The sequence below is a fragment of the Streptomyces sp. NPDC050743 genome, assembly GCF_044456925.1.
Classification (GTDB): domain Bacteria; phylum Actinomycetota; class Actinomycetes; order Streptomycetales; family Streptomycetaceae; genus Streptomyces.
In genome coordinates, this window is the sequence record NZ_JBITGJ010000067.1 from 1 (window position 1) to 45,168 (window position 45,168).

Genomic DNA, 45,168 nt, shown 5'->3' on the forward strand with positions numbered 1-45,168 from the left:
CCCGCGTGATGCTGGTCCGGGCAGGTTGGAACCCGGACGGTGTCGAGGGCGTAAGACCACCCGAGCCGCCGGCTCCGGTGGCGGCCTGAGCCGTAGATCCCCGCTCAGCCCTGGAGGGCGACGCATCCCCTCCCTTCAGGGAGGGGAGCCTTCAAGTGGTAGGTCTGGGCCCCCTCGGCGCGGTCGCGGGCCAGCTCCAGCATCTTGGGGCCGTAGGCGGCCAACAGGCGCCGGACGGGCTGTGCCGGGCGGGGGTTGGGCGTCTGCATGGCGTCCATCTCGTCGAGGTACCCGGCCATCGCGGCGAGGGGCTTGACCCCCGGGCGAGGCTGACCGCCGAAGCCCAGGCCGAGCACATGCCGCCCCGGATAGGCGTCCGCGAGCAGCACGGCGGCACCGTGTGCCCAGGTCGCCTGCCGGGACCAGATCCGGGCGATGCCGTTCACGACCCCGAGCCGCCGCGTCGAAGCGAGCAGGAACCCGGCGTGCGTGAACGCGTCCCGCCCGAGCAATTCCGGGATCCACACGGCCCGCCAGCCCAGATCCTCCAGCTCCTGGACCGAGTCCCGGATCCGCGCGGCCGGCTGTTGCTCGAAGTCGAAGGTGTAGATCCCGAACGTGCCGAGGTCGAGGCCGTTCTTCATCGCCATCGTGTCTCTCCCTGCGCGTCGACTCGGTGCGATGTTTCGGAATATCGCAGATTCTCGATATGAAATGCAAGGCGCGGTCGGCGCGGGTGACGCCGGGTGGGCTAGAGGGACCGCCCCAGCTCCGTGACCAGGTCGGCTATGCGCTGTTCATCCCGCTTGTAGTGGGTCCACTTGCCCACGCGGGTGGCCCGGACCAGGCCCGCGCGCTGGAGTTCCGCCATATAGGTCGACACCGTCGACTGGGCCAGGCCCGCCTTGGCCTGGATGTGGCTCACGCACACACCCACCTCGGCCGGATCGGCGATGGCCGTCTCCATCGGGAAGTGCCGCTCGGGCTCGCGCAGCCAGCGCAGCATCTGCAGCCGCATCGGATTGGACAGCGCCCGCAGCGCGTTGACCAGGTCGGGGTCCGGGGTGGGGGCGGTGTCCGTCATGGGTTCGCAGTATACGGCCGCACCGATGTTTCGGGGTACGTCGATACGACCCACGCCGGGAGGTGGCCAGGAAGAGCGCCCCGCAATCCGCTCGGGCGCAAGCCCTCGGCGTGCCGGACCGGCCGCCCACGCAGGGCGAGGGTCGGCACCGGCACGGCGTGTGCCACGGCCTGGCTGGCCCGTGCCCGCGGCGGTGCATCGGGGGTACGGCCGGCGCGTGCGGCACTGATCGTTCGGTGGATCGCCTCGCGCGGCTCCTGTGCCGTACGCGCCAGGCCGGCCGTCGCGTCGCGGATCTGTGCGGGGCAGGTGTCGCACTGTCGTACCCAGGTGGCCTGGGCCTCGGCGTCAGGCAGCTCCTCCACCGCGTTGGCCGTGCCTGGGCGGCGCAGGGTCGGGAGGAGGTACGCCACGGCCTGCCCTCGCCGCCGCACCCGTATCCGGTGACCCTCGCTCTCAGGCCCGAGGCCGCAGGTCCACGATCCGGCGGATCTTGCCGACCGAGCGCTCCAGGGACTCCGGCTCCACGATCTCCACGTCGACCGACACCCCGATCCCGTCCTTGACGGCCGCGCAGATGGACCGGGCCGCCGCGTCCCGCGCATCCGGGTCAGCGTCCGGGCGGGCCTCGGCCCGGACGGTGAGCCGGTCCAGCCGGCCGTCCCGGGTCAGCCGGAGCTGGAAGTGGGGCGCCACGCCGGGCGTGCGGAGCACGATCTCCTCTATCTGGGTCGGGAAGAGGTTGACTCCGCGCAGGATGACCATGTCGTCACTGCGCCCGGTGATCTTCTCCATCCGCCGGAACGCCCGGGCCGTGCCGGGCAGCAGCCGGGTGAGGTCCCGGGTGCGGTACCGGATGATCGGCATGGCCTCCTTGGTGAGGGAGGTGAACACCAGCTCGCCCTGCTCGCCCTCCGGCAGCACCTCACCCGTGATCGGGTCGACCACCTCCGGATAGAAGTGGTCCTCCCAGATCGTCAGCCCGTCCTTGGTCTCCACGCACTCCTGCGCCACACCCGGGCCGATCACCTCGGACAGCCCGTAGATGTCCACGGCGTCGATCGCGAACCGCTCCTCGATCTCGCGCCGCATCTGCTCGGTCCAGGGCTCGGCCCCGAAGACGCCCACGCGCAGCGACGTGCCGCGCGGATCCACGCCCTGCCGCTCGAACTCGTCCAGCAGCGTGAGCATGTAGGACGGGGTCACCATGATGACGGCCGGCTGAAGATCCTGGATCAGCTGCACCTGCCGGGCCGTCATACCGCCGGAGGCCGGGACGACCGTACAGCCCAGGCGCTCGGCACCGTAGTGGGCGCCCAGACCGCCGGTGAACAGCCCGTAGCCGTAGGCCACGTGCACGATGTCACCGGGCCGCCCGCCGGCCGCCCGGATCGACCGTGCCACCATGTCGGCCCACATGGAAAGGTCGTTGTCGGTGTAGCCGACCACCGTGGGGCGCCCGGTGGTGCCGCTGGAGGCGTGCAGCCGGCGAATGCGCTCGCGCGGCACGGCGAACATCCCGTACGGGTAGTTCTCCCTGAGGTCGGCCTTGGTCGTGAAGGGGAAGCGAGCCAGATCGGCGAGGGAGCGGCAGTCCTCGGGGTGGACGCCGGCCTTGTCGAAGGACTCCCGGTAGAACGGCACGTTGTCGTAGGCGTGCCGCAGCGAAGTGCGCAGTCGCTCCAGCTGGAGCTCCCGCAGTTCCCCGGGTCCGAGCCGTTCGCCCGCGTCGAACAGGTCCGTCGCATCCGCCATCGAGTCGCCTCCCTCGCCGCACTCACATACCGGACGACCGATCATTCGGTCGATCCGTTCGGGGTCAGTAATTCAGGCCATGCGGCTCCAGGCAAGAGGGCTGCGAAGATTTTCTGCGCCGCTCGTGGACGCCTTCGACGCGGCGACCGGGCACGCGTACGACCCGTTCGCCTTTCTGGAATGATGGGCGTCGCACGATCTGGAGGCGGCCCGGCCGGCGTGGCCACGGGTGCCGGACATCACCCGGGACGCGCGCGCCCCGGCGCCCCGGAGGGTAAAGCGTTGCGCCGCTCCAGGGGCGACCGACATGATCAAGACCATGCCGACCCTCACCACAACCGACGGCACCCGGCTCGCCTACCACCTGCGGGGCGCCGGCGAACCCCTCGCCGTCCTGCCCGGCGGCCCCATGCGCGCCTCCGCCTACCTCGGAGACCTCGGGGGGCTCGCCGCGCACCGCCGCCTGGCCCTGCTGGACCTGCGGGGCACCGGGGACTCCGCGCCGCCGGCGGACCCGGCGTCGTACCGGTGCGACCGCATGGTCGAGGACGTCGAGGTGTGGCGTGCGCACATGGGCCTGGAACACATGGATCTGCTCGCGCACTCGGCGGGCGCGGCCCTCGCCATGCTCTACGCGGCCCGCCACCCGCAGCGGATACGGCGGCTGCTGCTCATCACGCCCAACCCGTCCGCCCTGGGCCTGCGGGCGTCCCCCGAGGACCGGCTGTCCGCGGCCCGGCTGCGCGCGCGGGAGCCGTGGTTCGCGGAGGCGTTCCCGGCCTTCCGGGCCTGGCTGGCGGGGGAGGCGGACTTCGACGACGTGTTCCTGCCGTTCTTCTACGGCCGCTGGGACGACGCGGCCAGGGCGCACACGGACGCCGAAGTACAGCAGACGAACGAGGAGGCGGCGGACCGCTACTTCGGCGAGGGTGCCTTCTCCCCGGACGCGACCCGCACCGCCCTCGCCGAACTGACCGCGCCGGTCCTCCTCCACGCCGGGGAACTCGACGGCGGCCCGCGCCCGGACCTGGTCCGCCGTGCCGTCGAGGCTTTCCCGAACGCCGAGGTCGCCGTCCAGCCGGGCGCTGGTCACTACCCCTGGCTGGACGACCCGGAGTGGTTCCTGAAACGCACCCTCGCCTTCCTCGACGGGCCGGCGGGCGCCGCTCTGCCCTCGGCAGAGCAGGGGGCCGGGGCCGGACAGCCCGGCTAGCGTGCCCGGCATGGAGACCGCTGCGCCGTACACCGTCGAGGCGAACGGCATCACCCTGGCCTGCCGGTCCTGGGGGCCGGCGGACGCCCCGCCCGTCGTGCTGCTGCACTGCCGGGGCGCGGACGGCGCGGACTGGACGCACATCGCCCAACGGCTCGCGGCGCCCCCGCGGCCACGCCGGGTGTACGCCCCCGACCTGCGCGGCCACGGACACAGCGACTGGCCGGGGGACTACCGGGCCGAGGCGATGAGCGACGACGTCCTCGCCCTGCTGACCGCCCTCGGTCTCGACGGAGCCGATGTCGTGGGCCATTCGCTGGGCGGTCTCGTCGCCTATCTGCTGGCCCAGCGTCACCCCGGTGTCGTACGAAGGCTGGTGCTGGAGGACGTCTGCGCACCCGTGCCGCTCGACCCGCCCCGGCCGCCCGCCGAACGGCCCGCGGGAGAGCCGCCGTTCGACTGGGCGATGGTGCGGGCCACCGACGAGCAGCGCAACGCACCCGATCCTGTGTGGTGGGACCACATGGACCGGATCACCGTGCCGACGCTGGTCATCGGGGGCGGCCCCACCAGTCTCATCCCGCAGGACCAGGTCGCGCAGCTCGCCCGCCTGATCCCGGACGCCTCGCTGGTGACGGTGGACGCGGGGCACCTGGTGCACGAGACCCGTCCCGAGGAGTTCCTCACCGTGGTAGCGGAGTTCCTCGACGGATGACCACCCACAGGGAAGCGGTCGACGACCACCCGCGCGGACGCGCTCGATGGCCGTCCTCACCTGCGGCTTCAGCCCGGTTGTGGTCCGAACGCCTTCAGGAACCGGTCGCGGAAGCCGTCCATCGGCCAGATGGGCGCGTCGGCGGCGGGCTTCAGGCCCTCGGTCCAGCCCCAGCCGGAGATCCGGTCCAGCACCTTGGGGTCACGGGCGACGACGGTGACCGGGACGTCCTTGCGGGGGCTGTTCCCGGTCACGGTCGGCACGGGCTGGTGGTCGCCCAGGAAGACCAGGACCGTGTTGTCGTTGCCGTAGCGCCGCAGGAAACCGACGAGGCTGTTCAGCGAGTACTCGATGGAGGTGCGGTATTCGGTGCGCACGCTCTCCGCGTTCTTCCAGACCTCCTCCTGCGACTTGCCCTCGCGTCTGATCTGCCGGAAGACCGACCCGTCGCCCAGTTTCGCCCAGTCGACCATCCGGGGCACGGGCGCCCAGGGGTAGTGGCTCGAGGTGAGGATGATCTCCGCCATCAGCGGGCCCCGGCCCCGATTGCCGAACTCCCGCCGCTGGAACGTCTGCAGGGTGAACTGGTCCGGCACCTGCGACCAGCCGAAGGCCGGGCCGTGGTAGTCGAGGTGATGGCCGTCGTAGACGTGGTCCAGGCCGAAGAAGCGGCCCTCCGGCCAGGCCACCAGCACCCCCGGCACGACACCGACCGTGCGCCAGGCACCGGTCCTGCGGAACGCGCCGGTGAGGGTCGTCCGGTCGCTGGAGGTGAGACTGCGGAACCGCTGCTGGTTGCTGATCCACAGGCCGGACAGGAAGGTCGAGTGGGCCAGCCAGCTGCCGCCACCGGTCACCGGTGAGCGCAGCCAGCCGCTGCGGGCCCGGAATCCGGCGGCCTTCAGGGCGTCGTCGCTCTCCTTGAGGACCGTGCCGATCCGCGGGCCCATCGCCGGGTCCTCGATCGCCGACCGGCCGTAGCTCTCGACGAACGTGAACAGCACGTCCTTGCCGCGCAGGCCGGTCAGCAGCTGGTCCGAGGGGGTGTGGGCGAAGGCGTCGTGGGAGGCCTGGCGCTGGAAGAGCCGGGCGTCGGCGAGGGAGACGCGGACCTGCTTGGCGCGCTCGCCGAGGAGGCCGGCGTCGAGCGTGGAGGCGACGGGCCCGGCGCCCGTCTGCAGCCCGAGCACGACACAGGTGATCCAGGCGGTGCTCAGCACCAGGACGACGTGGACGGACCGGGCGCGGTGCCGGGCCATCAGGGTGGCCAGGCGGACCGTCGCCCCCGCGGTCAGGGCGAGGACGGTGACCGCGAGGAGGACGGCGCCGGCGATGGCGAGCAGCTCACCGGCCCGCCCGGAGGTCTCCCGCAGATAGTCCGCGGCGTTGCCCAGCAGACCCCAGTCCAGCACCGGGTCGAAGGGGCGGTACAGCACCGAGTAGAAGCCGATGTCCAGGCACTTGAGGAGCGTGATCAGCCCGATCAGCAGGCCGAAGGCCGCCGCCCCGGCCCGCCTCGCCCGGGGCGGCAGCACGAGCAGCACGGCGGCGAGCAGGATGCCCTCGGCCGGCAGACGCACGAACGCGGCCGGAGTGAGCCGGTCGGGCAGGTTCGGCAGCAGCAGTGCCACGAGCAGGACGGCGACGGCGAGGACGCCCGAGCCCATGGCCACGGACCGGGCGATGCGAGTCCGCCTGCCGGGCGGACCGGCGAGCGCGGCCAGGCCCCGCACGATGTGTCCCCGCCCCACGAGCCGGCCGGCCGTCGTGGCCGTGTCCTGCGGGCGAGGGCGGGGCCCGTCGGTCCAGTAGGCTCCGGTGCCCGAGCCCCGCCCGCTGCGGGCGCGCCCGCCGAGCCGGCCGGCCTTGGCCGCCAGCGCCAGGCCCCGCGCGACACGCGCGCGCAGTCCGGTCCGGCCGGGTGCTCCGGCCGGCTCCGCCTCCCCGGCCGTCGGGAAATCCCCGGCCATCACCGGATCCCCGGCCGTCGCCGGATCCCTGGCCGCCGCCGGATCCCCGGCCGTCGGAGGGTCCCCGGCTCGCTCCGGGCCACTGTCCGTATCGTCTGCGCTCCCCGGCAGGTGACCAGGCGTGTGATGAGACACCCCGAGATCCTTCCGTGCGTGGCCCGATGTCGGTGCGGAAGGCCGGAACCGGCACAACTCGACCAACCGACAGTCACCCAAAGTAGTCGAGTCGGGTCGATCGTGCGCACAGAGTAGTGCTATCGGGTGGTGGGGGCGGTGGGACACCCCGGTGCGTCACCGCCGGTCGGCCGCCACCGCGACCTCGCGGGCCCACCGGTAGTCGGCCTTGCCGCTCGGGGACCGCTGGATGGAGTCGGTGATCACCAGCTGGCGGGGGATCTTGTAGCCGGCCAGCCGGGTACGGCAGTGGCTCTGGATGTCGGCCAGCGAGGGGTGCGAGGCTCCCTCGCGCAGCTGTACCACGGCCGCCACATGGTTGCCCCAGGTGGCGTCCGGGACCCCGGCGACCAACGCGTCGTACACGTCCGGATGCGCCTTGAGCGCCTGCTCGACCTCCTCCGGATAGACCTTCTCGCCTCCGGTGTTGATGCACTGCGAGCCCCGGCCGAGCACGGTGACCACGCCGTCCTCGTCGACCGTCGCCATGTCGCCGAGCAGGACCCAGCGCTGCCCGTCCTTCTCGAAGAACGTCTCGGCTGTTTTCCGCGGGTCGTTGTAGTAGCCGAGCGGGACGTGTCCGCACTGCGCGACCCGGCCGGTCCCGCCCGCCGTGACCGGCTCGCGAGTCACCGGATCCACCACGCGGGTACGGGAGTTGACCCGCAGGCGGAAGCCCCGCTCGGGGCCCGAGTCCTCCGTCGCCGTACCGTTGAAACCGGACTCGGAGGAGCCGAAGTTGTTGAGCAGCACGGCGTTCGGGACCAGCTCCCCGAACTGCCTGCGCACCGTCTCCGACATGACCGCACCCGACGAGGACACGCTGAACAGGGCCGAACAGTCCGTCCCTTTGAGCGGTCCGCTCAGCGCGTCGATCAGCGGCCGGAGCATCGCGTCGCCGACCAGCGACATGGCGGTGACCTTCTCCTTCTCGACGGTCCGCAGCACCTCCTCCGCCACGAACTTGCGGTGCAGGACGACGCGTTGGCCGAAGTTGAAGCCGATGAACGCCGTCAGCGTGGAGGTGCCGTGCATCAGCGGGGGAGTGGGGAAGAAGGTGATCCCGGAGCCCCCGGCGGCGACCCGCTCGGCCAGCTCCTGCGGTGTCTTCACCGGCTCCCCGGTCGGCGCCCCGCCGCCGAGCCCGGCGAAGAACAGGTCCTCCTGGCGCCACATCACGCCCTTGGGCATGCCCGTCGTGCCGCCGGTGTAGATGATGAACTGGTCGTCGGCGGAGCGGGCCATGAAGCCCCGGGCCGGCGAGCCGGATGCCTCCGCCTCGGCGTACGGCACCGCCCCGGGCACCGCGCCCGCCTCCGGGCCCACCCGCAGCAGGTGCCGCAGCTTCGGCGCCCGCGGCAGCGCCGCCGCGACCCGGTCCGCGAACTCCGCGTCGAAGACCAGCGCGACCAGATCGGCGTCCCGGTAGAGATAGACCAACTCCTCCTCGACGTAGCGGTAGTTGACGTTCACCGGGACGATGCGCGCCTTCAGGCAGGCCAGCACCGTCTGCAGGTACTCGACGCCGTTGTACAGGTGGAGGCCGAGGTGTTCGCCGGGCCGTATTCCGCTGTCGATCAGGTGGTGGGCGACGCGGTTGGCGGCCGCGTCCAGCTCCGCGTAGGTCAGGCGCCGCTCCGCGCCGGTGCCGGGATGGTCGACGTACACGAGCGCCTCGCGGTCCGGGACCACGTCGACGACCGACTCGAACAGGTCGGCAAGGTTGTACTCCACCGCTCCTCCTGACCCCGGCAGTCCTGGCGAACAAAGGCGCATCGGTCGGTACGCCGGTCATCAGAGCAAAGCGCGCGGCAACTGGGAAGGGCCCGCACCGAATAAATCTGACTGCTCGTCAGAAAACCTCTGAAGCTCCCTTGAAGTGGCTCGTCGCCTACTGCAACCTGTTCTCGTTCTCACCGAGGGGAGACAAGCCCATGGGCGGGACGGAACACCTCACCGTGCGGCGCGAGGGCGCCACACTCGTGCTCACGCTCAACAGGCCCGACGCCAGGAACGCGCTCTCGCTTCCCATGCTCGTCGGCCTGTACGACGGCTGGCTCGAGGCCGACGCGGACGACGAGATCCGCTCGATCGTGCTCACCGGGGCCGGCGGCTCCTTCTGCGCCGGAATGGACCTCAAGGCCCTGGCCGGGAAGGGGATGGCAGGCGAGCAGTACCGCCACCGGCTCAAGGCCGATCCCGACCTGCACTGGAAGGCGATGCTGCGCCACCATCGCCCGCGCAAACCGGTCATCGCCGCCGTCGAGGGGTACTGCGTCGCGGGCGGCACCGAGATCCTCCAGGGCACCGACATCCGGGTCGCCGGCGAGTCCGCGACCTTCGGACTGTTCGAGGTCAGGCGCGGGCTGTTCCCGATCGGCGGCTCCACCGTCCGGCTGCAACGCCAGATCCCGCGCACCCACGCCCTGGAGATGCTGCTCACCGGACGGCCGTACTGCGCCCGGGAGGCAGCGGACATCGGCCTGATCGGCCATGTCGTCCCCGACGGCACCGCCCTCGGCCAAGCCCTGGAGATCGCCGACCGGATCAACGCCTGCGCCCCACTCGCCGTCGAGGCCGTCAAAGCGTCGGTCTACGAGACCGCCGAGATGACGGAGACCGACGGGCTCGCGGCCGAACTCACGTGCGGCTGGCCGGTCTTCGACACCGCCGACGCCAAGGAAGGCGCCCGCGCCTTCGCGGAGAAGCGGCCCCCCGTCTACAAGCGTGCGTAGCGCTGGGCGCGACCTCGCCGCCCTTCCCAAGGAGGCAAGCCCCGATGCCCGAAGTCCTCAAAGCACCCCTCGTCGTCGAATTCCCCTTCACCCGCTCCCTCGGCCCCGTCCAGAGCGCCTTCCTCACCGGCCTGCGCGAACGCGTCGTCCTCGGCGTGAAGACGACCGACGGACGCACCCTCGTCCCGCCCGTCGAGTACGACCCCGTCACCGCCGAGGAACTCCGCGACCTGGTGCAGGTTGCCCCCACCGGCACCGTCACCACCTGGGCGTGGAACCACGAACCGCGCCGCGGCCAGCCCCTCGCCGCGCCCTTCGCCTGGGTCCTCGTCCGGCTCGACGGCGCCGACACCGCCCTGCTGCACGCCCTCGACGCACCCGGCCCCGACTCCGTGCACACCGGCATGCGGGTCCGCATCCGCTGGGCCGCCGAGCGCACCGGCGCCATCACCGACATCGCCTGCTTCGAACCGTACGACGGAGAACCCGAAGAACCCGGCGGCCACACCGGCGAGTTCGACAACCCGCTCACCGGCATCGTCGCCCCCGCCCGCCTCGACTACACCTACTCACCCGGCCGCGCCCAGTCCGCCTACATAGGCGCCCTCTCCGAACAGCGGACCGTCGGCGAACGCTGCCCCTCCTGCCGCAAGGTGTACGTCCCCCCGAGGGGTGCGTGCCCCACATGTGGCGTGGCCACAGCGGAACAGGTCGAAGTCGGTCCCCGTGGCACCGTCACCACCTACTGCATCGTCAACATCAAGGCGAAGAACCTCGACATCGAGGTGCCCTACGTCTACGCGCACATCGCCCTCGACGGCGCCGACCTCGCCCTGCACGCCCGGATCGGCGGCATCCCCTACGACCAGGTGCGCATGGGCCTGCGCGTGGAGCCGGTGTGGACCGAGGGCGCCCGCTACCCCGACCACTACCGGCCCACCGGCGAACCCGACGCCGACTACGACACCTACAAGGAGCTGCTGTGACGCGGGAGATCGCGATCGTCGCCTTCGCCCAGACCGACCACCGGCGCTCCACCGAGGAGTCCTCCGAGGTCGAGATGCTCATGCCCGTCCTGCACGAGGTGCTGGCACAGACCGGCCTGCGGACCGCCGACATCGGCTTCACCTGCTCCGGCTCCAGCGACTACCTCGCCGGCCGCGCCTTCTCCTTCACCCTCGCCCTCGACGGCGTCGGCGCCTGGCCGCCGATCTCCGAGTCGCACGTCGAGATGGACGGCGCCTGGGCGCTGTACGAGGCCTGGACCAAACTGCTCACCGGCGACGCCGACACCGCGCTCGTCTACTCCTACGGCAAGTGCTCACCCGGCTCGGTGCGGGACGTCCTCACCCGCCAGCTCGACCCCTACTACGTCGCCCCCCTGTGGCCCGACTCCATAGCCCTCGCCGCCCTCCAGGCCCAGGCCCTCATGGACGCCGGCCACACCGACGAACCCACGCTCGCCGCCGTCGGCGCCCGCAGCCGCGCGGACGCGGAAGCCAACCCGCACGCCCAGCTCAAGGGCCCCATGCCGCACGGCGACTACGTCGTACGGCCGCTGCGCACCGGCGACTGCCCGCCCGTCGGCGACGGCGCCGCCGCCGTGATCCTCGCGGCGGGGGAGCGGGCCCGCCGGCTGTGCGCGCGGCCCGCCTGGATCCGCGGCGTCGACCACCGCATCGAGGCCCACGGCCTCGGCGTCCGCGACCTCACCGACTCGCCGTCCACCCGGCTCGCCGCCGAAAGGGCCGGCGCCTTCGAACGGCCCGTCGACACCGCCGAGTTGCACGCCCCGTTCAGCTCGCAGGAGCTGATCCTGCGCCGGGCACTGCGCCTCGGCGACGACGTGCGCGTCAACCCCTCCGGGGGCGCCCTCGCCGCCAACCCGGTGATGGCCGCCGGACTCGTCCGCATCGGCGAGGCCGCCGCCCGCATCCACCGCGGCGCGTCCGACCGCGCCCTCGCCCACGCCACCTCAGGCCCCTGCCTGCAGCAGAACCTGGTCGCCGTACTCGAAGGGGATGCGCGATGAGCAAGGAGCCCGTGGCCGTCGTCGGCGTCGGTCAGACCAAGCACGTCGCCGCCCGCCGGGACGTCTCGATCGCCGGACTCGTCCGCGAGGCGGCACTGAGGGCGCTGGACGACGCCGAGTTGACCTGGGCCGACATCGACGCCGTGGTCATCGGCAAGGCGCCCGACTTCTTCGAGGGCGTGATGATGCCCGAGCTGTACCTGGCCGACGCCCTCGGTGCCGTCGGCAAGCCCATGCTGCGGGTGCACACCGCCGGCTCGGTCGGCGGATCCACCGCGCTGGTGGCCGCGAACCTGGTCGCCGCCCGGGTCCACGGCACCGTGCTCACCCTCGCCTTCGAGAAGCAGTCCGAGTCGAACGCCATGTGGGGCCTGTCCCTGCCGATCCCCTTCCAGCAGCCCCTGCTCGCCGGCGCCGGCGGCTTCTTCGCCCCGCATGTGCGCGCCTACATGCGGCGCAGCGGCGCCCCCGACACCATCGGTTCCCTCGTCGCCTACAAGGACCGGCGCAACGCCCTGAGGAACCCCTACGCCCACCTGCACGAGCACGACATCACCCTGGAGAAGGTCCAGGCCTCGCCCATGCTGTGGGATCCCATCCGCTACTCCGAGACCTGCCCGTCCTCCGACGGCGCCTGCGCCATGGTCCTCACCGACCGCGCCGGAGCCGCCCGCGCACCCCGCCCGCCCGCCTGGATGCTCGGCGGCGCCATGCGCAGCGAGCCGACCCTGTTCGCGGGCAAGGACTTCGTCTCCCCGCAGGCCGGCAAGGACTGCGCCGCCGACGTCTACCGGCAGGCCGGCATCGCCGACCCGCGCCGGGACATCGACGCCGTCGAGATGTACGTGCCGTTCTCCTGGTACGAGCCCATGTGGCTGGAGAACCTGGGCTTCGCGGAGGAGGGCGAGGGCTGGAAGCTCACCGAGTCCGGGGTGACCGAACTCGACGGCGACCTGCCCGTCAACATGTCGGGCGGAGTGCTCTCCACCAATCCCATCGGCGCCTCCGGCATGATCCGCTTCGCCGAGGCCGCCCTCCAGGTGCGCGGCCAGGCCGGAGAACACCAGGTGGACGGCGCCCGCAGGGTGCTCGGGCACGCCTACGGAGGCGGCTCGCAGTTCTTCTCCATGTGGCTCGTGGGAGCGCGGCCACCGCAGACCTGAAAGTCCTCCCCACGTGGCCTGTTGGGCATCGTGAGCGGTCGCTAGGCTGAGCCGCGGACGACGAACCGGGAGGAGCACGGACGTGGCCGAGACCACCACCCAGCACAAGCCGCTCGCGGGCTGGGACAAGCCGGAGCTGGACCTCAGCAAGGCCGAGTGGCAGTCCAGCAGCCGAGGTCTGGGCGATGTCCAGATCGCCTTTGTCGAGGGCTTCATCGCGATGCGCAACAGCGGCCGTCCGGAGAGCCCTTCCCTGATCTTCACGCCGGCGGAATGGGGCGCCTTCGTCTCCGGGGCCCGTGAAGGGGAGTTCGACCTCACCTGAGCCGGCCCCGCACCGAAACGGCAGCGCGCGGACACCACAGCCGAACCGGGGGTGTTCCGCGCGGATTTCCGGACACGCGACCGGCAGGACCCCGCTGGGACAGATGCCTGCGTCAGGCTGGCCCCAGCAAGGGGAAGGTCGTGCTCCGGAAGGTGAGGGACGATGAGCACTGCGCCGGTCATCGCCGCGGTCGACGGCTCCGAGGACAGCCTGCGCGCGCTGGAGTGGGCCTTCGACGCCGCCCGCCGCCGCGCCGCGACGCTGCGGGTGGTGCACGTGCGGCAGTACGCCGCCTGGGGCCAGGCCGATGTGCTGGTCGCCGCACAGCCCGAGGCGGAGGGCGATCCGGTGCTGGACGACGTGCGCTCGCGGCTCGCGGAGCGCGGCGCGGGGCCCGCCGTCGAGTACGTCGCCCTGGAGGGCGTACCGGGTGCCGTGCTGCCGGAACTCGGCGCCGACGCCCAGCTGTTGGTCCTCGGCTCCCGGGGCCGCGGCGGCTTCGCCAGCCTGCTGCTCGGCTCCAACGGGCTCGCCGCCGCCCGGGACGCCGAGTGCCCGGTGGTCGTCGTGCCCCGGCCCGGCCGGCAGGTGCACGGCGAGGGTCCGGCCGAGCCCGGCCCCCGGGTGGTGGTCGGCCTGCACGCCGACAGCCCCGACGAGGCCGCCCTCGCCCTCGCCTTCACCGAGGCCGCCCTGCGCGGCGCCCGCGTGCAGGTGATCGCCGCCTACCCGTGGCCGGTGCAGACCTGGTCCGCCCCCGGCCAGCTGGTGCCGCCCCACATCGACCAGAGCGCCGTCGAGAACGAGACCCGCGCCCTCGCCGAGGGCTTCCTCGCCCCGCACCGCGAGCGGCACCCCGAGGTGCGCGCCGACGCCGAGGCGCTGCCCGGCGACGCCGCCGGCCATCTCGTCGCCGCCTCCAAGGACGCCGAGCTGGTCGTCGTCGGCCGGCACCGGCGGCGCCTGCTCGCACCGGCCCGCATGATGGGCTCGGTCACCCAGGCGGTCCTGTTGCACGCGGCGAGCCCGGTCGCGGTGGTGCCCCCGGTGACGCCGGAGGAGTGAGCGCCGGGCGGACCGAGGCCTGGACGGCGTAGCAGACCGCACCGTGCCCCGCAATGCGCGCGCTGACGACGGGCGTGGTCACGGCTGTGGTGTCCCGCGCCATGGTGGCGGCCCGCACGCGTACATACGGTTCCGCCACGCCCGGCGCCGTGCACGCGGCCTTGCGCACGAGCGGCCGGGACACGCGTTTCGCGAAGGAGCCGCCCATGTCACCGCCCCCGTTCGCAGGAGCAGCCGGAGCGCCACCCCGCGCCCGCGTCCTGCCCCGTTTCCTGACCCGTCTGCTCGCCGTCGCCGTCGCCGTCGTCCTCGGCACCGCGCTCGCCGGCCCCCTGCCCGCCGCCCGGGCCTCCGTGACGCTCACCCAGGTGAGCGACTTCGGATCCAACCCGGGCGCCCTCACCATGTACGTGTACCGGCCCGCGTCCCTGCCCGCGCACCCGCCGGTCGTCGTGGCCCTGCACGGCTGCACCCAGAACGCGCAGGTCTACGCCGACAACTCCGGCCTGCCCCAACTCGCCGACCGCGACGGCTTTCTGCTGGTGCTCGCGCAGACCGGCTCGGCCAACAACGCGAGCCAGTGCTTCAACTGGTTCCAGACCACGGACAACCGGCGCGGACAGGGCGAGGCGCTCTCCATCCGGCAGATGGTGAGCCAGGCCGTGACCACCTACGGCGCCGACCCCCAGCGCGTCTACGTCACCGGCCTGTCCGCCGGCGGCGCCATGACCGCCGTCATGCTCGCCACCTACCCCGACGTCTTCTCCGCCGGCGCGGTCGTCGCGGGCCTGCCCTACGACTGCACCAAGGACAACAGCCCCTACACCTGCATGAACCCGGGCGTCGACCTGAGCCCGGACGCGTGGGCCCAGCGCGTGCGGGACGCCTATCCCTCGTACACCGGGCCCTGGCCGCGCACGGCCGTCTGGTACGGCGACCAGGACACCACGGTCGTCCCGCGCAACGCCACGGAGCTGCGCGACCAGTGGACGGCCCTGCACGGCCTCTCCCAGACCCCGAGCCGCACCACGACCATCGGCCCCGACGTCACCCGGCAGGACCAGTACCTGGCCGCCGACGGCACGGTGGCCGTCGAGGTCGACCGGGTGCCCGGCATCGGGCACGGCACCCCGGTGGACCCGGGCACCGGCGCCCAGCAGTGCGGCAGCACCGGCGCGCCCTACTTCGCCGCCTCCATCTGCTCCAGCTACTGGATCGCCCGGTTCTTCGGCCTGGACACCTCCGATCCGGGCGGCGGTGGGACCGGCGGTGGCAGCAGCGGCGCCGCCTGCTGGACGGCGAGCAACTACGCCCACGTGCAGGCCGGACGGGCAACCACCAGCGGCGGCTACACCTACGCCAAGGGGTCCCAGCAGAACATGGGCCTCTACAACACGTTCGTCACCCACACCCTGAAGGAGTCACCCACGGGTTACTACACCATCGCCGACACCGGCTGCCCCTGACACCGAGTCAGCCACGGTCGGTCATGGTGGCCGACGATGCTGTCGGGGCCGTCTTCATGGCGGCCCCACACATGTCCGGCACGCCCACTCCGCCCCTAGCCTCCAGCGCGTCCACCCACAGCCGGAGGAACCCGTATGCCGACCACACCGCACAGACGGCCCACCCGCCGAGCCGTTCTCCCCGCACTCTCGCTCACCGCGGTCTGCCTGCTCCTGGCCACCCCGGCCACGGCGGCACCCACCGGCACACCGGATGGCCACTGTGCCGGCCGCAGCCAGCTGCGGGTGCCCGGCGCCGCCTACCAGGAGGCCGACTGCCTGGACGAGCTGACCACCGCCGGCACCGTGGCCTCCGGCCACACCGACCCGGCCGACTACGCCGGACTCACCCCCAAGGACCTGGCCACGCCCAGCGGCGTGCCCGGCATCCAGATCGACGGCTACTTCCCGGACATCTCCACCACCAACACCGACCACGGCTGGCACCACGACTCCCAGTTCGTCGTCCGCCTGCCCGACCGCTGGAACGGCGGCCTGGTCGTCGCCGGGACACCCGGCAACCGCGAGCAGTACGCGAACGACAAGGCCATCTCCGACTGGGTGCTCGCACGCGGCTATGCCTACGCGGCCACCGACAAGGGCAACACCGGCACCGCCTTCTACCGCGACGGCCGGCGGCCCGGCGACGCCATCGCCGAATGGAACACCCGCCTCACTCAGCTCACCCGCGCGGCCCGCGCCGTGGTCGCCCAGCGCTACCACCGGCCCCCCGCCCGCACCATCGCCACCGGCCTGTCCAACGGCGGCTACCTCGTCCGCTGGCAGCTGGAGAACCACCCCGAGCTCTACGACGGCGGAGTCGACTGGGAAGGCACCCTCTGGCGCACCGACGGCCCCAACCTGCTCACCTTCCTGCCGCAGGCCCTGCGCCACTACCCCGCGTACGCCGCCGGCGGCCCCGGCGCCGCCGAGGCCGAGGACGCGCTGCACCGGGCCGGCTTCCCGGCCGGCTCGGAGTTCCTGTGGCCGTACCACTACCGGGTCTACTGGGACCTCACCCAGCGCATCTACCGGGAGGAAGTCGACCCCGGCTACGACGGCGCCACCGAGGCCGGGACCCCGTTCTGCGCCTCCGGCACACCGGGCTGCGACGCCGACTACGACTACGCGGCCCGGCCCGCGGCCGTCCACCGCGCCGTCGACCGGATCGCGCTCACCGGACGCATCGGCAAACCGCTGATCACCATCCAGGGCACCCTCGACGTGCTGCTGCCGATCAGCCAGGACTCCGACGTCTACGCGCGCATGGTGCACGCGGCCGGGCGCGGCGCCCTGCTGCGCTACTACCGCATCGAGGACGGCACCCACACCGACTCCCTGGTCGACGCCTTCCCCGACCGTCTCCGCCCGATGCTGCCCTGCCACCACTCGGCCTTCGGGGCCCTGGAGGGCTGGATCACCGGCTCCGGCCTCCCGCCGGCCGACCACACCGTCCCCCGCCCGCCTGACGCCAGCGCGTCCACGCTCCTCACCAGCTGCCCCCTGAGCTGAGCGACAGGCGCCCCTGTGCGGCGCCCCGAAGGGGGCGCCCCGAAGGGCCCCGGGGAACCGCGCGAGCAGCCGCAACGGACCCGCACGCGGTCGGACGGCCCCCCTCACGGCCGATCCGGCGGAGCCGCACCGCACTTCCCGCACAGCCCACGTACCATGGCCGCATGTCGTTCCTCCGCCGCCGCAGCGCCACCCCCGCCGGACCCGAATTCGACGTCCTGGCCATGGACCCGGGCGACTGGCCGGGCAACCTCGGCGCGGGCCTGCTGCCCGCGCCCGACGGCACCTGCCAGGGTGTCTTCCTGCGCTACGACCTCTTCGGCGGCCGCGGCCCCGCCATGATCATCGGCAACCTCCCCGAGGGCTCCCCGGCCCGCGAGGTGGCCGAGGGCGAGATCCCCTTCGAGGTGGGCCAGCTGCTGCTCGCCCTGGAGAACGACGAGGACGTCACCGTCGTCGGTGTCGAGGACACCCCGGTCCTCCAGGGCGACAATCTGCTCATCGTGCGGCGGCTGAAGCTGTCCGAGTCCCGGATCTCCTGCGTCCAGTTCGACCGCAGCGACGGCGTCCTCGTCACCATCGCCGCCTGGGACCGCCCCATCACCGACGACCTGTACGCCCTGCTGAAGCCGCTCCCGGCGGAGCTTTTCCAGCAGGGCTGAGGCCGCCGTCGGCCGGGCTAGCCGGCCGAGCCCTCCAGGTTCACGTCCGCGGCGCGGACGAAGGCCACCCGGTGGCCGTACTGGATCTCGTAGTACAGGTCCTTGCCCACCACGACCCGGTGCGAGTCGGTGGTGAAGGTGACCGCGTAGTAGTACTCGCCCGGCACCACGTCGCCGACCACGTACTTCTGCCCGGCCGGGATCGTGTACGGCAGCGGCACCACCGACTGCGCCGGCACGCCCGCCGGGTAGGCCTCCTTCTCCGGGTAGGCCCTGCCGTACACCGGGACACTGGCCAGGCCGTCCTTCGGGGTGATCACCAGGCCGTCGGCGGGCACCGCCGCCGGAGCCGTGGGCGCGTTCCGGAACCAGGCCTTCTGGCCCAGGTACCAGATCGCGGTCCAGTCGCCCCAGTGGTCCGCGACCGCGTACTGCTGACCGGTGGAGGCCCGGGAGGACAGGTCGTTCACGTCCTCGGTCGGGTCCTTCTTCAGCCCGATGTCCTTGATCAGCGGCGCGTTCACGTCGTGGTCCGAGTACAGCCGCACCTCGCTGGAGCCGTGCGCCGTGCACGCCTCGCCGCTGGTGGTGCAGCCCGTGTACACCGGCTGGTTCTTGGCGTAGTCCGGCAGGATCGTCACCAGCCCGCCCTGCTTGCCCGCCGTGCGCTTGAAGGGGTGGCCCAGCAGCTGGAAGTAGTGCCGCCAGTCCCAGTACGGGCCCGGGTCGGTGTGCATGCCGGGGATGGTGGACGTGGTCGGGCCGGGCACGTTGTCGTGGCCGAGGATGTGCTGCCGGTCCAGCGGGATGCCGTACTTGCCGGCCAGGTACTTCACCAGCCGGGCCGAGGAACGGTACATCGCCTCGGTGTACCAGGCGTCCGGGTTGGCGAGGAAACCTTCGTGCTCGATGCCGATGGACCGGGCGTTGACGTCCCAGTTGCCCGCGTGCCAGGCCACGTCCTTCGCCTTGACGTGCTGGGCGATCAGACCGTCCGTGGAGCGGATCGTGTAGTTCCACGACACATAGGTCGGGTCCTGGATCAGGTTCAGCACCCCGTCCCAGGCGCCCTCCGTGTCATGGATGACGATGTACTTGATGGCCTGCGACACCGGACGGTCGCCGAGGTCGTGGTTGCCGTAGTCGTTGTTCCCGAACTGCGCGTACGGCGCCCAGACCGCCTCGCAGGACACCGAGCTCGGGCACTCGACGCCGTCCGTGGGCAGCGTGCCCAGCCCGGCCTCCCGCAGCTGGGCGGTGTCGGCCGTCAGCCCCGGCTGCGCGGCGAGCGCGACCAGCTGGCCGTCGTCGGTGACGCGCTCCTCCCCGGTGCGCAGGACGTCGTACACGTCGTCGGCGTACGCCGCCGCGGTCGCCGCGTCGTCGGCGCCGGAGAAGCGGGCCACCGCGCCGTACCAGTCGGCAGGGTCGGCGCTCAGCGGCTCGCCCAGCTCCTTCTGCGCGGCGGCGAGCAGAGCGGCGCCGCCGGCCACGTTCGCCGTCGGGTCGGTGCGCAGCTCCTCGGCCGGCAGACCGGTCAGCTGCGCAGCCTTCGGCAGCGTCTTCAGGCGGGCCGGGAGCGCGGACTCGGCGGGCGCCTTGACGTCCGGGTGGACGGCCGCGCGGGCGGCGTCGCCGCGGGCGTCCTCCGTGCCCTCGGCGTAGTGCTCGGTGGTGGCGATGGCGGTGCGGGCGTCCGTGAGGTGCATCGGACCGTAACCGCCGGACACACTGGGCGCCCCGGCGTGCCAGTCCCAGCGGGACTGGAGGTAGGAGACGGCCAGCAGGACGCTCTGCGGCACGTGGTACTCGGTCGCCGCGGTGGCGAACGCGTGCTGCAGCCGGCCGGCGGAGGAGTCGGTGGTGCTCTGGGCGGGGGCCGCGCCGAGCAGCGGCAGCAGCAGGGCCGCCGACGCCAGCGGGACGGCGGCCCTGCGCAGATGTCTGTGGCCGGGTGTGGACGTGGAATCGGTGGCGGAACCTCGCAATGCGGCCTCCTGTGACGGGTGGGCGTGGCGGGGCGTGCGGCGCGGAGCAGGGTCAGTGGTACCGGCTTGCCGACGATCCGTCAATGATGCCTTCGCACAGGCGATTTCCCACGTCACGGAGGGTTTTCGGCGAGTTTCGCGGCGGCGGCGCGCGGGCCTGCGCGGCGTCACTGGCATACACCACTGGCCACAACCGCCCGGACACACGAAGGTCCGCGGTGCGCCGCCGCTCTGGCGCACCGCGGAACCGTCGTCCCCGTCAGCGAGTTCCGACCGCCGCTCGGATGGCCTTGCGGGCCATCTGGCAGTCGTCGTGCAGCCGCCTGAGCAGCAGCCGCTGTTCCTCGCCGGACGGCGCAGCACCCGGGTGGGCCACGCCCGGTGCCGCCGGGGCCACCTCGTGCATCGAACGCTGCACGGCCGTCTCGTACGTACGGATCTCCCGGGTCAGCACCAGCATCAGGTTCACCAGGAAGGCGTCCCGGGAGGCCGGGCCCGCCGACTGGGCGATCTGGCTGATCTGCCGCCGGGCCACCGGCGCGTCCCCGAGGACCAGCCACAGCGTCGCCAGGTCGTAGCCAGGCAGGTACCAGCCCGCGTGCTCCCAGTCCACCAGCACTGGACCGGCCGGTGACAGCAGGATGTTCGACAGCAGGGCGTCGCCGTGGTTGAACTGGAGCATGCCGTGCCGGCCCACCTCGTGGGCGATGCCGTGCACCAGTTTCTGGAGGTCGCCGAGGTCCCGGTCGGTGAGCAGGCCCAGCTCGTGGTACCGGGAGATCCGGGCGCCGTAGTCGAGCGGCATGTCGAAGGTGCCCGCCGCGGGCCGCCAGGCGTTCACCCGGCAGATGGCGCCCAGCGCCGCCCGGATGTCCGGGCGGGGCGGCGCCTCCACCGGATGGCGCTGCAGCGCCGCCACCCGGCCCGGCGCCCGCTCGATGACCAGGGTGCAGTTGTCCGGGTCCGCCGCGATCAGCCGGGGCACGCGGACCGGTGGCCGGTGCCGGACGAACGAGCGGTATGCGGCTATCTCGTGGCGGAACCGCTCGGCCCAGGCGGGCGAGTGGTCCAGCAGACACTTGGCCACGGCCGCGCCGCGCCCGGTCGTCCCGACGAGGAGGACGGACCGTCCGCTGCGCCGCAGCACCTGCACCGGGGTGAACTCCGGACAGATCCGGTGCACTGATGCGATCGCGGTGCGCAGCTGCGCGCCCTGGGGACCGGACAAGTCCAGCCTTCCGCTGAGCGGTTGGGTACCGACCTGGCCCGGCACCCGCCGGAGCCGGCCGGCGACCGGCGCGGGGGCGCCCGGACGCGCCGCCGGGTCCAGGAACGGCCCGCCGCCCGCGGGGCGGGAGCGCAGCGGCCGGGGCGGGGCGGACACGGAGGACGATGCTGCGTACATGGGAGATACAGATCCCTTCGTGTGCCTGCGGTGCCTGCCTGTGGTGCGTGCTCGGGGCACATGCGCGAGGCCGGGGCTCGGCAGAGCCCGTACTCCGTTCGCATGCACTGTGAGCGTGCGCCTGCCCGGCCCGGTCGCCCGGGTGCACCCTGGGGAATGCACCCGTCAGCTCGGCGAGCCGAGCGGCGACCGGGTCGGGGTGGCGCGTTCCTACTCGACACCCGATGCCCAGTGGCACACCATCTGGCGAACCCTGGCGAACCCTGGCGAATAGTCGCCCGGCAACCTGCACCGGGCTACTGTCAACTCAGCCGAGAACCTGGGGGCTTACGTGAGCGGACAACCCAACACCCGCCTTGCGGACCTGTTCGGCCTGGCCGGCTGGTCCAAGGGGGAACTCGCGAGGCTGGTCAACAAGCAGGCGGTGGTCATGGGCCACCCCCAGCTGTCGACCGACACCTCCCGGGTCCGTCGGTGGATCGACATGGGAGAGATCCCGCGCGATCCGGTGCCGCGGGTGCTGGCGGCCCTGTTCACCGAGCGTCTCGGCCGTGTCGTGACCATCGAGGACCTCGGTCTGGTACGGCACGGGCGTACGGGGAAACGGCAGGGCGACGGGATCGAGGAACATCCCGACGGCATGCCGTGGGCGCCCGAACGTACCGCCGCGGTCCTCACCGAATTCACGGGAATGGACCTCATGCTCAACCGACGCGGCTTGGTGGGCGCGGGTGCCGCGCTCGCCGCGGGATCCGCACTCAGCAGCGCCATGTACGACTGGCTGCACACCGACCCGGCCCTGAAGGCCGACGCCCCCGTCCTCGACGACCCCCTGCACGCCGACCCCGCTGGGTTCGACCGCTATGAGGCCGCCCCCATCGGGTCGCAGGAGATCGAGGAACTGGAGCGCTCGGTCGAGGTGTTCCGCGCCTGGGACGCCGCCCGTGGCGGCGGGCTTCAGCGCAAGGCGGTCGTGGGCCAGCTCAACGAGGTGGGCGGCATGCTCGCCTACCACCATCCACCCCATCTCCAGCGGCGCCTGTGGGGCGTCGCCGCCAACCTGGCCGTCCTCGCGGGCTGGATGTCGCACGACGTCGGCCTGGAGCCCACGGCGCAGAAGTACTTCCTGATCGCCGCCCACGCCGCCCGCGAGGGCGGAGACCGGCCGCGTGCCGGTGAGGCCCTGTCCCGGGCGGCCCGGCAGATGGTGCACCTCGGCCGGCCCGGCGACGCACTGGACCTGATGAAGCTCGCCCAGTCCGGCGCCGGCGACCGCCTGCAGCCGCGCACGAAGGCGATGTTCCACACCATCGAGGCCTGGGCCCAGGCCTCCATGGGCAAGGGCCAGGCGATGCGCCGCACGCTCGGGCAGGCGGAGGACATGTTCGTCGCCGACCGGGGCGAGGCGGAGCCGCTGGACTGGATGCAGACCTTCAAAGACGAGGATCTGTACGGCATGCAGGCACTCGCCTACCGCACGCTGGCGGAGTTCGACCCGAGCGCGGCCACGCACGCCCAGTACTACGCGGAGAAGGCGCTCTTCCTGCGCGTCGACGGGCGGGAGCGGTCGAAGATCTTCGACCATCTGTCCATGGCCTCGGCCTGCTTCATCGCCGACGACCCCGAACAGGCCGACCGCTACGCACGGCTGGCCCTGATGTCGATGGGCTCGAACTCCTCCCGTCGCACCTGGGACCGGCTGCGGCAGATGTACCGGCTGACCGCGGAGTACTCCGGCTACCCGAAGATCCACCAACTGCGGGAGGAGATCCGGCTCGCCCTGCCCAAGCCGAGGGCCAAGGGCGCGGACGGCGCACAGGCGTGAGCGCACAGGCACAGGGCCTGTGCGCCGGACTTGATCAGCAACCTCAACTCATCCGTCACGTCGATCTCATGCGGTGACCCTGGCGACGAGCACACAGGCGTCGTCCTCGCGTCCGGCTCCGCCGAACTCCTCGACCACCGTGCGCACGCAGTCCTGCGCGGTGCGCGCCGCGCCGAACCGCGGGGCGAGGTCGAGCAGGCGGTCCACGGCCGCGCCCGGGCTGTGCCCCGGCACCAGTCCGTCGGTGTGCAGCAGCAGGAGGTCACCCGGCCGAAGGGTCTCTTCGGCCTGCCCGTAGGCGGCGCCCGTGGTGGCGCCGAGCAGGACGCCGTCGGGTGCGTTCAGCCTGCGCCCCGTCCCGTTGCGGTACAGCAGCGGGGCGGGGTGTCCTGCCTGCGCCCAGACCAGGGTGCGGGTTCCGGGCCGGTAGCGGCAGCAGACGGCGCTGCCGAGGGCGGGCTGCACGGTGGCGTCGAGTAACTGGTTGAGCATGCCGAGCAGTTCACCGGGCCGGCTGCCGGCCAGTGCCATGCCGCGTATGGCACCGAGCAGCATCGCCATCCCGGAGGCGACGGCCACCCCGTGCCCGGTGAGGTCGCCGACGCTGAGCAGGGTGTCGCCGTCGGACAGTTCCAGCGCGTCGTACCAGTCGCCGCCGAGCGGTGTGGCCGTGGCCGCGGTCAGGCGGCGCGCGGCGAGGTCGAGGCTGCGTGGCCCCTGGTGCGGGAGCCGCAGGGAGCCGCGCCATGGCGGTAGCACGGCTTCCTGCAACTCGGCCGCGATCCGGTGCTCGGTCTGCTCCTGCCGGCGCTGGCGCTGCATCGAGTCACGGGTCTCGTGCACCGTACGCCGGCAGCGGCGCAGTGCGCTGACGTCGCGTAGCACGGCCCACATCGAGGCAGTGCCGCCGTCGGCGCCGAGCACGGGTTCGCCCATCATGTGCACCGCCCGCACGGAGCCGTCCGGCCGCAGGACGCGGAACTCGCCGTCGATGGGCTTGCCGTCGACCAGGCAGTCCGTCACCATCGCGGTCAGTTTCGGCCGGTCCTCCTCCACCACCAGCGAGGGCAGTTCGTCCAGGGTGAGCGCGGGGGCGTCCGGGTCCAGGCCGAGGATCTGGTAAAGCTCCCCGGACCAGGTCGCCTCGTCCGTCAGCAGGTTCCACTCCGCGCTGCCGACGCGGCTGAGCAGCGAGCCGCTCGGCGCGGCGGCGGGCGCGGGCCGAGGCGCGGGCGCCTCGACCGGTTCGGCAGGCTCGGCGACCGGTCCGTCCCGGAGCTGGGCCAAGTGGGCGTCCAAGTCCTCGAGTTGGTGCAGCGCGAGGTCGTACAGGGCGCGCTGCCAGCGTTCCTCCGGGTCCGCCCCCTCGCTCCGGGTGTCCCGCCGTACGGCGTCCACGTCGCCCTTGAGCCGCCGCGTCTGCGTGATCAACGCCTCCACCGAGCCGCGTCCGGGTGGCTGGGCGGCTGGGTGGTCCGCGGAGACTGGGGACGGCATGACGCACTCCGTTGGGGACGATACGGCCGGGGAGGACGGGGGGCCGTTACGACTGTCGCACAGCCCGCGACGCCCCGTAAGGGATTTGGCACCACACGATACGGTGGTGCTTTCGGCATATGCCAGAGTCTTCCCCGAGTGATCCGCGCGCACGAATGACGTACGCGTCAGGCGGGCCAAGTCGTAGGCGGCCTACGCCTGTTGTCCGGTCCGGGCCGCTTTTCCTCGGCGCTCACGCGGGTGTTCGTCGCTCCTGTGTTCCAGTGTGCGGGAAGCGTCTTGTACCTGTCGAACTCTGACCGGATTTCGCGGCATGTGAAGCGCCTTCGACGACTCCATTAAGGCATGGACGCCATCACTGTCGAACAGCCCGCCCAGGCCCGGCTCATCACCGCCGAGGACCAGGAGGTCCCGGTGTCGGCCAGGCTGCGCTACACCACGGACGATCCCCTGGCCGTCTTCGTGGACTTCCCGGCCGAGGCCGCCCTGGACGGGGAGGAGGTCACCTGGGTCTTCGCGCGCTCCCTGCTCGACCAGGGGCTGCGGTCCCCGGCCGGCCACGGGGACGTGCAGATCTGGCCATGCGGCCGCACCCGCACGGTCCTGGAGTTCCACTCGCCCCACGGCCTGGCCCTGCTGCAGTTCTCCGCGTCGGCTCTGCGCCGTTTCCTGCTGCGCACGTACGGCGTGGTGGCCGCCGGGCAGGAGGACCTGGCCGGAGTGGTGGAGCGGGGGCTGGGCGCCCTGTTCGGCGGGGTATGAGGCGGGCCCGCGGGCGACTTTGACTCTTGTTCACCTTCGCCTCACCGCTCCGGCACGGGCCCCGACGGCCGCCGAGGGCACCCTGGCGGGCGGCGTGCCGCAGGGGCACCGAAGGTGACAAGGACGGGGCGAATGACACCGATCAGCCGAAGAGGCTTCGTGGGGCTCGGCGCATCCGTGGCAGCGGGTGTGGCACTGGGCGGCGCCGGCACCCGCACCGCGGCGGCGACCACCGCGACCGGCACGATCAAGGACGTACGGCACGTGGTGATCCTGATGCAGGAGAACCGCAGCTTCGACCACTACTTCGGCCGTCTGAAGGGCGTGCGCGGCTTCGGAGACCGCAGCGGCATCACCCTCGGCGGCGGCCACTCGGTCTTCGACCAGCCGAACGGGACGGGCCGCCAGTACCCGTGGAAGCTCAGCGCCACCCCGTCCGCCGACGGCAAGGACGGCGAAACCCTGGCCCAGTGCAACGGCGACCTGCCCCACTCCTGGTCCTCGCAGCACTCCGCCTGGAACAAGGGCCGCATGGACAACTGGGTCGCGGGTGTCGGCAACGTCCGCTCGCTCGGCTACCTGGACCGCTCCGACATCCCCTTCCACTACGCGCTCGCCGACAACTACACCATCTGCGACGCCTACTTCTGCTCCACGCTCAGCGCGACCGGCCCCAACCGCACCTACCTGTGGAGCGGCAAGGTCGACTCCACCAGCTACGACGGCGGCGACGAGTCCGGCCTGACCTGGCAGAACTACGCCGAGGCGCTGCAGGCCGCCGGGGTGAGCTGGAAGGTCTACCAGAACGCGGCCGACAACTACGGCGACAACGGCTGCGCCTACTTCAAGAACTTCGCCAACGCGCGGCCGGGCGACCCGCTGTACGACCGCGGCATGTCCTCGGTGCCCAAGGTGACCGGTTCCACCCCCGACGACATCGCCGCCGCCATCAAGGCCGACGTGCTCGCGGGCACCCTACCGCAGGTCTCCTGGATCGTGCCCAACCAGGCCTTCTCCGAGCACCCCTACGCCCCGCCCGGCGACGGCGCCCACTTCGTCGGCCTCGTCTACCAGGCTCTCGCGGCCGACCAGGGCGTCTTCGACTCCACCGTCCTGTTCCTCAACTATGACGAGAACGACGGCTACTTCGACCACGTTCCCCCGCCGGCACCGCCCGCCGGAACGGCCGGGGAGTTTCTGAACGGGGTGCCGTACGGCTTCGGCTTCCGCGTCCCGATGCTGGTCATCTCGCCCTGGACGCGCGGTGGCTGGGTCTCCTCGGAGGTCTTCGAGCACACCTCGGTGCTGCGCTTCCTGGAGACCTGGACGTCCGCGCTCGGCAAGCCCGCCAAGTGCCCCTACATCAGCGACTGGCGGCGCAAGGTCAGCGGCGACCTCACCGGTGTCTTCGACTTCGCCAACCCGGTCTACGGCCCGGTCTCCCTGCCCGCGACCAGCGTCATCGGCATGGGCACCTGCGGCCCGCTGCCCAACCCGGTGCCGACCGACAACGCCCTGCCCGCGCAGGAGTCCGGCACCCGCCCGGCCCGCGCACTGCCGTACCAGCCGGGCGGCTACCTGGACCACCTGGAGTTCGGCGCCGCCGGCAAGCTCCTCGCCTGGTTCACCATGACCAACCAGGGCGGCCCGGCCTCCCGTGCGGCCCACTTCTCCATCCACCCGAACGCCTACCGGGACACCACGCCCTACCAGTACACCGTCGACGCGGGCGGCACCGCCTCCGACTCCTTCAACATCGGCACGGGCTTCGGCGGCGGCAAGTACGACTTCACCATGGTCGGCCCCAACCGCTTCCTGCGCCGCTTCCAGGGCGACGCGACCAAGGCGGGCAAGTCCGCGGAAGTGAGCACCCGTTACGCCGTCGAGCCGGGCACGGGCAAGCTGGCCGTCTACTTCAAGATGACCAACTCGGGCACGTCTTCGGTGAAGTTCACCATCACCTCGAACCACTACCGCGGCGACGGCCCGTGGACCTACACCGTCGCCGCGGGCGCCTCGGCGGAGGACTACTTCAACGCCGTCGCCTACCAGAACGGCTGGTACGACTTCACGGTGACCGTCGACTCCGACGCGACCTGGTCGCGCCGGTTCACCGGGCACCTGGAGACGGGAGCCGCGAGCGTCAGCGGCTGACCCCGGCGTACAGGTCCGGGCGCGGGGCGAGGTCGACGGCCACCCGGCCGCCGGTCTCCAGCGCCCGGACCCCCGCCTCGGCGACGACCGACGCGGCGTAACCGTCCCAGACGCTCGGACCGGTGACCTCGCCGCGCCGGGTGGCGTCCACCCAGGCCTGCACCTCGCGGTCGTAGGCGTCGGCGAACCGGACGAGGTAGTCCTGCGCCACCTCCTCACGGGCGCTGCCCGCCGCGGTGACCACCAGGGTGTGCTCGTCGCCGATCCGCGCGCTGCCCCGCTCGCACACGGCCTCGCAGCGCACCTGGTATCCGAAGCCGCAGTTGACGAAGACCTCCACGTCGACCAGCGCGCCCCTCGCGGTCTCGAACAGCACGAACTGCGGATCGAGCAGGCCCTCGGGGGCGTCCGCGGACGGCGTGGGACGCATGACGGTCACCGCCGTCAGCTCCTGCCCGAGCAGCCAGCGGGCCGCGTCGATCTCGTGCGAGACGGAGCTGTTGATCAGCATGGCGCTGGTGAAGTGGCCGGGGGAGGAGACGTTGCGGTGGGTGCAGTGCAGCATCAGGGGACGTCCCAGACCGCCGCCGTCCAGCAGCGCCTTGAGCCGGCGGTACTCGGCGTCGTAGCGGCGCATGAAGCCGATCTGCGCCAGCCGGCGGCCCAGCCGTGCCTCGGCCTCCACCACCCGCAGCGCACCCGTGGAGTCGGGCACCATGGGCTTCTCGCACAGCACCGGCAGCCCGCGGGCGAAGGCGGCGAGGAGCGCCTCCTCGTGGGCGGGCCCGGGGGAGGCGATCAGCACGGCCGCCACGCCGGGCGCGTCGAGCGCCGCCACCGGGTCCGCGTGCACGGTCACTGCGTCGAGGCCGGCCACGGCCTTCTCCGCGCGCTCGGCATCGGGGTCGGCCACCGCCGCGACCCTCGCTCCGCTGACCACTTGGTCGAGGCGTCGTATGTGGTCGGCCCCCATGTGTCCGGCACCCAGTACGGCCACTCCCAGCAGGTCATCCATGTGTGCGCTCCCTCACGCCGACGATCACGCCGTAGCGTACGCCGGGCAGGGAGCGCTGCCGGGGGAGCGTCTCAGTACCGCAGGACCCCGGCGATCCCGTCGGCGTCGCCCAGCGTGCCGTCGGGCACGAAGCGGACCTCGGCGCCGGTCTCCAGGCACTGCTCGACGATCTCGTCCACGATGTCCTCGCGGGCGTCCAGATCGCCGGGTTCGGCCGGCACCAGATGCTCGCCCAGGTCACTGACGGTCGCCCGGAAGTTCTCCTCCACGGCGAGCAGCCGCACCCGGCCCTCCCGGGCACTCTGCCACAGCTCGTCGAGACCGGCCGCGTAGGTCCGGTGCCCGCGTGCCGAGGTCAACTCCCGGACCACGGCCGTGGTGTCCTTGCGGGCCTCCTGCTCCAGCACCGGCCGCAGCGCCTGCCACACCGCCTCCGGGCCGGCGTGCGCGAGCCCGCCGTGCGGCACGTGGACCGCGGCCTTGGCGACGCTGCCGACCTCGTCCAGCAGGGACAGCGCCGCCTGCTCGCCGGTGACGTACAGCGGCCGGGGCTGTTCGCGCAGGACGGTGCTCATGGCGGTGTCGGCCTCGCGCAGGAACTGCCGGGTGCCCTCTTCGCGGAAGGCGCTCTTCAGGTCGCCGATCTGCATCTGGCGCTCGGCGTCGAAGTTCTCCCGGCTGCGCTCCAGCGGGAACCCGCCCGAGCGGTCCTGCACCACACGGCCCTCGCCACCGCTCCACAGGGTGACGTGGTCCGCGGAGACCGACAGCACCCAGAAGGGGCGCTCGGCGGCCTGTGCGGCGACCAGGTTGCGGGTGAGGAAGGTGTCCGACAGCACCACCCGTTCGGGGACGGCACGGGCCAGGGACCACACCTGGTGCTCGCCCGGGGCGGCGAAGATCACCAGGCCGTCCTCGGCGTGCGTCAGATCCACCTCCGCCAGCGCCCGGTCGAGCTGCGCCACGACGTCGTTGCGCCGCTCACGGGTGACGGCGGGATCGGACTCGAGGCGCCTGCGGGCCTCGGTGACCACATTGCGCAGCCGGACGGGATCCTGGCCGGACTGGGGTTCGCGGCGGTGCGTGGGGGTCAGCACGGACACCGCCGGGTACGGACGCGGTCGCCGCAGTTCGGCGAGGGTCGCGGGACTCAGTGCGTGCTCCATGACAGCACGATAGGTCGGATTCACAGGTACGGCATTCGGGGTAATCCGGACCGAGGTCACCGCCGGTCTCCGGGGCGGACGGCCGTGGACTTCCTTGGCGCACAACGGTGACGCGGTGCCCCGCGGACGGTTACCGTACCGGTCAGTAACCGAACCGCAGCGCGCCCCAGGAGGCCCGACATGCCGCAGCTCGAAGTCGACGGAGCGGCCCTGACGTACGACGACGAGGGGCCCCGTGACGCCCCCGAGGTGCCCCTGGTGTTCGTGCACGGCTGGACCGCGAACCGGCACCGCTGGGACCACCAGGTCGCGCACTTCTCCGAAAGACGCCGGGTGATCCGGCTGGACCTGCGCGGGCACGGGGAGAGCACCGGGTCCGGGGTGCGCACGATCGCGGAGCTGGCGCGGGACGTCCTGACGCTCCTCGACCACCTTCAGGTCGAACGGTTCGCGCTGGTCGGCCACTCGATGGGCGGGATGATCGCGCAGACCATCGCCCTGGCCCACCCCGAGCGGGTGGAGCGGATGGCGCTGGTGGGCTCCATCGGCCGGATGACGTACAGCCGTGGCCGCGGCCTTCTCATGGCCGCCTCCACCCTGGTGCCGTACCGGCTGTTCGTGGCCGCCAACATCCAGCGCGCCTTCGCGCCCGGCTTTCCGCGCGAGGAGATCCGCGCGCACATCCGCGCCTCCGCCGCGACCCCGCGGGAGGTCGTGATGACGCTGTACGGCGCGATGCGCGCCTTCGACGTCCTCGACCGGGCCGGGGAGATCCGCACGCCCACGCTGATGGTGCACGGCTACCACGACGTCCAGTTGCCGGTGCGGCAGATGCTGCGGATGGCCAAGGCCTATCCGGACGCGGTCGTCCGCATCCTCGACGCGGGCCATGAGCTGCCGCTGGAGAGGCCGGCCGAGCTGACCGAGGCGCTCGACACGTTTCTGGCCGTGAAGGAGTAACGCCCGAGCTGTTTGGCCAAGTTTTTGCCCGTGGCCGGTTCGCTGCCTGTCGGCCCGCAGCCCCCGCGATCCGGGGATTTCGCGAAGGCAAAACCCGGCCGAAACCATGGGGGGTGTGGGTCAATCGTGTTGCGGCCGCGTTGACCGCGTCGAACGCCTGACGGAGGCTCGTCATATAGGTGCTCGATACAACTGGTTAGCTCTTGATGCGAGCCGGAGGCAGGAGGCAGCGCATGTGCGGCATCACAGGATGGGTCTCCTTCGACCGCGACCTGACCGCCGAGGCCACCACATTGCATGCGATGACCGTGACGATGGCCTGCCGCGGCCCGGACGACCGCGGCACCTGGGCCGAGGGCCCGGCCGCCCTGGGCCATCGCCGGCTCGCGATCATCGACCTCCCCGGCGGCCGTCAGCCGATGTCGGCGGCGACCCCCGAGGGAACGGTCGACATGGTGTATTCCGGGGAGGCCTACAACTTCACCGAGCTGCGCCGGGAACTGGAAGGCCGCGGCCACCGGTTCACCACCGACTCCGACACCGAGGTCGTCCTGCACGGCTACCTCGAATGGGGTGACGCGGTCGCCGAACGGCTCAACGGGATGTACGCGTTCGCGGTCTGGGACGGCCGCCACGACAAGCTCGTGATGATCCGCGACCGCATGGGCATCAAGCCGTTCTACTACCACCCCACCTCCGACGGCGTCCTGTTCGGCTCGGAGCCCAAGGCGATCCTCGCCAACCCGCTGGCGCGCCGCCGGGTGACCCTGGACGGGCTGCGGGAACTGTTCGTCATGGTCAAGACGCCCGGACACGCGATCTGGGACGGCATGCACGAGGTGCAACCCGGCACGGTCGTCACCGTCGACCGCTCCGGCTTGTCCACCCGCGTCTACTGGCACCTGAAGACCCGTCCGCACACCGACGACCGCGACACCACCATCGCGACCGTGCGCTCGCTGCTCGACGACATCGTGCGCCGCCAGCTGGTCGCGGACGTCCCGCGCTGCACCCTGCTCTCCGGCGGCCTCGACTCCTCCGCGATGACCGCGATCGCCGCCCGGCAACTCGCCCGGCAGGGCGAGAAGGTGCGCAGCTTCGCCGTCGACTTCGTCGGCCAGACCGACAACTTCGTCGCCGACGAACTGCGCGGCACCCCCGACACGCCGTTCGTGCACGACGTGGCCCGGCTCGCGGACACCGATCACCAGGACATCGTGCTCGACGCGCAGTCCCTCGCCGACCCCGCCGTGCGCGAGCAGGTGATCCGCGCCCGCGATCTGCCGGCCGGCTTCGGCGACATGGACGCCTCGCTCCTGCTGCTCTTCCGCGCCATCCGCGAGAAGTCCACGGTGGCCCTGTCCGGCGAGTCCGCCGACGAAGTCTTCGGCGGCTACCTGCAGTTCTTCGACGAGGAGGCGCGCCGCGCCGAGACCTTCCCGTGGCTGACGACCATGGGGCGCCACTTCGGCGACGACGCCGACGTGCTGCGCGCCGACCTCACCAAGTCCCTGGACCTGGAGAGTTACATCGCCGACGGCTACCGCGCCGCCGTCGCCGGCATCGAACGGCTCGACGGCGAGAGCGACTTCGAGCACCGGATGCGGCGGATGAGCCATCTGCACCTGACCCGCTTCGTGCGCGCCCTGCTCGACCGCAAGGACCGGATGAGCATGGCCGTCGGCCTGGAGGTCCGGGTGCCGTTCTGCGACCACCGGCTGGTCGAATACGTCTACAACGCCCCCTGGGCGCTGAAGTCCTTCGACGGCCGGGAGAAGAGCCTGCTGCGGGAGGCGGCGGCCGACGTCCTGCCGCGCTCGGTGTACGAGCGGGTCAAGAGCCCGTACCCGTCCACGCAGGACCCGCGGTACGCCCGCGCCCTCCAGGAGCAGGCGAAGGAGCTGCTCTCCCGGCCCTCGCACCAGGTCTTCGACCTCGTCGACCGCGACCGGCTCCGCCTGGCCGCCGAGCGCGAGGCGCCGGTGAGCACCCAGGCGGCCCGGCGCGGCCTGGAACGCGCCCTGGACCTCGCGCGGTGGCTGGAGGTCTACGCGCCCGAGGTGATCACCGGCTGAGGCCGATGGCCCGGTCCGCGGCCGCCCGCGTGGGCTGCCACCACGTCGTCACCGGCTCCCACACCAGGACGTTCTTGCCGGTGCCGAGCCGCGTGGCGGTGAAGGAGCGCCCCCAGTGGGCGGCCGAGGCGGCCACGGTCACGGTGTCCACCCGGCGGGCCTCGGGATCCGCCGGGTCGCCGATGGTGCGGACGTCGGCGTAGGCGGTCTGCCCGGGCGCGAGCCGGTAGCTGCCGGTGCCGCCTTCGGGCGTCGGCAGCGCGGCGCCGTCGAGGTCCCCGAAGGTCACCGTGGGCACCCGGTCGACGACGCACGCCCCGGCGCCGCGGTGGGTGACACCGACCCGCAGCACGGTCGGCTCGCCGGGCACGGCCTTCGCCCGCACCGTCAGCGACTTCTCGGCGCAGCGGACGGGCCGGGCCTGGTCCGCCGTGGCGGCCTGGCTCTGCTGCGCGGTGAGCAGCAGACCGGCCACGGCGGCCGAGGCGGCGGGTACGGCGATGGCGGCGCGGATGCGCATGATGGTGTCCCCTCTGTCGTGGTCGGGCACGGGGCGGGGCGGCCAAAGCGCGCTCCGCCCGGTGTGACGACCAGGTGGGCTGAGAGGTTGTGCCGGATTCGCGGCTGTTACCCGCTTGCGCCGCGACTGTCACCAGTTGGTGGAGTTCGTGGTGGCGCTCCAGGCGTTGCCGTCCGCCGGGCAGGAGCTGCCGCTCGGCGGCAGGGAGCCGTAGAGCAGGAAGTCGTCGATCTTGCGGTGCACGCACGTGGAGGAGGTGTAGCCGGTGTGGCCGTCGCCCTTGTTGTCGAGCACCACCGCCGACGAACCGAGCCGCGCGGCCGTCTCCACCGTCCACCGGTACGGCGTCGCCGGGTCGCCGCGCGTGCCCACCAGCAGCATCCTCGCCGAGTCGACGTCCTTCACCCGGTCCCGGATGAAGTCGGTGCCCTTGGGGCGGCCGTAGCACATGAGCAGCTGGGTCAGCCGGTAGCGGCCGAAGACCGGCGAGGCCCGCTCGTACTCGGCCCGCAGTCGCTTCAGATCCTTGGTGACCTGCGCCGCGCCGGGCCGGTCGGGGTCGTCGGCGCAGTTGATCGCCATCAGCGCGGCCTCGAGGTTGTCCACCGGCACGTCCTGCGGATCGACCAGACCGCCGTTCTTGTGGTGCTCGCCGCGGGGCAGACCCGAGCCCCCGGCGGCGAAGCTCAGGATCCGACGCGTGTCGCCGTCCTCGACCAGCGAGCCCAGGGCGCGCTCCAGGGAGGGCCACAGCTGCTTGCTGTAGAGCCCCTGCCCGATGGCGCCGACCAGGTCCTGCCCGGAGAAGGTGCCGCCGAAGTCCGTCGGGACCGGGTTCTGGTCGAGCGAGCGCACGATCCGGAGCACCTGGTCCCCGGCCGCACGCCGGTCCTCCCCGAACGGACAGGCGACGTCCGTCGTACACCAGTCCAGGAAATCGTCCAGCGCGGTCTGCTGCCCCTGCGCGCCGGCCACCCCCTGTTCGGCCAGCGACTCGGTCAGGGTGTCCACGCCGTCGAGGGCGATCCGGCCGACCTTGTGCGGGTACTGCGCCGCGTACACCGCGCCGAGCCGCGTTCCATAGGAGAAACCGAGGTAGTTGAGCTTCTTGTCGCCGAGGGCCTGGCGGATGATGTCCAGGTCGCGGGAGGCGTTCACGGTGCCTATGTGGGGCAGCACCGGCCCGGAGTTGCGCGCGCACTCGTCGGCGGCCTCGCGCAGCTTGGCGAGCAGCGCCTGCGGATGGGCCAGGCCGGACTCGTCGTCCATCGCGGTGGAGGCCTCGTCGCTGCCCTCGCCGCAGCTGACGGGGGAGGAGCGGCCGACGCCCCGCGGGTCGAAGCCGACCACGTCGTAGCCGTTGGTGAGGTCCATGAACTGCTTGCCGTCGGCGGCGAGTGCGGGGATGCCCGCGGCGCCGGGGCCGCCGAAGTTCAGCAGCACCGAGCCCCGCTTCTTCCCGGTGGCCTGGTAGCGGGCGAGGGCCACGTCGAGCGTGCCCGCGCGGGGCCGGGCGTAGTCGAGCGGGACGGTGACCTTCCCGCACTGGAGGTCCTTCGGCATGTCCGGGCCCTTGCAGGCCGCCCAGGTCACCTTCTGCCGGTAGAAGCGGGCCAGGTCGGGCTGCGGCCGGCTGGTCGCGGGCAGCCCGGCGCCGAGCAGCGCCAGGGCGAGGGCTCCGGTACCCGCGCAGCGCCGCACGGCGGGCCGTGTGGACAGCTTGACCAGCATCGAAAGCCTCCTGGGACGCCTGTCGCGGGCCGGCGGGCGGCGCCCTCGGATCACCATAAGCGGGCCCCGGACGGCCCGCCTCCCGGCGAGCGGGCCGGCGCCCGGTGCCGTATTCTGCGCATCCTGTTTGCCTGCTATGGATCATTGGGCGTCTTTACAGGGAGTTCGATACCACTGTCGCTCGACGGGGTGAAAGACCGATAAGCCATAACTCGGATGGTGCACCTGCGTTTTACGGGGTGCGGGTGAGTGCCCGCGACGAAGTCTGGAAGGCAGGGAACCTATGAGACGGGCTACCCGTAACGGTGTGATCGCGGTCGTCACCGCCTCCGGAGCGATGGCCGTGGCGCTGCCGGTGTCCGCCGCCTTCGCCGCCGACGGTGCCACCGCGGACGGCTCCGCGGCCGGCTCGCCCGGGCTGATCTCCGGCAACGGCATCCAGCTCCCGGTGCATGTGCCGGTGAACGTGTGCGGCAACACCGTGAACGTGGTGGGGCTGCTCAACCCGGCCGCCGGCAACGCCTGCGCGAACCGCGCGCACCATGGCGCCGGAACGGGTGGATCGGCGACGTCCGGGGGCGCCCATGCCCACGGCGGCGCGAAGGACTCGCCCGGCGTGCTCTCCGGCAACGGCGTGCAGCTCCCCGTCGACCTGCCGGTGAACCTCAGCGGCAACAGCGTCGACGTGGTCGGGGTGGGCAACCCGGCCGAGGGCAACCGGTCGGTCAACGGCCCCGGCGACCGGCCCCGCACCCCGCACAACCCGGCCCCGAAGCCCACGGCCCCCACCAGGCACCAGCCCCGCCCGTACACACCGAGCCTGGTGGCCCAGCCGACGACGCCCGTGCTGGCCCACACCGGTACGGACGTCACCGCGCCCGCCGTGGCCGGCAGCGCCGCGCTCCTGCTCACGGGTACGGTCCTCTACCGCCGCTTCCGCCCGGTGCGCACCCACTGACCGATCCCCCTCCAAAGGCCCCACCGGACGCCGGCCCGGTGGGGCCTTTGGTCTGCCCGACGGATCACGCCACCGTCGGGAGGCGGCCGATCAGTCGGGAAGGGTGGCCGCCCGCCAGACGCAGTACGCGCCGTGCCCGGCGCCCGCCGATCTCGGCGTGGAGCCCGCGCGACCGTGGCGAGAAGCGGCGAACGACTCGTTCCCCGGCCACGAGCCAAAAGCCGCCGTGGGACCGGCGATGCCCATCGGTGGGGTGCCGGGCGTGGGGGACGGGGATGCGGGCGACGGCGCTGCCGACACCGATGCGTCCGAGGCCTCGCGGCCGTGTGATCCAGAGCGTGCCGTCGGGGATGGCGAGGATGCTGTCGGGCGTTCGTGCGTCCGGCGTGGACCCCAGGGTGACCTTGCCCGTCGGGGTGAGGCGCCCGGCCCTGGTGTCGGCCGCGGACCTGAGCGCGTCGTCGGGACCGGTGATGCCCGTCGGTGGGGTGCCGGGCGTGGGGGACGGGGATGCGGGCGACGGCGCTGCCGACACCGATGCGTCCGAGGCCTCCCGGCTGTGTGAACCAGAGGGCGCCGTCGGGGATGGCGAGGATGCTGTCGGGCGTTCGTGCGTCCGGCGTGGATCCCAGGGTGACCTTGCCCGTCGGGGTGAGGCGCCCGGCCCTGGTGTCGGCCGCGGACCTGAGCGCGCCGTCGGGACCGGCGATGCCCGTCGGTGGGTGCCGGGCGTGGGGGACGGGGATGCCGACACCGATGCGTCCGAGGCCTCGCGGCCGTGTGATCCAGAGCGTGCCGTCGGGGATGGAGAGGATGCTGTCGGGCGATCGTGCGTCCGGCGTGGATCCCAGGGTGACCTTGCCCCTCGGGGTGAGGCGCCCGGCCCTGGTCGTCCGTGTCGCCCGGGTCGCGCCCGCAACGGCCGATCTCCCCATGGTGTGGCCCCCCGTTGATCCGGAAGGATGCGGCACGGCAGTCCGGTACCGACTGAAAATGGAGCGCATCGATGACCTCTGCGGCCCCCCACGACCTCGTCGTCACCCAGGCCACTCTCGCCGACTGGCCGGTGATCGCCGGATGGGCGGCGGCGGAGGGCTGGAATCCCGGACTGTCCGACGGGCCCGCCTTCTTCGCGGAGGACCCCGACGGGTTCTTCCTCGGCCGTCTCGACGGGGAGCCGGTGTCGGCCATCTCCGTCGTGAACTACGGCGCGGAGTACGCCTTCCTGGGCTGCTACCTGGTCCGGCCCGACCTGCGCGGCCAGGGCCACGGCCTCACCACCTGGAAGACCGCCCTCGCCCACGCCGGCAACCGCACCGTCGGCCTGGACGGGGTCGTCGCCCAGCAGGACAACTACCGCCAGTCCGGGTTCGAACTCGCCTACCGCACCATCCGGTTCACCGGTACGGCACCGCGGCGCGAGACGCCCGCGGGCGTCCGGCCGGCCGGACCCGCCGACCTCGCCGCGATCACCGCCTACGACAGCGCCTGCTACCCGGCCGACCGTCCGCGCTTCCTCGCCGAGTGGCTCACCGGCCCCGGGCACCGGGCCTTCGTCCGCCACGACGGCGCCCGCCTCACCGGCTACGGCGTGCTCCGCCCCGGCCACGACACCCTGCGCATCGGCCCCCTGTTCGCGGACACCGCCGACGACGCCCGCGCCCTGTTCGCCGCCCTCACGGCCGACGCCGCAGGACGCGAGGTCGCCATCGACGTGCCCAAGCCGAACGCGGCCGGTGTCGCGCTCGCCGAAGAGGCCGGATTCCAGGCCTCGTTCGAGACCGCCCGCATGTACACCGGACCGGTCCGTGAACACGCCCGGCACCGGGTGTTCGGCGTCACCACGCTCGAACTCGGCTGATGCTCAGGTGCGTCGCGCCCGGTAGCGGCGGTGCAGCTCCCGCACCTGCGGCACCAGCTCCGGCACCGGCCCCTCGACGGCCACACCGGGCGCGACCTCCTGGACCGGCAGCGACCGCACCGGTGCCTGCGGCGCACCCAGCTCATCCAGCCAGCCGGAGAGTTGGCCGGACGAGGCGATGTACACGATGCGGCCGAGCCCCACCCAGGCGTGCGCCGCCGCGCACATCGGGCAGTGCTCACCGGAGGTGTAGACGGTGGCCGTCGCACGCTCGGCGGGCGTCAGGTGCGCGGCCGACCAGCGGGCCAGCTCGAACTCGGGGTGCCGGGTGTGGTCTCCACCCTTCACCCGGTTGCGGTCCTCGGCCAGCACCCGGCCGTCCCCGGCCACCAGCACCGACCCGAACGGCTCGTCACCGTCCTCGAGCGCCTCGACCGCCAGCTCCACACAGCGGCGCAGGTACCGCAGCTCATCGTTCCTCACCATCGGCCACCGACCTCCTCGCAGCGTGATCTCCGGCAGGGCACACTACGGCCACCGACACGGGCTCGGCCGGCACCTTCGCCTCCGGGGCAATGGCGTGCCGCAGGCGCGGGAAGGCGTGGCGCCGGGCCGCCGCGACGGTCGTGAGCGCCAGCGCGGCCGGCGCCAGGGCGGTCCAGGGCAGGGCTCCGGGGCCCAGCGCGTCCAGCGCCACGCCGCCGGTGAGCGAACCGGCGGCGATGCCCGCGTTGTACACGGTCGTCTGCAAGGAGGTCGCGGCATCGGCCTCGGCCGGCCCCGAGGCGTCGACCAGCGCGGTCTGGATCAGCGTCGGCGCCCCGCCGAAGGCCACGCCCCACAGCGCCGCCGCGCCGAGCAGCAGCGCGTGCGCCCGCGCGCCCGCCCCCAGCGTCAGCAGTACGCCGGTGAACAGGGCCAGCGCCGCGAGCAGCGTGCGGCGCAGATGCCGGTCGATCAGGACCCCGGTGACCCAGATCCCGGCCACCGTGGCCGTCCCGAACACCGCGAGCAGTAGGCCCGTGCGGCCGTACCCGGCGTGCCCGGCGAACGGGGCGAGGTAGGTGTACATGACCTGGTGGCCCAGCAGCAGGAACAGGGTCACCGACAGCACCGGGCGGATGCCGGGGCGCAGCGCGACCCTGGCGAGCGGCACGCGCGCGTGCGCCGGTTCGCCGGGGAAACGGGGCACCCGCAGCCGTATCCACCCCACGAGCAGTACGGCGAGCGCGGCCAGCGTGCCGAAGGCGGCCCGCCAGCCCACCGCACCGGCCAGCGCGGTACCGGCGGGCACCCCGAGCGACAGGGCCAGGGTGATGCCGGCCAGCACGATCGCGATGGCCCGCCCGCGCCGCCCGGCCGGCACCATCCGGGCCGCACAGCCGGCCAGCATCGCCCACAGGGTGCCGCCCATCGCGCCGGCCAGCAGCCGGGCCGCGAAGGTGAGCGGGTACGAGGGCGACAGCGCGACCAGCGCGTCGCTGACGGCGAAGCCCAGCAGGGCGCCGCACAGCACCGGCCGCCGTGGCAGCCCGCGCAGGGCGGCGGTGAGCGGGACGGCGGCCAGGAAGGAGGCCGCCGCGTACGCGGTGACCAGGAAACCGATCCGGGACTCGGTGACGTCCAGCGGGTGCGCCATCGCGGGCAGCAGGCCGGCCGGCAGGAGTTCCGTCAGGACCGCGGTGAACGCGGCACAGGACAGGGCCAGCAGCCCCGACCACGGCAGCGGACCAGCCTTGACCTGGGAAGACGTGGAGGACAGGGTCATGGGACCATGGTCGGAGTCTGACATCAGTGTGAAGGTCAAGTGGACGTGGGAGGCGGCCATGCGGATCGGTGAACTGTCGCGCCGCACGGGCGTACCGGCCCGGCTGCTGCGCTACTACGAGGAACAGGACCTCCTCCATCCCGGGCGCGGCGACAACGGCTACCGCAGGTATCCCGAGTCCGCGGTCGGCGAGGTCCAGCAGATCCGCGGCCTGCTGGACTCCGGTCTGACCACCGAGATGATCCGGGCGATCCTGCCGTACCTCTCGGGACCGGGCGAGCTGCACCCACCGGCCGCGTGCGTGACCCCCGAGACGGCCGCCCTGCTCCAGGGGCACATCGACCGCATCCAGTCGCGCATCGACTGCCTGGCCCGCAACCGCGACCGGCTCAGCGCCTACCTGGCCGCCGTACGCCCGGAGGCGGGTGCGGAATAATCCCGTTGCCCCGGGCCGGCCCGGCATGGTCGAGTCGGGGCATGGATCACTCGGCGGTGCTCGCCCTCCACGACCGTGACATGCGTGAGAACGCGGCTCCCGACGGACCCGGTGCCCGGATCGAACGGACCGGCGCGGTGGTGCGTCAGGTCGCGGACGCGCAGGGGTGGAACGGCGTGCTCTGGTCCCGTCTGGACGCGGCGGGCGCGGACCGGGCGATCCACGACCAGGTCGCGTACTTCACCGGCCTCGGCCGCGACTTCGAGTGGAAGCTCTACGGCCACGACCGGCCGCACGATCTCGGCGCCCGGCTCGTCGCCGCCGGATTCCGGGCCGAGCCTGAGGAGACGTTGATGATCGGCGAGACCGGCCGGCTCGCCGTGGACGCCGAACCTCCCGAGGGCGTCCGCCTCGTGCAGGCCACCGATGCGGCCGGCGTCGACCTCGTCGTGGACGTCCACGAGAAGGCCTTCGGCACCGACGGCGGGCGGCTGCGGCACCGGCTGCTGGCCCGCCTGGCCGCCGACCCCGGCACGGTCGTCGCCGTGGTCGCGCTCGCCGGGGACGAAGCCGTGAGCGCCGCCCGGATGGAGCTGGTTCCCGGCACCCGGTTCGCCGGGCTGTGGGGCGGCGGCACCGTCGAGGCCTGGCGGGGCCGGGGCGTCTACCGTGCCCTCGTCGCCCACCGCGCGCGCGTCGCCGCCGCCCGCGGCTACCGCTACCTCCAGGTCGACGCCTCACCCATGAGCCGCCCGATCCTCGAACGCCTCGGCTTCCACGCGCTCAGCACCACCACCCCTTATCTGTACGGCGGCTGACCCTGTGTCAGCGATGCACGCGGGACCGGTCCAGCGCCGCGATCCCGACCGCGGCCAGCGCGATCTGGATGAACCACTCGATCCAGTCGGGACCCTTGGTGTCCGCGACTCCGAACCCCGCGGCGATCGCCGAGCCCAGCAGCGCGGCCACGATGCCGACGACGATGGTCCACAGGACGCCGATGTGCTGTCGCCCGGGGACGACCAGGCGCCCCAGGACGCCGATGACGAGTCCGATGACGATGGCGCTGATGATGCCCGAGATCTCCATGTCCACCCCTTTTGGTGTTGCCTTCCGCTAAGCATGTGCCCGCTGTAAGCGGAGGCACTCCGCTCCGGTTATTGCCGGGACTTTCTGTTCATCCGGCTTTCATGCCATGTACCTTTCAACCACTCGACGCGTGTAGAACCCTCAAGCGGGCTCTACGCGCGCAGACTTGGCGCCGCACCGCCTCTCCCCACCCCTCATGGAGGTTCGCCGGATGCTTGGATCCAGGAGATCCCGCCGCAGACTCACCACCGCCCTGGCCGGTTTCGGGCTGCTCCTCACCGGAGCGGCCGCCCAGGTCGGCAGCGGCACCGCCGCCCACGCGGCGACCACGCACCGCATCCTGTTCGACAACGCGCACGCCGAGACGGCCGGCAACGCCGACTGGATCATCTCCACCAGCCAGCCCGACCCGCTCGGCCAGGACTCCACCCCGTCGGCCGAGACGGACTGGACCGGCGCCCTGTCCTCCTGGGGCGTGGCGCTGCAGAAGACCGGCGGCTACAGCCTGAAGACGCTGCCGTCGGGCTCCAGCCTCAGCTACGGCGGCTCGTCCTCGACCGACCTGTCGAACTTCGACACGCTGGTCCTGCCGGAACCCAACACGCTGTTCACCGGCGCCGAGAAGACGGCGATCATGAACTTCGTGAAGAACGGCGGCGGGCTGTTCATGATCTCCGACCACACCGGAGCCGACCGCAACAACGACGGCAACGACGCGGTCGAGATCCTCAACGACCTGATGACGAACAACAGCGTCGACTCCACCGACCCGTTCGGCTTCTCGATCGACTCGCTGAACATCGGCTCCGACCACCCGGCCGCGATCAGCGACAGCACCGACCCGGTGCTCCACGGCTCCTTCGGCACGGTCACCAAGAGCCTCATCGCGAACGGCACCACCGCCACGCTCAAGCCGTCGGACAACCCGAACGTCAAGGGCCTGCTGTACCACACCGGTTACTCCGGCAACACCGGCGCCTTCTTCCTCACCAGCACCTTCGGCAGCGGCCGCGTCGCCTTCTGGGGCGACAGCTCGCCGATCGACGACGGCACCGGTCAGTCCGGCAACACCCTCTACGACGGCTGGAACGACTCCAGCGCCACCGACGCCGCCCTCGCCCTCAACGCCACCGCATGGCTCGCCGGTTCGGGCACCAGCGGTGGCGGAGGCGGCGGTGGCGGCACCTGCACCGCCGCCCAGCTCCTCGGCAACAACGGCTTCGAGTCCGGCAACACCACCTGGAGCGCGTCCAGCGGGGTCATCACCAACGCGACCGGTGAGTCGGCTCGTTCGGGCTCGTACTACGCCTGGCTCGACGGCTACGGCACCGCAACCACCGACACCCTGTCCCAGTCGGTGACCATCCCGTCCGGCTGCTCGACGGCGACTCTCAGCTTCTACCTGCACATCGACACCGCCGAGACCACGACCAGCACGGCCTACGACACCCTCAAGGTCCAGGTCCTGGGCAGCTCGGGCACGGTCCTCGGCACCCTGGCGACGTACTCGAACCTCAACGCCGCCTCCGGTTACACCCAGCGCAGCTTCAACCTCAGCGGCTACGCCGGGCAGACCGTCACGCTGAAGTTCACCGGCACCGAGGGCTCCCAGTACCAGACGTCGTTCGTCGTGGACGACACCGCGCTCAACGTCAGCTGAACCGCCCGGGGGTGGGCCGAACCGGTCCACCCCCGCTGTGTCAGGCCGCCGGATCCGTCCGCTCCGGGGTGTTCCAGCCGGAGATCCGCACCCCTGGCGCCGAGCCGTGCAGATCGGCCGTCCGGCAGGTGGCGGTCAGCGTCACCGACTCGCCGGGCCACAGGCTCACCTCGTTGTCCGACCAGCGCGCCGGCAGCACCGGCTTGCCCTGCGCGTCCACGAGGTGGACATCCGTCAGCAGAGCCGGGGTCTTCCCGTTCCCGGTGTTGCGCAGGGTCACCGTCGTGGTCGACGTGCCGTCCGACGACGCCGTGGCCGCCGCCGCGGACACCGGCACCTGCGCCATCGAGGCGAGCCCCCTGAGATCGGCGTAAGTCGTCGTCGGCGTGTAGTACCAGGTGGTGCCGGACCAGTCGAGGGTGTCGGGCCGGGTGGACAGCCAGTACACGTTCCGGCTCACCTCCTTGCCGTCCGCGCCCGTCAGGACCAGGCGGAGCAGATACGTCGACGACAGCCCGCCCACCGAGGACGGCAGGGTGAGGGCGGTGCCGTGCGCCCCGTCGCCGCTCACCGTCAGCCCGCCTGCTTTCTTGTCGTACCTCTGCGTGCCGTCGGGGTCGAACAGCGTGGCCCGGGCGGTGAGTCCGGTCGCGGAGCCGTGACGGTGGTTGACGACCACGACCGAGCGGTCGTCGTACGAGTACTGGATGTGCAGCGGCTCATCGGCCTTCTTCGCGCCGAAGTAGGCCCCGCCCTGGTCCAGGTAGCGGTCCATCAGCTGCCAGTGCAGGGATGTCCAGCCGCTGTCGAACATCCAGTGGATGACTCCGGTCGAAGGCTTGGCGGCGTCCGTGGCGTTGCGCTGGTACGCCTCGAACTGGGCGCGGACGTTCTCGTACTGGGCCAGCTGGGCCTTGCGCACATAGTCGGCAAGGCTCTTCGGGGCGCCGTAGCGGCCGGTGAGGGCGGCGTCGTAGATCTTGAGCGTGCCGAAGACCGAGGACGGAGAGCGGTGGTACTGCCTTGCGGCAGGGTCCTTCCAGAGGGTGTCCAGCTCGGCCGGGCTCAGCATGCGGCGCAGGGTGTCGAGGGTGGGGATGCCGGGGCCCGCGCTGGTCTCGGAATTGAAGCCGGTGGCCCCGCCCTCGCGCTTGGCGTACCAGTAGCCGGGCGGCACCCAGTCGTACGGCCCGGTCATCTTCATGCCCGAACTGCCCAGCTCAGGCGAGGAGTTGTCGGAGGCGGCGGAGACCACCGGGTCGGGCCAGTCGGCGCCCCGCAGGGCGTCCAGGTAGGTCTTCTCGATCCTCGCGTCGGGTGCGAAGTCGCTGCCGATCAGGAAGGAGACCACGCTCGGGTGGTCGCGCAGCCGGGCGGCCTCGGCGGCCATGGAAGCCTGCGCCACCGGATAGTCGGCCTCGGTCCACGGATCGCCGGTCTCGCTCCCGTTGACCTGGCCTTCCCACTTGTCGCAGCACTCCCAGCCCGGCAGCGTGAGGATGCCGTAGCGGTCGGCCAGGTCGAAGAACTCGTCCGGCTCCAGGTGCCCTTCCAGCCGGATCGTGTTCAGGCCCAGGTCGAGGGCGTACTTCAGCCGGTTCTCGACATAGGTGGTGTCCCAGCGCAGGAACTCGTCCGGTGACCAGCCGCCGCCCTTGATCAGCAGCCTGCGGCCGTTGATCCGGTACTGGCGTGCGCCGTCCGCGTTCAGCGGCGCCTGGGCGTCTCGGATGCCGAAGCTCTCGTGCGCGGTGTCCGAGGTGGTTTCGGCCACGGACGCGGTGAGGTCGAGGTCGTACCGCGGCTGTCCGCCCATCCCGGCCGGCCACCACACCTTCGGCGAGGCGATACGCAGGCCCGGGGTGTCGGCGGGGGAGAAGGCGACGGTCCTCGTCTCGTGGGCGGCGAGCGGAACCCGCCGGGTGAACGTGGTCGCGCCGACGCGTCCGGTGACCTCGGCGGTGACCGCGGAGCCGGTGTCGTTGCGGACCTGCGCCTTCACCGTCAGGTCGGCGGAGGCGAGCGACGGCACGGCGAGCCTGGTGATCACATGTGCGTCGCGGAGCGCCACCGGGCCGCCCCGGCGCACCAGGACGTCCCGGACGATCCCCATGTTCCGGTCGGGCGGCGGCTGGAGCCAGTCGATCCAGCCCATGGTGAGGTCCTTGTCCGGATCGTTGGGCCGGATACGGAAGGCGACCGTGTTGGTGCCGGACCCGACCAGCGAGGTGATGTCCAGCTCGTGGTGCGTGTAGGCGCCGGTGACGTCCGCGGCTTTCGCCACCTGGTGGCCGTTCACCGGGTTCCTCCGAGGATGCCCCGGCCTTCAGGCCGGGGAGGAATCGGACTCCTGCGGAGCAGGGCAGGGACAGCCGGATCGCCGTCAGG

The 45,168-nt window shown here is 72.3% G+C and carries 38 protein-coding genes; 21 read left to right on the top strand and 17 right to left on the bottom strand.

Annotated features, from left to right (window positions below; genetic code table 11):
* Positions 1-104: 104 nt before the first annotated feature.
* The 4 genes from ACIBJF_RS38455 to paaK all read right to left on the bottom strand — a co-directional run bounded on the left by ACIBJF_RS38455 (position 105) and on the right by paaK (position 2,839).
* Positions 105-650 carry an LLM class flavin-dependent oxidoreductase gene (locus tag ACIBJF_RS38455; RefSeq protein ID WP_399181009.1) on the bottom strand — a complete coding sequence of 182 codons (546 nt, stop codon included), beginning with the start codon at positions 648-650 and terminating at the stop codon, positions 105-107.
* Between the two features lie 101 nt (positions 651-751).
* On the bottom strand, positions 752-1,084 hold the full coding sequence (locus tag ACIBJF_RS38460) for an ArsR/SmtB family transcription factor (protein ID WP_399181010.1): 333 nt from the start codon (positions 1,082-1,084) through the stop codon (positions 752-754).
* Entirely contained in the window at positions 1,081-1,518 is a 438-nt protein-coding gene (locus tag ACIBJF_RS38465) for an ABATE domain-containing protein (RefSeq protein ID WP_399181012.1), read from the bottom strand. The genes ACIBJF_RS38460 and ACIBJF_RS38465 overlap by 4 nt, the downstream gene beginning before the upstream one ends.
* A gap of 22 nt (positions 1,519-1,540) precedes the next feature.
* Positions 1,541-2,839 carry a phenylacetate--CoA ligase PaaK gene (gene paaK / locus ACIBJF_RS38470; RefSeq protein ID WP_399181014.1) on the bottom strand — a complete coding sequence of 433 codons (1,299 nt, stop codon included), beginning with the start codon at positions 2,837-2,839 and terminating at the stop codon, positions 1,541-1,543.
* Positions 2,840-3,158: 319 nt separating this feature from the next.
* Between paaK and ACIBJF_RS38475 the strand changes: the two genes are divergently transcribed.
* Positions 3,159-4,052, top strand: a complete 894-nt coding sequence (locus ACIBJF_RS38475) for an alpha/beta fold hydrolase (protein ID WP_399181068.1) — start codon at positions 3,159-3,161, stop codon at positions 4,050-4,052.
* A gap of 10 nt (positions 4,053-4,062) precedes the next feature.
* Positions 4,063-4,767: an alpha/beta fold hydrolase gene (locus ACIBJF_RS38480; protein WP_399181016.1), complete on the top strand. Its 705-nt coding sequence runs from the start codon at positions 4,063-4,065 to the stop codon at positions 4,765-4,767.
* 68 nt (positions 4,768-4,835) lie between these two features.
* On the opposite strand, the gene ACIBJF_RS38485 is transcribed toward ACIBJF_RS38480, so the two are convergent.
* Both ACIBJF_RS38485 and ACIBJF_RS38490 read right to left on the bottom strand, forming a co-directional pair.
* The gene (locus ACIBJF_RS38485; RefSeq protein WP_399181017.1) at positions 4,836-6,737 is read right to left on the bottom strand and encodes a sulfatase; all 1,902 of its coding nucleotides are present in this window, start codon (positions 6,735-6,737) and stop codon (positions 4,836-4,838) included.
* A 291-nt stretch (positions 6,738-7,028) separates the two neighbouring features.
* Entirely contained in the window at positions 7,029-8,645 is a 1,617-nt protein-coding gene (locus ACIBJF_RS38490; protein WP_399181019.1) for an acyl-CoA synthetase, read from the bottom strand.
* Between the two features lie 200 nt (positions 8,646-8,845).
* Between ACIBJF_RS38490 and ACIBJF_RS38495 the strand changes: the two genes are divergently transcribed.
* The 9 genes from ACIBJF_RS38495 (at position 8,846) to ACIBJF_RS38535 (ending at position 17,910) form a co-directional block, all read left to right on the top strand.
* The gene (locus tag ACIBJF_RS38495) at positions 8,846-9,646 is read left to right on the top strand and encodes a crotonase/enoyl-CoA hydratase family protein (protein WP_399181021.1); all 801 of its coding nucleotides are present in this window, start codon (positions 8,846-8,848) and stop codon (positions 9,644-9,646) included.
* A gap of 44 nt (positions 9,647-9,690) precedes the next feature.
* Positions 9,691-10,632: a Zn-ribbon domain-containing OB-fold protein gene (locus ACIBJF_RS38500; RefSeq protein ID WP_399181022.1), complete on the top strand. Its 942-nt coding sequence runs from the start codon at positions 9,691-9,693 to the stop codon at positions 10,630-10,632.
* Positions 10,629-11,678, top strand: coding sequence for a thiolase domain-containing protein (locus tag ACIBJF_RS38505; protein ID WP_399181024.1), 1,050 nt, complete (start codon positions 10,629-10,631; stop codon positions 11,676-11,678). Before ACIBJF_RS38500 ends, ACIBJF_RS38505 begins: the two co-directional genes overlap by 4 nt.
* On the top strand, positions 11,675-12,841 hold the full coding sequence (locus ACIBJF_RS38510; RefSeq protein WP_399181026.1) for a thiolase domain-containing protein: 1,167 nt from the start codon (positions 11,675-11,677) through the stop codon (positions 12,839-12,841). Before ACIBJF_RS38505 ends, ACIBJF_RS38510 begins: the two co-directional genes overlap by 4 nt.
* An 82-nt stretch (positions 12,842-12,923) precedes the next feature.
* Positions 12,924-13,166, top strand: coding sequence for a DUF397 domain-containing protein (locus ACIBJF_RS38515; protein WP_055704613.1), 243 nt, complete (start codon positions 12,924-12,926; stop codon positions 13,164-13,166).
* Positions 13,167-13,328: 162 nt separating this feature from the next.
* Positions 13,329-14,231: a universal stress protein gene (locus tag ACIBJF_RS38520; protein WP_399181028.1), complete on the top strand. Its 903-nt coding sequence runs from the start codon at positions 13,329-13,331 to the stop codon at positions 14,229-14,231.
* Between the two features lie 206 nt (positions 14,232-14,437).
* Positions 14,438-15,697, top strand: a complete 1,260-nt coding sequence (locus ACIBJF_RS38525; RefSeq protein WP_399181070.1) for an alpha/beta hydrolase family esterase — start codon at positions 14,438-14,440, stop codon at positions 15,695-15,697.
* Between the two features lie 135 nt (positions 15,698-15,832).
* On the top strand, positions 15,833-17,248 hold the full coding sequence (locus ACIBJF_RS38530; protein WP_399181029.1) for a 3-hydroxybutyrate oligomer hydrolase family protein: 1,416 nt from the start codon (positions 15,833-15,835) through the stop codon (positions 17,246-17,248).
* A 164-nt stretch (positions 17,249-17,412) separates the two neighbouring features.
* Positions 17,413-17,910 (top strand): hypothetical protein, encoded by a 498-nt coding sequence (locus ACIBJF_RS38535; RefSeq protein WP_399181031.1) that lies wholly within the window; start codon positions 17,413-17,415, stop codon positions 17,908-17,910.
* 17 nt (positions 17,911-17,927) lie between these two features.
* On the opposite strand, the gene ACIBJF_RS38540 is transcribed toward ACIBJF_RS38535, so the two are convergent.
* Together ACIBJF_RS38540 and ACIBJF_RS38545 are read right to left on the bottom strand one after the other, a co-directional pair.
* Positions 17,928-19,898 carry an N-acetylmuramoyl-L-alanine amidase gene (locus ACIBJF_RS38540; protein WP_399181032.1) on the bottom strand — a complete coding sequence of 657 codons (1,971 nt, stop codon included), beginning with the start codon at positions 19,896-19,898 and terminating at the stop codon, positions 17,928-17,930.
* Positions 19,899-20,157: 259 nt separating this feature from the next.
* Positions 20,158-21,303, bottom strand: a complete 1,146-nt coding sequence (locus ACIBJF_RS38545) for an aminoglycoside phosphotransferase family protein (protein ID WP_399181034.1) — start codon at positions 21,301-21,303, stop codon at positions 20,158-20,160.
* Positions 21,304-21,634: 331 nt separating this feature from the next.
* Between ACIBJF_RS38545 and ACIBJF_RS38550 the strand changes: the two genes are divergently transcribed.
* Positions 21,635-23,128: a hypothetical protein gene (locus ACIBJF_RS38550; protein WP_399181036.1), complete on the top strand. Its 1,494-nt coding sequence runs from the start codon at positions 21,635-21,637 to the stop codon at positions 23,126-23,128.
* A gap of 66 nt (positions 23,129-23,194) precedes the next feature.
* Here ACIBJF_RS38550 and ACIBJF_RS38555 read toward each other — a convergent pair whose 3' ends face one another.
* Positions 23,195-24,625 (bottom strand): PP2C family protein-serine/threonine phosphatase, encoded by a 1,431-nt coding sequence (locus ACIBJF_RS38555; protein WP_399181037.1) that lies wholly within the window; start codon positions 24,623-24,625, stop codon positions 23,195-23,197.
* A 345-nt stretch (positions 24,626-24,970) separates the two neighbouring features.
* On the opposite strand from ACIBJF_RS38555, the gene ACIBJF_RS38560 reads away from it, so the two are divergent.
* Together ACIBJF_RS38560 and ACIBJF_RS38565 are read left to right on the top strand one after the other, a co-directional pair.
* Positions 24,971-25,387 (top strand): SsgA family sporulation/cell division regulator, encoded by a 417-nt coding sequence (locus ACIBJF_RS38560; RefSeq protein WP_399181039.1) that lies wholly within the window; start codon positions 24,971-24,973, stop codon positions 25,385-25,387.
* Between the two features lie 132 nt (positions 25,388-25,519).
* Positions 25,520-27,541, top strand: a complete 2,022-nt coding sequence (locus tag ACIBJF_RS38565; protein ID WP_399181041.1) for a phosphocholine-specific phospholipase C — start codon at positions 25,520-25,522, stop codon at positions 27,539-27,541.
* Here the strand turns inward: ACIBJF_RS38565 and ACIBJF_RS38570 are convergent.
* Together ACIBJF_RS38570 and ACIBJF_RS38575 are read right to left on the bottom strand one after the other, a co-directional pair.
* Positions 27,531-28,556 carry a Gfo/Idh/MocA family protein gene (locus tag ACIBJF_RS38570; protein ID WP_399181043.1) on the bottom strand — a complete coding sequence of 342 codons (1,026 nt, stop codon included), beginning with the start codon at positions 28,554-28,556 and terminating at the stop codon, positions 27,531-27,533. The genes ACIBJF_RS38565 and ACIBJF_RS38570 overlap by 11 nt on opposite strands.
* 71 nt (positions 28,557-28,627) lie before the next feature.
* On the bottom strand, positions 28,628-29,722 hold the full coding sequence (locus ACIBJF_RS38575) for a chemotaxis protein (RefSeq protein WP_356306519.1): 1,095 nt from the start codon (positions 29,720-29,722) through the stop codon (positions 28,628-28,630).
* Between the two features lie 180 nt (positions 29,723-29,902).
* On the opposite strand from ACIBJF_RS38575, the gene ACIBJF_RS38580 reads away from it, so the two are divergent.
* Both ACIBJF_RS38580 and asnB read left to right on the top strand, forming a co-directional pair.
* Positions 29,903-30,682 (top strand): alpha/beta fold hydrolase, encoded by a 780-nt coding sequence (locus tag ACIBJF_RS38580; RefSeq protein WP_399181045.1) that lies wholly within the window; start codon positions 29,903-29,905, stop codon positions 30,680-30,682.
* 233 nt (positions 30,683-30,915) lie between these two features.
* The gene (asnB, locus tag ACIBJF_RS38585) at positions 30,916-32,757 is read left to right on the top strand and encodes an asparagine synthase (glutamine-hydrolyzing) (protein WP_399181047.1); all 1,842 of its coding nucleotides are present in this window, start codon (positions 30,916-30,918) and stop codon (positions 32,755-32,757) included.
* Here asnB and ACIBJF_RS38590 read toward each other — a convergent pair.
* Both ACIBJF_RS38590 and ACIBJF_RS38595 read right to left on the bottom strand, forming a co-directional pair.
* Positions 32,747-33,277, bottom strand: coding sequence for a DUF4232 domain-containing protein (locus tag ACIBJF_RS38590; RefSeq protein WP_399181049.1), 531 nt, complete (start codon positions 33,275-33,277; stop codon positions 32,747-32,749). The two genes, asnB and ACIBJF_RS38590, sit on opposite strands and share 11 nt — an antisense overlap.
* A 129-nt stretch (positions 33,278-33,406) precedes the next feature.
* Positions 33,407-35,008 (bottom strand): alpha/beta hydrolase, encoded by a 1,602-nt coding sequence (locus tag ACIBJF_RS38595; RefSeq protein WP_399181051.1) that lies wholly within the window; start codon positions 35,006-35,008, stop codon positions 33,407-33,409.
* 283 nt (positions 35,009-35,291) lie between these two features.
* Between ACIBJF_RS38595 and ACIBJF_RS38600 the strand changes: the two genes are divergently transcribed.
* A complete protein-coding gene (locus tag ACIBJF_RS38600) occupies positions 35,292-35,966 on the top strand; it encodes a chaplin family protein (RefSeq protein WP_399181053.1) in 675 nt (224 codons plus the stop codon).
* A 1,006-nt stretch (positions 35,967-36,972) separates the two neighbouring features.
* Positions 36,973-37,827: a GNAT family N-acetyltransferase gene (locus ACIBJF_RS38605; RefSeq protein WP_399181055.1), complete on the top strand. Its 855-nt coding sequence runs from the start codon at positions 36,973-36,975 to the stop codon at positions 37,825-37,827.
* A 3-nt stretch (positions 37,828-37,830) separates the two neighbouring features.
* Here ACIBJF_RS38605 and ACIBJF_RS38610 read toward each other — a convergent pair whose 3' ends face one another.
* A complete protein-coding gene (locus ACIBJF_RS38610) occupies positions 37,831-38,313 on the bottom strand; it encodes a nucleoside deaminase (RefSeq protein ID WP_399181057.1) in 483 nt (160 codons plus the stop codon).
* A complete protein-coding gene (locus tag ACIBJF_RS38615) occupies positions 38,297-39,595 on the bottom strand; it encodes an MFS transporter (protein WP_399181059.1) in 1,299 nt (432 codons plus the stop codon). The genes ACIBJF_RS38610 and ACIBJF_RS38615 overlap by 17 nt, the downstream gene beginning before the upstream one ends.
* A gap of 58 nt (positions 39,596-39,653) precedes the next feature.
* Between ACIBJF_RS38615 and ACIBJF_RS38620 the strand changes: the two genes are divergently transcribed.
* Both ACIBJF_RS38620 and ACIBJF_RS38625 read left to right on the top strand, forming a co-directional pair.
* Positions 39,654-40,031 (top strand): MerR family transcriptional regulator, encoded by a 378-nt coding sequence (locus tag ACIBJF_RS38620; RefSeq protein WP_399181071.1) that lies wholly within the window; start codon positions 39,654-39,656, stop codon positions 40,029-40,031.
* A gap of 41 nt (positions 40,032-40,072) precedes the next feature.
* On the top strand, positions 40,073-40,849 hold the full coding sequence (locus ACIBJF_RS38625; RefSeq protein ID WP_399181061.1) for a GNAT family N-acetyltransferase: 777 nt from the start codon (positions 40,073-40,075) through the stop codon (positions 40,847-40,849).
* 7 nt (positions 40,850-40,856) lie between these two features.
* Here ACIBJF_RS38625 and ACIBJF_RS38630 read toward each other — a convergent pair whose 3' ends face one another.
* Positions 40,857-41,120, bottom strand: a complete 264-nt coding sequence (locus ACIBJF_RS38630) for a GlsB/YeaQ/YmgE family stress response membrane protein (protein WP_399181062.1) — start codon at positions 41,118-41,120, stop codon at positions 40,857-40,859.
* A gap of 211 nt (positions 41,121-41,331) precedes the next feature.
* Here ACIBJF_RS38630 and ACIBJF_RS38635 point away from each other — a divergent pair, with 211 nt between their 5' ends.
* Positions 41,332-42,780, top strand: a complete 1,449-nt coding sequence (locus ACIBJF_RS38635) for a hydrolase (RefSeq protein ID WP_399181064.1) — start codon at positions 41,332-41,334, stop codon at positions 42,778-42,780.
* A 40-nt stretch (positions 42,781-42,820) separates the two neighbouring features.
* On the opposite strand, the gene ACIBJF_RS38640 is transcribed toward ACIBJF_RS38635, so the two are convergent.
* On the bottom strand, positions 42,821-45,079 hold the full coding sequence (locus tag ACIBJF_RS38640) for an exo-beta-D-glucosaminidase (RefSeq protein ID WP_399181066.1): 2,259 nt from the start codon (positions 45,077-45,079) through the stop codon (positions 42,821-42,823).
* Between the last annotated feature and the right edge of the window lie 89 nt (positions 45,080-45,168).

Coding starts and splice junctions, on each gene's coding strand:
- ACIBJF_RS38605 (WP_399181055.1), top strand. CDS start 36,973: ATGACCTCTGCGGCCCCCCACGACCTCGTCGTCACCCAGGCCACTCTC.
- ACIBJF_RS38600 (WP_399181053.1), top strand. CDS start 35,292: ATGAGACGGGCTACCCGTAACGGTGTGATCGCGGTCGTCACCGCCTCC.
- ACIBJF_RS38570 (WP_399181043.1), bottom strand. CDS start 28,556: ATGGATGACCTGCTGGGAGTGGCCGTACTGGGTGCCGGACACATGGGG.
- ACIBJF_RS38635 (WP_399181064.1), top strand. CDS start 41,332: ATGCTTGGATCCAGGAGATCCCGCCGCAGACTCACCACCGCCCTGGCC.
- ACIBJF_RS38510 (WP_399181026.1), top strand. CDS start 11,675: ATGAGCAAGGAGCCCGTGGCCGTCGTCGGCGTCGGTCAGACCAAGCAC.
- ACIBJF_RS38455 (WP_399181009.1), bottom strand. CDS start 650: ATGGCGATGAAGAACGGCCTCGACCTCGGCACGTTCGGGATCTACACC.
- ACIBJF_RS38475 (WP_399181068.1), top strand. CDS start 3,159: ATGCCGACCCTCACCACAACCGACGGCACCCGGCTCGCCTACCACCTG.
- ACIBJF_RS38545 (WP_399181034.1), bottom strand. CDS start 21,303: ATGTACGCAGCATCGTCCTCCGTGTCCGCCCCGCCCCGGCCGCTGCGC.
- ACIBJF_RS38620 (WP_399181071.1), top strand. CDS start 39,654: ATGCGGATCGGTGAACTGTCGCGCCGCACGGGCGTACCGGCCCGGCTG.
- ACIBJF_RS38530 (WP_399181029.1), top strand. CDS start 15,833: ATGCCGACCACACCGCACAGACGGCCCACCCGCCGAGCCGTTCTCCCC.
- paaK (WP_399181014.1), bottom strand. CDS start 2,839: ATGGCGGATGCGACGGACCTGTTCGACGCGGGCGAACGGCTCGGACCC.
- ACIBJF_RS38580 (WP_399181045.1), top strand. CDS start 29,903: ATGCCGCAGCTCGAAGTCGACGGAGCGGCCCTGACGTACGACGACGAG.
- ACIBJF_RS38615 (WP_399181059.1), bottom strand. CDS start 39,595: ATGACCCTGTCCTCCACGTCTTCCCAGGTCAAGGCTGGTCCGCTGCCG.
- ACIBJF_RS38610 (WP_399181057.1), bottom strand. CDS start 38,313: ATGGTGAGGAACGATGAGCTGCGGTACCTGCGCCGCTGTGTGGAGCTG.
- ACIBJF_RS38560 (WP_399181039.1), top strand. CDS start 24,971: ATGGACGCCATCACTGTCGAACAGCCCGCCCAGGCCCGGCTCATCACC.
- ACIBJF_RS38485 (WP_399181017.1), bottom strand. CDS start 6,737: ATGGCCGGGGATTTCCCGACGGCCGGGGAGGCGGAGCCGGCCGGAGCA.
- ACIBJF_RS38460 (WP_399181010.1), bottom strand. CDS start 1,084: ATGACGGACACCGCCCCCACCCCGGACCCCGACCTGGTCAACGCGCTG.
- ACIBJF_RS38575 (WP_356306519.1), bottom strand. CDS start 29,722: ATGGAGCACGCACTGAGTCCCGCGACCCTCGCCGAACTGCGGCGACCG.
- ACIBJF_RS38625 (WP_399181061.1), top strand. CDS start 40,073: ATGGATCACTCGGCGGTGCTCGCCCTCCACGACCGTGACATGCGTGAG.
- ACIBJF_RS38480 (WP_399181016.1), top strand. CDS start 4,063: ATGGAGACCGCTGCGCCGTACACCGTCGAGGCGAACGGCATCACCCTG.
- ACIBJF_RS38555 (WP_399181037.1), bottom strand. CDS start 24,625: ATGCCGTCCCCAGTCTCCGCGGACCACCCAGCCGCCCAGCCACCCGGA.
- ACIBJF_RS38565 (WP_399181041.1), top strand. CDS start 25,520: ATGACACCGATCAGCCGAAGAGGCTTCGTGGGGCTCGGCGCATCCGTG.
- ACIBJF_RS38590 (WP_399181049.1), bottom strand. CDS start 33,277: ATGCGCATCCGCGCCGCCATCGCCGTACCCGCCGCCTCGGCCGCCGTG.
- ACIBJF_RS38595 (WP_399181051.1), bottom strand. CDS start 35,008: ATGCTGGTCAAGCTGTCCACACGGCCCGCCGTGCGGCGCTGCGCGGGT.
- ACIBJF_RS38500 (WP_399181022.1), top strand. CDS start 9,691: ATGCCCGAAGTCCTCAAAGCACCCCTCGTCGTCGAATTCCCCTTCACC.
- ACIBJF_RS38535 (WP_399181031.1), top strand. CDS start 17,413: ATGTCGTTCCTCCGCCGCCGCAGCGCCACCCCCGCCGGACCCGAATTC.
- ACIBJF_RS38630 (WP_399181062.1), bottom strand. CDS start 41,120: ATGGAGATCTCGGGCATCATCAGCGCCATCGTCATCGGACTCGTCATC.
- ACIBJF_RS38495 (WP_399181021.1), top strand. CDS start 8,846: ATGGGCGGGACGGAACACCTCACCGTGCGGCGCGAGGGCGCCACACTC.
- asnB (WP_399181047.1), top strand. CDS start 30,916: ATGTGCGGCATCACAGGATGGGTCTCCTTCGACCGCGACCTGACCGCC.
- ACIBJF_RS38520 (WP_399181028.1), top strand. CDS start 13,329: ATGAGCACTGCGCCGGTCATCGCCGCGGTCGACGGCTCCGAGGACAGC.
- ACIBJF_RS38525 (WP_399181070.1), top strand. CDS start 14,438: ATGTCACCGCCCCCGTTCGCAGGAGCAGCCGGAGCGCCACCCCGCGCC.